Consider the following 48,631-nt stretch of genomic DNA (forward strand, 5'->3'; position numbering starts at 1 on the left):
AAGGGTACGGGGAAATCATTGGGGGATCTGAGAGGATTCATGATTATGATTTGCTCGAACAGCGCATTGAAGAGCATAAACTAAGCAAGGATGCCTATAAATGGTATACAGAGCTTAGGAAGTTTGGCTCTGTGCCTCACTCCGGCTTTGGTTTAGGCCTTGAACGCACAGTTGCCTGGCTCAGCGGCGTTGAACATGTCCGTGAAACCATTCCATTCCCAAGGCTTTTAAACAGACTTTATCCATAAACATTAAGCGGTATTTGCCTCTTGGCAGATGCCGCTTTTTCCTTTCCTTGAATGTTTTTGGAGGGCTTAAAATTCCGGCAATGTAAAAAGTTTCCCTTCCATGATGGATACTCCAAACAGAGTTATTCATGTTATACTTATGAAGAGGTGTCTTAAATGATAATGGAAAAGTTATACGCTTGGTTTAAAGAAGGAACGGTTACATTTCCTTCATTTCTTTTTTCTCATTATAAAACCATGGGGCTAAATGAACAGGATGTTATGCTGCTGATGCAGCTTCAAAACTTTATAGAGAGCGGAAACGGCTTTCCTACTCCATCACAGCTATCAGAAAGGATGACATTTCAGGAATCGGAATGTCTTTTCTTAATTCAGCGGCTGATGCAGAGGGGATTCATAAAGATTGAAGAAGAAAATACTCAATCAGTCGGACATGAAAGCTATTCGTTAGAGCCATTTTACGAAAAAATGCTGGAGTGCTTCCTGATGACAATTAAACAGCAGGAGACGGGGCAGGAGCAGGAAAAAAGCGACAACCTATATACGGTGTTCGAGCAGGAATTCGGCCGCCCTCTGTCTCCATTTGAATGTGAAACGCTTGCTATGTGGATGGAGGATGAACATCATCCTGATATTATTAAGGCGGCTCTCAGGGAGTCAGTCATTTCCGGTAAACTCAACTTTCGGTACATAGACCGGATATTGTTTGAATGGAAGAAAAATGGTGTGAAGACACTGGATCAGGCCAAGTCGCAGGGGCAGAAATTCAGGTCCTACCAAAAGAAGGACAAAAAAACAGAGCCATATGCTGCTGACAAAGATGTCCCATTTTATAATTGGCTTGAACAGTGAAGGTATATTGATATTTTGATTCAAAGGAGTCTTTTATGCTGAACAAAGCTCAAATCCGTATTTGCCTTGACGCGATGGGGGAGATGTTTCCTGATGCACATTGCGAGCTTAATCATTCCAATCCGTTTGAATTGGTGATAGCTGTTGCCCTGTCGGCGCAATGTACAGATGTTCTTGTCAATAAGGTGACTAAAGATCTTTTTATGAAATATAAAACCCCAGAGGACTACTTGAATGTCCCTGTGGAGGAGCTTGAAAATGATATACGCTCCATCGGACTTTACAGAAACAAAGCCAAAAATATTCAAAATCTTTCTAGAATGCTTATTGAGCAGTACGACCGGGTGGTTCCAAGAGACAGGGATGAGCTGACTAATTTGCCGGGTGTGGGAAGGAAAACGGCAAATGTAGTTGTGTCGGTAGCATATAACGTCCCTGCCATTGCCGTTGATACACATGTTGAGAGAGTCAGTAAAAGACTTGGAATCTGCAGGTGGAAAGACAGTGTCCTGGAGGTTGAAAAAACCTTAATGAACAAAGTGCCAAAAGAAGAGTGGTCACTGACACATCACCGGATGATATTTTTTGGAAGGTACCATTGCAAGGCACAGTCTCCAAAATGTGAGACATGCCCTTTGCTTGATCTGTGCCGTGAGGGGAAGAAAAGGATGAAAGGAAAGGCCATTATATGAACGGCAAACTGCTTCTTTCTGTTCCGGAAGCTCTCTTTCATCCGCTGTATGATCATGATTCAAAAAGTATTGAGGTACAGGATTTTCAGATTTGGAGGTTTCCTGATGCAGCAATCCCGTTTCCCTATGAAATGCTTTACGGAAACGGGGTAGAGGGATATCAGCCTTGGAGCTCGCCGGAGATTCCGATAAAAGATATTCTGAAAGAGTGGAAGAAATCAGAACAAAGCATCAGGTTACTATTTGCAGGCCGTTATGCCAAAGAAGCCCATGAACCAATGAAACAGGCAATGTCCTGGCTGCTGAGCTCTCTATTTTGGCTGAATGGAATCCCTGTTAATCTTAAGGACTTGCAGAGGGAGGCCGGGGGATTTGCGGTGAAACCCGTCAATGCTATAGAAAGGCTCCAATTCATACTCAGCAGTCCTTCACACTTTTCTTCTTTTATTCAGCTCAGCGAATTGATGCAGGAGCTGGAAAAGCAATTTTATAAAACTCTTGCCCTTAGAAATAAACGAAGCTGAACGGAGAAAAAAAGCACGGCAGACATGTAATTGTCTGCCGTGCTTTTGTGCTTTTTTAGAAAGACCTGCTTGAGCACGTTTTAAAAAAATAAAGAAAAAGCATCGGTATGTTTCAAATGCCGATGCTTTTTCTTTTAGTTCATAAAGTCTCTTAGTTTCCTGCAGCAGCGTCTGGCTGGCTGTCAGGTCCTTTTCCAGGTTTAGGTTTAGGATTAGTATCACCTGGTTTAGGTTTAGTGTCTCCAGGCTTAGGTTTAGAATCACCGGGTGGTGTAGTCCCGCCAGAACCATCGCCAGAGCCAGAGCCAGAGCCATTGTCATTTCCAGTACCGCCGGTTCCATTATCAGATCCAGTGCCGTTTCCGGAACCATCTCCGGTACCGTTATCAGAACCTGTGCCGGTTCCAGAACCATCACCAGTACCATTGTCAGAACCATTGTCAGAACCAGTACCGCCGCCGGTATCATTATCAGAACCATTACCGTTTCCTGTACCGTCACCAGTACCGCCGGTTCCATTGTCAGTGCCAGATCCGTCTCCGGTTCCGGTTCCGTCTCCTGTGCCATTATTGTCTCCGCCCTGGTTATTATCTTCTCCAGGAGGAGTGGTGCCATTATCTGTCCCAGGTTCCGTTTGGGCGGCATCCGGGATTTTAACAGAGGTTGAAGCAGGATCGCTTCTTTGACCGTCCGCAATGGCTGTTACAGTAAACGTATATTTGCTTCCTGGTGTCGGGTTAGGTATTTTCAATCCTTTGTCGCCGGATTGTGATAATACCTGATCTGATCCGCCGTCTATAGATACCTTCACTTCAAAATCGGCGTTTTTGTCAGAATTATAGCCCCAATTCAGGCTAATTTCATTCGCTGTCTGGTCAAATGATGCACTTAAACCAGAAGGAGCAGAAATTTTGTCATATTGCTTGGTAACTTGAGTAGGCTGATGGCCTTTTACAAAATACTCATAGCTGATTTTATCGCTAGGTGTATAATCGCTAGCCAGCATTGGCGGATTTGTTCCTTTAACAACAGGAACCTTTACCACGCTGTTTGGCTGTTTGAAATCTTTTGTTTCCTTATTCTGTGAAACATGTTCCATCAGATTCTTAAAGATTTTCTTTGGAATTGTCTGTGATTGCTTTCCTACATATTCCTTTGTTTTGCTGGATGCGTCAGTATCGTAGCCTTCCCATACGGCAATCGTATAGTTAGTCGAATATCCAGCCATCCAGCTGTCAGGGACACCGTCGGAAGGGATATTATACTTTTGGCGGTCACTGGCTTCAAAGTTGGTTGAACCTGTTTTGCCTGCGACATCCATTCCAGGCACATTGGCGAGAACCCCGGTACCGTAGCTTTCTTTTAAGACGCTTTTCAGCATATCTGAGATGATGAACGCAGTAGAATCCTTCATCACAGGTTTTGATGTGATTTTATTTTTAATTGTCGTATGATCCCTCAGTACGATTTTTGTTACAGTATGCGGTTTGTTATAAATGCCGCCGTTTCCGAATGCGCTGTATGCACCTGCAAGCTGCATGGAAGAAATACCTTTATTCATGCCGCCGATGGCATAGGATTCATATATTTCAGGAAGCGGGATCCCAAGGCCTGTTGCAAAGCTTTGCGCTTTTTTCAAGCCAACCTGCTGGATTGTTTTAACCGCAGGGATGTTTAATGAACGTGCCAGCGCTTCGCGGATGGTCATTGTGCCATGATACGTGCCTGAAGCATTTTTCAATGGAGTGCCATTAGAAAAATGGTAAGGCTCATCCGTTATTTGCTGGTAAGTGGACCAGTTCAGATATTCCACAGCAGGCCCGTAATCCAGGATCGGCTTAATGGTGGATCCTGGCTGGCGCTGGGCATCTGTCGCGTAATTAAACCCGCGTGCCACTTTGGTGTTTCTGCCTCCGCCGATTGCCTGGATTTCTCCGGTTTTCGTGTCAAGAAGGGTGACGCCTGCCTGCAGTTTTTCATTTGGAAATTGGATGATTTCATTAGTATTCAGCATTTTATATAAATATTTTTGGGCGTCGCGGTCCAGGGTGGTATGGATTTCCAAACCGTCTGTAGCGACATTATAATCTCCCATTTTTTCTACTTCTTTAATAACCTGATCGATGTAAGCATCATATGGTTTTGTGTTTTTTGATGTTTCACTCTTTTTCTTAAGTCCTTTTGCAACAGGAATAGCTTGTGCTTTCACCATTTGATCTTTGGTGATATAGCCATGCTTATTCATCAGGTACAGGACGACATTCCGCCGCTTCTCTGCACGGTCCGGATGTTCATAAGGATTGAATCTGTTCGGGCTTTGCGGAAGTCCTACAAGAAGGGCAATTTCATTAAGCTTTAAATGCTTCAGATCTTTGCCGTAATAGGTTTTGGATGCTGTTTCAATTCCATTTGCATTTTCGGAATAAAAGATTTTATTCACATACATTTCAAAAATTTCATGCTTGGTATATTTTTGCTCGAGCTGGAAGGACAGCCACATTTCCTGGACTTTCCTTTTGATGGTCTTATCTGCTGTCAGATAAGAGCGTTTCACTACCTGTTGTGTCAGGGTACTCGCACCCTGTGAACCGAAGCCGTTGGTGAAGTTGGCGATGACCGCTTTGCCAAGGCGCAGGAAGTCAATGCCGTGATGCTTGTAAAAGCGTGCATCCTCTGTAGCCAAAACCGCATCCTCAACTTGCTTCGGTATCTGGTCGTAGGTAACGTAGTCGCGTTTCTCAACCCCGACTTCTTTAATTAACTTATTGTCATTGTCATAAATCTTGGAAGAAATTGGATCTCTTAAAAGCTTTTCATCAAGCTTTGGAGCACCGCTGACGAAATAGGCGAATGTTGCACCGCCAGCTATCATGCCAATTATCCCCAGTGTAATAAGGATCAGAAAAATCCGTTTGAAAAGGCCCCCGGATTTTTTTTTGCCTTTTTTCTGCGACTGGGCCTGTTTACGGCGCTCTTGTCTCGAATTATATTGTTCAGCCATTACAGCTACCTGCCTTTCTTAGTACAACAAATCTAAATTTTTCCGTTAAGGAAAGAATCTATTACTTTAATATAGTCAATTCTCGGCTGAAAGCCAAGAGGAATCTTAATTGAGCTATTTTGAATCTCTTCTTTGGATATAGACTTTCTGCCTCCTGATTCCATGCGTTCCCAGAAAGTAACGAGCTGCGGTGCATCCATCATATAGATTTCATCGCTGGAGGAAAACCTGATAATGACAAAGGCAATGCCTCCTTGGTCTGTGACGCTTTTCATATGCCTGATCTGATGTTCGTGAAAATTTTTAAGCGGAAAGGAAGTGCGGCTTTGTGTTTCCTTAGCTTCAAAATCAATATATCTCCCTTTATACACACCGTTATAGTCTGTAGTTGATGCCTGTTTGAAATAGGCCTCTTTGATGACGGCTGCGCTTCTTTTGGGATAATGAACATCTACAATCTGTACAGGTGTGGGTTTTTTATGGACAACAGCTATTCCATTAGTGAGATAGAATTCATTTGTGTCATTTAGATCATCCTCCAATGTCATTCCCCTGTTGCTGTAATTCGCCTTCTTCATTGGGTTGACCGCTGTTTTATCTGGCCCGGGAGTGAACCTTCGCCCATTTGGATAATGAAATGCCATGAATGCCCCTCCTTTTTCACTGTTCTATGATAGCAAAAAAATAGGGAGGATAGTGAATAATTCTACCCGCAACTTAAAAAGATAAGTATGAGAAATATCTGGAAAGCGGGTTTACTGCCTGCAATGTGCGATTGTGAGGTGTTATACAATGAATGGCCGCAGCCTTCCCCCCGATCTTTTGGATGATGAAATGAAGATCCTTTATAGAATAAAAGAGAGAACAGAAAAAGGGAATAGTGATAATATCTCAAGGACCAAAGCCTATAGTGCATTTTTTTCCGTTCATCCTGAAATAAAATGGGCCTTTTTGGCTTCTATGGTTTCTAGAAATGCTGGATGGAATATGTGTGATCTTCAGGGATACTGGATGCCTAGAATACTGTCGCCAGAGTACAGGCATTCTTTATTTATGACCTACGAAGAAGCGAACTGGCTCATTTTCCGGGACGCATTTCCGCAATTGCTTCTTTATCATTATTCGACGAAACTCAGGGTGCCTTTGTTTCATTTAAGCAGATATTTTTGCATTTCAGGATTCATGGAAGAAGAATGGTTCCGATACTGGAGGGACAGAGACGGCACGCGTCTCATGTATTCCCAAATTATAAACGAACAAAACTTGATAGAAGAGCCTGTTATAAAAAATAAGAATTTTAAGATTCCGGTTTTTCGTTCGCTGTTATTCAATATCCAGGATCATTTCCATTACAGCACCGTTCTTTTTCCTACTGTAAACGGAGAATTGTACGGAGCTTCAGTTTCTAAATTCCGGAGGACTGACGCAAGAATTGAACTGGGAAAAAGGCTTGCATCTATTTTATTTTCAAAAGATTTATTCCAGGAATTTTATCTATTTTCCCTGAAAACGGAACCGACCGGATCAAGATATGATTATGAACGTTTTTTCCCTTATTACAAGCTGAGGGAGACCCCTTTTTTAAGATTAGCCTATCCGCCTATCAGCCACAAAAATAGAAGCTTCGGCCAATGGGACCAAAAAAGGAAAATAAAAAAAAGCTGGTTTTCTCCTCCTTCTATAACAGAGGAGGTTCTATTAACCAGCTGGTACAAAGAAAAGCAAAAACAGCTTCAGGCCGCAATGGCTTTTGGCAATTATCTGCTGTAGAAAAGCGGCCCGAAACTATAAGGATTGACGCTGCTTAGGTTGAAGGACGGTCTGGGCCGTTCAGCTTTTTATCACCATAGCCTTTTTGGCTATTTTTTTCTTGCTGGTTCTTTTTCATTTCTTCTTGCTTGCTGTTTGTATTATTCATTTTTACACACCTCCTATAAGGTAGTTTAAGTAAATCTGTCGACGTCCATTCTTCAGGTTTGTCGAAACACCGAAAAATTTATGCGGATGTTACTTTCTTTGCCGATTAGATACTAGTTTTGTCACCTTGGAAGGGCTGAGGAGACCCGGCAAGAATAATACATGTAAAGACTAAGGGAGGCATGGGCATGAACAATAAAGCATCCGCTGAAGAAATTTTGTGTCTGATCGCTGCCATTTCAGATAGCCTGGATGAGCTTGAGCAAAGCATTGACGAAACAATTAATACAGAACGCTGCAGGCTCTGGAGCAATCAGTATAAGATGGTTCATTCAGCTCAGCAGCAATTAGAAAGAATAGAGGAAAAATGGAATACCAAAGAAGATATCATCAGCCAGTCTTATTTGATGAAGACGGAAAAATCAGGCAATCACCCATTGCTTGCTAATCCCAAATTAGGATTTTAACACATGCTGCCGCTGATGGAAATCAAGACCAGCACAAGGATTCGAAGTTTTTCCTTCATCCTTAAAAAATCATTGCACCTTTAAAAGGGATCCAGCTATTGATATCCTTCCAGGGTGTTTTTTTTTGCGCGAAAAGATTATACTTTAAAAAAAAGGGCTCTTTCCTAAACGTTTTTTTAATATGTTCTGTAAAACGATCCTGTTGTTAAACGGGGTTGATTGGAGTGTAAGGTGCGAGACTCCTGTAGGGTCACCGCCCTCCCTACGGAAAGCGGGCATCCTGGAGCGGAAATCAACCCCTTGTTCCATAGCAGCAAAGTTTACGAAAACAGCCTAAAAAAAGAGGAGCAAGTATGCAGAATAAAAGAGAAATCCAGGAGCTGACACAGCAGTTAATAGGCTTTTGCCAGGCCGCCGACAAAATTTATGACTCGGTCCGGGAAGAAGGGGCAGAGAAAGACTTTTACGGGGAGGTTAAGCCCTTTGCTGATAAAGTACATCAAGCGTCAAAAGAATGGGTTATACAAATGAAGGAATGGATGAAATCCGAGGCCTTTACACATCTTTATCCCCAGCAGATTGAACAAACCGCAGACAATTTATCAGATATCGCTGTACAGGCATTTTTTCCGAAAACCAGCTATAAAAGATTTAAAAGCCATGTTCAATCAGTCTCGTTCATCCTTAATAACACATTATCCGAAATAAACGCAAAGCTTTCCGGTTCTTGACCGGATTTTTTTGTTGCTCACCATTCCTTCTATAATGTCATATAGTATATCAGCTAATGCCATAAGAAGGAGGATGGATCCATGAATATGATGGATCAAAGAAACAGCAGTGCATATATGCCCAATCCCGGCTACTTGAATGAACCGCAGCAGCAAGGTATGCCTTATTACCAGCCAGGTAATCATCCATATTATAGCCCTTATCAGCATATGCCGGGGCCGTATGGCATAGGAGAGCAATACGGAAGCTATCACCCCTTTATGCAGCAGGCCCAGCCGGCGATGCCTGTAAATGGCCATGCAGCCCCATATCAGCAGAACAATTTCCCGATGCATCATGCAGGACAGTCCTTCAGCCCATTTTCAAACCCGCTGCAGCAGGGAGCAAAAAAAGCTCCATCTAGCCTTCAGCAGGCTTTCAATCCCAATCCTTATCCAAAACAGCAGCTTATGCAAAAACCGCAATCCTCCGGGATAGGTTCGGTGCTGAATCAGTTTAAAACACAGGATGGCTCCATCGATATTAATAAAATGATGAATACTGCCGGTCAGATGATGAGCACTATGAACCAGGTATCATCCATGGTTAAAGGAGTCGGCAGCATTTTTAAAGTTTAAATAACCAGCCAGCAGCATCCTGTGATTAAGGCGCCGTCATCAGCAGGAAATACAGATCGATAATTGATAAAGTGAAAGGGAAAGCAGAGTGAAATCCTGCTTTCCCTTTTTCTTTACTCTTAATCGTTAATACTGATGCGATTACCCTTTATTTTTGGAACATTTATGATGAGAATTCCATCTCTATGGTTTGCACTTATTTTGGTTTCATCGAGGGGAAGAGGCAAATTTATGGTTTTAGACATTCTGTTAAAGCTTTGTCTTTTACGGAATAATCCCTGTGTTTCATTATGCTCAGTCAGGCTCTGCTGGTTTTTTACGGAAATCACGACTGCCTGTGAAAGTATTTCTATATCAATATCCTGTCTCTTAACCCCGGGAAGTGTGGCAGAAATTTTATATTCGGTATCTGTTTCCGCTACTTCTACTGGAAAAGAACGATCCGAGGCGAAAAATTCATCCATGGACTGTAAAAATCCTTTAATTGGCCTTTCTGTAAAAAGCCGATCCATTGAATTCACAAAGCCTGTAACCATTTCTCTGTGCAGAGGCTCCTTAGGTTCTTTTTTTTCAGAAGATGACAAAACAAACGCCCCTTTCTAAAAATTTCTCTACAATAGCCTATGCACTGGTGCCGAAAAAGTGAATCAGTTCTTTGATTTTATACATTTATCATGCTGATTTCGTTAGATGCCAGCTGCTTCGGTGCTCCCGGTACAGCAGCCGCAAAAAAGGGCGCTTCCATTTCATTGAGTTAGGCACTTTGCTTAAAGCTTGTTGTGTTTTAATGAATTCCGTGAGGCGAAGACATTGTTAAAACAGGCTGACTCGAGCGGAAGGTGCAATATCCTAGATTAGCGGGAAGATGAGATTTTGCAGGCGCAGCTGGGGATGCTCACCGCCCGCCTTGCAGAAAGCGAGCATGCTGCGGCGGAAATCAGCATAGCAGCAAAGTTTACGAAAACAGGGTTAAGTTAAAACAAACAGCTAGGCAGCCAAACAAATATTCGGTACACTATTTATAGAGGTGGCTCCAATATGATAAAAAAGAAATCACTTTCAGAGTTAATTGAAGAACTAAGACATAATGAAAATATTATAAATTGGCATGAAATCGAGCCGCAGGAAGCGAAAAGCCGGCCGATGCCAGAAAGTATAGACAGCAGAATCAAGAAGGCCCTGCAAAAGAGGGGAATCAGCGAATTATACAGCCACCAGCATACTGCATATGAAACATTGCAAAAGGGCGAAAATATTGTAGCTGTAACTCCAACGGCATCAGGAAAAACACTTTGCTATAATCTGCCTGTCCTGCAGTCCATTGCGGACAATGATGCAAATAGGGCATTATATATATTCCCGACTAAAGCACTGGCACAGGATCAGAAAAGCGAGCTGAATGAGATTATTGATGAAATGGGAATAGACATAAAAAGCTACACCTATGACGGCGACACTTCTCCTGCTATCAGGCAGGCTGTCAGGAAGGCAGGGCATATTGTCATTACTAATCCTGATATGCTTCATTCTGCTATCCTCCCGCATCACACAAAATGGGTAAGTCTTTTTGAAAACCTGAAGTACATTGTGATAGACGAGCTTCATACGTACCGGGGAGTTTTTGGCAGCCATGTAGCAAATGTGATACGCAGGCTGAAAAGAATATGCAGCTTTTATGGCAGCAGCCCCATTTTCATTTGCACATCCGCTACAATAGCAAACCCGAAGGAACTTGCCGAACAGCTGACAGGAAATCCTATGAGGCTGATAGACGATAATGGTGCTCCAAGAGGAAGAAAGCATTTCGTGTTTTATAATCCTCCTGTGGTCAATAAGCCATTAAATATTCGGAGAAGTGCTACGGCAGAAGTTAACAATCTGGCAAAAACCTTTTTGAAAAATAAAATACAGACGATTGTTTTCGCCAGAAGCAGGGTGCGCGTCGAAATTATTTTAAGCCATATACAGGAGCTGGTTAAGGACCAGCTCGGCTCAAAATCCATTAGAGGATACCGCGGAGGCTATCTTCCGAAGCAGCGGCGAGAAATTGAACGCGGTTTAAGGGATGGGGAAATCCTTGGCGTCGTCAGCACAAATGCACTGGAATTAGGAGTCGACATCGGTCAGCTTCAGGTTTGTGTTATGACAGGTTATCCGGGAAGCGTCGCCAGCACATGGCAGCAGGCTGGCCGTGCAGGAAGGCGCCACGGTGAAGCTCTTATTTTGATGGTCGCGGGCTCATCGCCCATTGACCAGTATATTGTACAAAATCCGGAATACTTTTTTGACCGGTCGCCAGAATCAGCAAGAATCAATCCGGAAAACCTGATTATTTTAGTAGATCATCTAAAATGCGCCGCATATGAACTTCCTTTTAAAGAAGGCGAGGAATTTGGGCCATTGGATGTAGCTGACATTCTGGAATACCTTGTTGAAGAGAGAGTTCTTCACCATAATGGCGAAGCCTTTTACTGGGCTAACCAGTCTTTCCCTGCATCAAATATCAGTCTGCGTTCAGCATCACAGGAAAATGTTGTGATCATAGACCGGTCGGTAACGAATGATGTGAAAATTATTGGTGAAATGGACCGTTTCAGTGCCATGACATTATTGCATGATGAAGCCATATATTTGCACGAGGGCATCCAATACCAGGTGGAAAAGCTGGACTGGGATCATAAAAAAGCCTATGTAACAGAAGTGGACGTAGAATACTATACAGATGCTAATCTGGCGGTTCAGCTAAAGGTCCTGGAAATTGACAAAACGGTTCAAAGGGAAAAAACGGCAGTCCATTATGGTGATGTAACGGTAAATGCCATGCCGACCATTTTTAAAAAAATCAAGCTTACCACCTTCGAGAATATTGGGTCTGGTCCAATTTCCCTGCCGGAGGAGGAGCTGCATACGAGCGCAGCATGGCTTGAGCTTGAGGAAATTGATCCTGGATTAGGCGAAAAAACCATGGAACAGCTCCTGCTAGGAATTTCAAATGTTCTTAGGCACGTTGTACCCATCCATGTCATGTGCGACCGGAATGACATTCATGTTGTCTCACAGATTAAAGCTTCCCACAGCCAATTGCCGACCATTTTTTTGTATGATCATTATCCCGGAGGCATTGGACTTGCAGAAGACGTGTACAAGCGTTTTGACGAAATAAAAGCCGCTGCTAAGAATTTAATTGTAAATTGCCCATGTAATGACGGGTGTCCGTCATGCATCGGAACGGAAATTGAAGGGATCGCTGCAAAGAAAAAGAGCATTCAGCTTCTGGATGCTTTTTAGTGAGAGTGCAGCCTTCCCGCTTAAGAGGTGATAAGCATGAACCTTAAAAATAAATTGAATATGATGAAGAGCCATTTGAACCTGGAACAAAATCAAAATCAGGAAGTGCATAGCGAAAAAAGGATTCAGACGCAATTGCTCCCGGAAAATGCAGATATTCCATTTTTGGAAAAATGGAAGAATAACAGCACAGAGCTTTATACATTGGACGGAAATTACTGCTTTATCCGTGAAGTCAGGTATCCGCTAACCCATAAACATGGCAACTGGACCTTCATCGAACTGGAAAGCGTAATAAAAGAATGGAATTCCAGTGTTTTGGAACATCCGCTTTCAACAAAGGGTTTAAGTATGGAGGATTTGTTTTTCTTTGATACAGAAACAACAGGCCTTGGGGGAGGTGCCGGCAATACCATTTTCCTTCTGGGATATGCCTATATCAGGGACAACGAAGTAATCGTGCGCCAGCATATACTGCCTGAGCCCGGAAGCGAAATACCGCTGTATAACAGCTTCCTTGAAAATATCAATTATGAAACCCTTGTTACGTATAATGGCAAAGCTTTTGACTGGCCGCAGTTGAAAACCAGGCACACGCTGATCAGGGAGCACGTTCCAAAGCTTCCCGAATTTGGACATTTCGATTTGTACCATGCTTCCAGAAGGCTTTGGAAAAATAAACTGGAAAGAGTCAAGCTATCTGCAGTAGAAACAGAAATCCTTGGATTTGAGCGGGAAAACGACATACCAGGATACCTGGCTCCCATGATTTATTTTGATTTTGTTGAAAGAAAAGACCCTGATATCTTATTCGGGATTATGAAGCATAATGAACTGGACGTGCTTTCTCTTATTACGCTTTATATTCAATTGTCCCGCCAGATCCTGCAATTGGACGGGTATGGCGAGGAATCACTTGAAATTGCACGCTGGCTCGATCATCTTGGTGAAAAGAAAGACGCTCTCCAAACGTATCAGCAGGTGATTGAAAAAGGAAGCAATGAGGAACGGATTACAGCCCAGCATGCGATTGCCTATCAGGAAAAAAGAAAGAAAAGCTATGACTCGGCTTTTAAAAAGTGGTCTGAGGTTGCCCTAAAGGGAAAAACGCGGCAAAAAATAGAAGCTGCCATTGAATGCTCGAAGCTTCTGGAACATCAGTTCAAAAATCCTGCCGAAGCAATAGGCTTTGCTGAATTGGCGCTGAAAGCTTTGAAGGAAGCAGCTGATATCAAAATGGAAGCTGTCCACCGTGCCAAAATTGAAAAAAGGCTGGACAGGCTGAATAAAAAACGTCAGCTATCTTCCTGAACTGCATGTCATAATCTCCATCTTTTTTATTTAAAAAGCGGATGCTGCCCAAAAGCTGATCCGCTCTTTTTTATGTTCCCCGCTTATGAAAAATTTTCCTGATATTTCGCCTGATATTTTTGTTGAAGGCGCTTAATAATATGTGTAAAATGGAAAATTGTATGGTATATAAAATACTAAAATATAAGGACGGAAAAACATGTACAAAGCTATTTTGGTTTTATTTTTTGTTGTAATCTGTCTGACAGCAATCGTCTTTTCATCGATGAAAGACAGCTTTTATTCCTTTTTATAAATTATTAGGTTTTTGACCAGTTCAGATGTACCCCTTTTCTCATAGTCTGTTATTGTAAACGAATTAAGACGAAAGGGGAAAAGATATATGAGTTTTTTCAATCGAAATAGCGGCGCTAACAAACCGTTCAAGGGTGCACCGTACGGTCCAGGCCCAATGGGACCTCAAGCAGTAAGCCCGGCCGAATATGGCCCAGGCCCAATGATGCCCGGCCCGATGAGCCCAGGAGGTATGGGAGCTGGCCCAATGGGACCGCAGGCAGTAAGCCCGGCTGGATATGGCCCAGGCCCAATGGGACCTCAAGCGGTGAGCCCGGCTAATATTGGACCATCTAATGTACAGCCGCCAATTGTCTCACCAACACAGAACTTTGTTAACACAAATGTTTATAAAACAATTGTGCCGCACATTCATCCAAGCCACACTACAACGGTTAACAAGCATGTTTTCCAGCATCAGCACTATTTCCCGCATACGGCTTCAGTAGTAAACGAATGCTATAACCAGCAAATGATCTGCGGCAATCCGTGCCCGCCGCCACGTCCATTTGGCTGCTAATGCTGCAAGGGCTTAAATGCCCTTGTTTCTTTTGATAGGGGGGATTCCGGTGAATGTATTATACATAACAGGCTATAAGCCGTTTGAATATGGAATTTTTAAAAATGATCATGAAGGTGTAAAATATATAAAGAAAGCAATTATGAATCGATTGCTACCCCTCGCAGATGAAGGCCTGGAATGGGTGATTATTTCCGGAACACTCGGAACCGAGCTGTGGGCAGCAGAAGTTGTCTTTGAACTGCAGAAGGAGTATGAAAATCTAAAACTGGGTGTTATTACACCTTTTTTAAAGCAAGAAGATAAGTGGAATGAAAAGAACCAGGAATATTACGGACAAATATTATCGAAAGCTGATTTTGTTGACAGCATATACAGGACAGAATATGAAGGTCCGCAGCAGCTCAAGGCGAAAAATCTGTTTATGGTAAGAAAAAGTGAGGGCATGCTGATTATTTATGATGAAGAAAGAGACGGTTCCCCTAAGTACGCCTTTCAGGAAGCGAGAAAGCATCAGGATGCCAGCGGCTATGAAATTATCCAGCTCACGTTTGACGATCTGCAGCAGGCGGCAGAGGAATTAAACTGGAATGAGTGATTTTCTGCGAACATTTTGGGAAGAATTAGAGAAGTATCGTTGACAAATCATAAGAGATTTGAAAAAATAATAAAAAGTCGATGTATGGCGAAAGTATTGAGGTGATTCTAATGCTGTCTGATAAGATAAAGCTGACTGCAAAGGATATATTGGAGAAAGATTTTAAAACAGCAATGAGAGGTTATAAGCCTGAAGATGTGGATCAATTCCTGGACATGATCATAAAAGATTATGAAATGTTCTATCAGGAAATTGAAGATTTAAAACAGGAAAATGCCAAACTGAAAAAACAGGCCGATGATGTTACAAGGCGGCAGCCGGCACAGGCATCTGCAGGTGCTGCTCCAGGGACAACCAATTTCGATATCCTAAAACGGTTATCCAATCTGGAAAAACATGTATTTGGAAGCAAGCTTTACGAATAATTCTTTTTTTTGAGGAATTATTTTTTATTTACCATTGATGTTCGCATTTTTAATTGCTATAATGATTTCTGTTATGTTAAACGTTCGGGTAATTGCTGCAGCATGTAATGCTGTAGAGGAAAGTCCATGCTCGCACAGGCTGAGATGCCTGTAGTGTTCGTGCCTGGTGAAAAAATAAGCCAGGGCAGCAGGCAACTGCTGACGGCCGGGAAAATGCCTAAGTTCCTTGGAATATGGCATGAATACCTATAAAAGTGCCACAGTGACGTAGCCTTTCCAGAAATGGAAAGGGTGGAACGAGGTAAACCCCACGAGCGAGAAACCCAAATTATGGTAGGGGCGCTTTCTTTCTTGGAAATGAACGAGGAGAAGGACAGAAGCGCATGCTTCTGTAGATAGATGATTACCGCCGAAGTACGAGACGAAGGTCGCTTGCAGTACTGAGGAACAAAACATGGCTTACAGAACGTTTTCATATCAAAACAATGAATATTAACTCTCCTTGGTGCAAGGAGGGTTTTTGTTTTGCTGTCTGCTGCATGAGGATATATAAAAGATGTTCGATACATAATTGCTGGCTTGAAACAGCATGGTTAAGACTCCAAAAAGGATATACTATGATATATGACAATATAGGCTGGAAAATGGATAGGAATATTTATTAAAGAGAGAAGGTGCTGAAATGAAACAATACGATATTATCGCGACTTCAGCAATGGGCCTGGAATCAGTTGTGGCAAAAGAAGTCCGGGATCTTGGCTATGATTGCCAGGTGGAAAACGGGAAAATCATGTACAAGGGTGATGCTAAGACGATTGCACGCTCAAACATGTGGCTGCGAAGTGCAGACCGCGTTAAAATTAAGGTTGGAGAGTTTAAAGCCACATCTTTTGATGAATTATTTGAGAAAACAAAGGCTTTAAGATGGGAAGACTTTCTGACTGCTGATGCCGAATTCCCAGTCAGCGGAAAATCCGTAAAATCGGCGCTGTACAGTGTCCCGGATTGCCAGGCAATCGTGAAAAAGGCCATTGTCGAAAGAATGAAGAAGCAATATAATCATGTTTCATGGTTTGAAGAAAATGGCCCATTATATAAGATTGAAGTTAGCATACATAAAGATATTGCGGTCATCACACTCGACACAAGCGGTGCTGGATTGCATAAACGCGGCTACAGATCAGGACAGGGGGAAGCCCCTCTTAAAGAAACCCTTGCTGCTGCATTAATCATGCTGACCAACTGGAACCCAGATAAGCCTTTCATAGATCCATTCTGCGGTTCGGGAACGATCCCTATAGAAGCGGCCATGATCGGGCAAAATATCGCACCTGGCTTCAACAGGGAGTTTGTATCTGAAGAGTGGCCGATTTTTGGGGCTGAGGTATGGGAAGAAGCAAGGCAGGAAGCGGAAGATCTTGCAAAGTATGATCAGCACCTTGATATTTCGGGATACGACATTGACCATAAAATGGTGGAAATAGCCAAGGTAAACAGCTTTGAAGCAGGATTTGCCGATTTGATTTCTTTCAAACAAATGCAGGTAAGAGACCTTACAACTAAAAAGGAATTTGGTGTAATTGTCGGAAATCCTCCTTACGGCGAAAGGATCGGGGAACAAAGGGCTGTTGAACAAATGTACAAAGAAATGGGACAGGCTCTTTCTAAGCTTGATACTTGGTCCATTTATATGATTACTTCGCATCCTGATTTTGAAAAGTTTTATGGTAAGCAGGCAACAAAAAAACGCAAGCTTTTCAATGGATTCATCCGGACAGACTATTATCAGTATTGGGGAAAGCGCCCTTCTAGAAAATCCGGTATTGATAAGGCTTAAGGAAACAAAAAGCATTCTGCAGCCGGCTATTGGCAATATTTTGTTGACCACACTCTTTAATAGGGATGTGGTTTTTTGTTGCTTAAATTGCTATAAAGCACTATGTGAAAGAAAAAAAATTCAGGAATCTATCAGAATACACTTAAGATATTTATTCAAGTAACTTAAGGATGTTTTTAAATAACTGTCTGCACTGGGCCGTCCGGGATGTGCATATAAATGGAGGGGAAATCCCAGTGATAAAAAGAAAAGGGGTTTGGGTAGTTACATCGATGGGTAGGTCTTAGGTATGCTAAAGGTGAATATACCATGGAAAGATATAGTAAAAATGAATGAGGTGATGGTTCGATATAGTTGTTTGAATAAAAGGCCCGGGCTGTGTTAGCTGTTCCAGTACATACATAAGCTAACGGGAAATTGCTGACTGGCTGCTTCCAGTGCAGGCGGCGGCTCCGTCCCAGGGGGTGTAGCCAAGGCGGCGCTGGCAGAGGATGTAGTATCCGGTATTTTCGGCTTACCATGGATCAATCTGAACATGAAGGAAACTGTCTGAGAATCTGCAGGAAGTGCAGGCGGACTTAAGGGCCTTGCTTGTGGTGTCAAGGGCGGTATCGGTTTTGAACGGCAGAAAATAAGGAATTAATTTAAGCATGAGAGGAGCACTTGGATCATGGCAAAGGATTTTAATTCATTAGAAATTGAAATTGGGGAAGAACTTCTTCCGATAGGAAGTGTCGTCGAGACAGAGATTGTCCCCCAGGCATTGATGATTTACGGAAGGAAGCAGCAGAAGGCAGACAAGAAGACAGTCTGGGATTATGTGGCATGCCCGTACCCTCAGGGACATATAGGCGAAGAAACCAATGTATTCTTGAATCATAGCCAGATTGGCAGAGCTGTCTTCAAGGGTCTTGAGACGGAAGGCGAAAAGGCACTGAGACAGCAGCTTAATGCCCTTTTTAACAAATCAAGATGAATGCATTTGTTCAATGGTTTATAGAACCATATACTACAGCTGCATCAGAAATGAGGCTTCTGGCCGGCCGGAAGAGACAGGGCGGGACCGATGAAGAAAAGCAGCGAATTGGACAGCTGATCACATTTAACTTGGCATTTATAATCTTATTTTCTATTTTCCTGGCAGCTGCCATCATTTATCCGGTCATATCCCTCGTTATGGGGAATTGGTACGGATTTGGCATCTGGATAATTTCCATCCCCATGATGCTTCTCGCAAAGACGGTCTACAAGAACAGATATTTACCGAGAAGGGACGCTTTCATCAAAGGTGCCCCCGATTTGATGAACCGTTAGCAGGAGCCGGAAAAAACTACTCAGCGAAAAATTTATCGTCGGCCTGCTGCTTGCAGGATGCAGCAGTGCAGGGCCGGCTTCTGAAAATAAAAAAGAACTGACTAAAAGAAAAAACAGGAAATCTTCCTTGAATTCGTCAATAAAGATACAAAGAAGGCGTCCGATTATGAAGTAGAGGCGTTTCAATCCCTCGGATCAGTATCCGGTAAAAACTGCACAGATGATAAAACCCTCTATAATAAGTTTGTAAACAAAACCATGCCTGCTTATAAAAAGGCCGTCGATTCAGCGTTTCTGAAACCTTCTATAAAGCTCTTGAGCTCGAGAAAAAAGCACTGGAAAAAAGTGAAAAGAAATCATCGAAGAGTATTATAAGGATATGGAAATATCATCTGTAATTACAAGTTTGATTATAAGCCTAGGAAATCACAGCCATAAACTATAAAGCGCAGTCCTCTGGGGGATTGCGCTTTATACTTCATTAAGTTTCGGAAGGCTGTCGGAACCCTTTCGGAACCTTTTCGGAAGTTATGAAGGTTTCGGAAGGCGATTGCGAATTCAAGATGCAGGAGTGAGCAAATGAGTAAACTTAAACAGCACTTCTAAAACTTAATCATGAACACTAATTAAGAAGACAAGAATATTCCATGAATACATAATTATCCTGCACTTAAACTGATACCGGATATTATCAGTATGTAGGGGAGGGCGGACCGGCAGTGTAGAGGCAAAAAAATGCAAGCTTTTCCGGACAGATTATTATCAGTCTTGGGGAAAGCGTTCTTCTTGAGTATAATTTTTGCGAATTAAAGGGAAAACAGGAGAAAAGAACCAGAATATCCTTTATGAAGAATCAAAAAAAAGATATTCTCTCTTATCGGGAGGACAATGGTCCTTCCTTAAAAAAAGCTGAAAGTTACTATCACCTGAAAATCATGTTCGCGTTCCTTTTTTCTCTGTGATTTTCCGCCTTGGTGAAAGGCCGCGCACTTGCTTATCTTTTCCTTTTCTGTTATTCTTAAAAAGAATTATTTTTGTTCGGTATTAGGAAAACAAGTTGTTATAACTTTCTTACCTTAATATCATTAAGAGCAAGGATAGTAATACAATGTGTGGCTATCACACTAGGAGGCAACAACAATGGAACAAGGTAAAGTAAAATGGTTTAACGCAGAAAAAGGTTTTGGTTTCATCGAACGCGAAGGCGGAGACGATGTATTCGTACATTTCTCAGCTATTCAAGGCGAAGGCTTCAAATCTCTTGACGAAGGTCAAGACGTTACATTTGATGTTGAGCAAGGCCAACGCGGACCTCAAGCATCTAACGTACGTAAAGCTTAATTAATAGTATCCCAAAACAGGCCCTTTCCAGGGTCTGTTTTTTTGGCTGCCCTTAAAACCAGGGTGAGGTCAATGTATGCATTTATTCTCCCTCAGATTACTGCCGTATAAAATGGCGCATTTATGCATATCATATATGTATGACTGGTTTTTAAGGGAGAGTGGGCGGACCATGACCATGTATAATATGGATAATATCAATAGTTTTGAAATGATTTCTAAGGCTTTGTCATCTTCGTATGAAAACATCAAGGTAGATCAAAAAAACTCTTTGGGTTTGACAAAGCTAATGGAAGCTGAAAAAAATATGTTTCAGGCTTTAACTTTTCATCTTCAAAATGATGGGAAAATAGAAGATTAGCTTAAAAGTTTTGTTTAAGCTCGGTCCTGCTGCGGAAATCAAACAAGCTGAAGGATAGAGCCTCAAAATATGGGCTATTGGCTGCGCGGGCATATTGCTTCTGCATGCTGGTAGGCTTTTTTCTTTTGGGCAGAAATAGCGGTGCCAAAAATCAATGATGGTGCCCGCATTCCTGCAGGGGATGTTTCTAAATAGTTGACGGAGACACAAAAATAAAGGATAATTTACTTTTGTTTATATTTATCCGTACATTATTGGACAATTTTCCGATTGAAATAGAAGGGGAGAACGCAATGCTGCAAACACTGCCTTTTCAGGTAACAAAAGAAGATTCATTTTATGACAAGCTTTCAGAGTGGATCGGAGACGTATTTTACGATATTCTCCCTGAAAAAGGGTTTGAACTACGTGATGAACAGGTTTTTATGGCATTTCAGCTTGAAAAGGCTTTTAAAGAAAAAGGTGTCATATTCTCAGAAGCAGGAGTAGGCACAGGAAAAACACTTGCCTATTTGCTTTATGCGATTTGTTATGCGCGCTATACCAATAAGCCTGCCATTATTTCCTGTGCAGATGAAACGCTGATTGAGCAATTGGTCAAAGAAGAAGGAGACATCCAAAAGCTGAAGGAAGCATTGAATCTTGAGGTGGATGTACGGCTTGCCAAATACCATGATCAATATCTATGTCTTAAAAAGCTTGATCACGCTGTCACACATGAAGACTCCGAAGCAATTGACCAATTATATGATGAACTGCCCAAATTCGTTCTGAATGGTTCTTCAATGGCTTCTTATACTCCTTATGGCGACCGTAAGCAGTATCCTTACATGAGTGATGAAGATTGGGCAAAAGTCGGCTGGGACCAGCTTCAGAATTGCTTTACCTGCGATAAACGCCATCGGTGCGGACAGACATTGTCGAGAGATCATTACCGCAAATCCGCTGATTTGATCATTTGTTCCCATGACTTCTTTATGGAGCATGTCTGGACTAAGGAAAAACGCAAGCGTGAAGGACAGCTGCCGCTTCTTCCGGAACACAGCTGTGTGGTTTTTGATGAAGGCCATTTGCTGGAATTCTCAGCACAAAAAGCCTTGACCTATAAAATAGGGGAATCTACACTATCCACAGTTCTTCAATCGCTGATAGCTAATGAAGTACGTGAAGAGACGTTGTATGTAATAGAAGACCTGATTGACCTTAATGAAGAATTCTTTATCCTGCTTGAGTCGGCAGCCATTCATGTACCTGGCTCCAACCGTTATGAGCTTCCTGAATCACAAGCGATCATGGAATTTGCAGGAAGGCTGCACAAAAAGGTGGAAGAACTGGAAGAAAGCCTGGTCTTTGAAGCTGAATTATATACAATTAATGAATATGATTTAAAAGTGACAGAAGAGTACCTGGAGCAGCTTGGCTATTCACTTTCTCTTTTCTTGAATAACAGACAGGCCGTAACATGGTTTGAAGATCATGACAGCACAAAAACGCTTGTTATTATGCCTAGGCTTGTACAGGAAATCCTTGCAGAGGAAGTTTTCTCAAAAAGCATGCCGTATATCTTTTCATCAGCAACACTTTCGGATAATAAATCATTTGATTATATTGCCGACAGTCTTGGTATAAAACAATATTCAAGTTTTTCTGTTGAATCTCCTTTTGATTACGATGACGTCATGAAAATTTCCATTTCTTCTGCGGATGCCGGGGACAATATTGCTAAAATGGAATATACCCTTGACAGTATTGAGGCAGCAGGGGGAAGGACGCTTGTGCTATTCAAATCAAAGGAAGATCTCCAATGGTTTAAAGATCACAGTGAAGAAGGCGCCTATCCTTTTTATTTCGAGGGTGACTCGGAAATCAGCGAGCTTGTGAAAAGGTTCCAGGAAAACGAAGCATCAGTACTGTTTTCTTACCACCTTTGGGAAGGTCTTGATATTCCTGGAGATTCACTGAAGAATGTTGTGATATTTTCCCTTCCGTTCCCTCCGCATGATCCTGTTTTCCAGGCAAAACGAAAAGCTGCCGGAAATCCTTTTGAAGAAGTGGACATGCCTTACATGCTGCTGCGCCTAAGACAGGGGATAGGAAGATTAATCAGGACTTCGGAAGATTCAGGAACCGTCCATATTTTAACTGAAAACAGCATGCCGGAAAGTGTACTTAACCAAGTCAAAGCTGTTTTGCCGATTTCAATTTAACACCGGGATTTTCCGGTGTTTTTTTAGATTTTTTACAGTGGCATTAATAGATTATTTCCAATTTTTCAAAAAAATCTATGTTAAACAATAATGTTGTTTTTTTAAAAAAAGAGGGGACTCCAGTATTAAGGAGTTCCCTTGCTAGTTCAATAACTTCTTTGCATCGTTTGAAATGTAGTTTTTTAACATTACCAGTTCATCTTTCTCAAAACCATAAGTATCTTTATAATTTGAATAACATTCAAGCACTTTTGCAACAGTATTTTGCATTTCTTTGGGAAATGTAGATACCCCCCAGTTACCAGCTTCTAGCTTTGAAGAAATAACTCCTTCTTTTAGGTACCAATAAACTCTAATCAAATTTAGCGTACAGTAAATTGGGTCTTCTTCGATATTTTTTAAACAATTCGTGAAATCCCCCGTTATTGATGATAGATAATCAGAGGATGGAACTAACGGAAAAGCTTCCTCAATAGATTTACCATATACACACACCCCTCTTTTATTAGTAATGGTAATATGAGCAGCTAAATCTGCATCGGTATTAACATCACCATTCAAAAATTTTTCTGTTCCACTTAATAAATCATTTGCATATCGTTCTCTCCAAAATTCACTATAATGAAAATCAAATGGGCAAGGATGCTGCCAGACTTTTAATTGTTCAGTATTCAGGAAACTAATTTCAACAGGAAATGGGGAACTAGAATGCGTTAATAAGAGCTTTGCTAACTTCCTTTTAGTTTCAACTTTCATCGACTTGTTTGTAATGGCCAATACATCAATATCGCTACTGTTCGGATTAAATCCTCCCATTGCTAAAGAACCGTGGATATAGATACCAATCAAATCATCATTTATTATCTCTGAAATCTTTTTTTGCAGGTTAAAAATAAATTCTTTTGTATCGGATGAATTCGTTTTCAAATTATAAATCACCTATATTACCCCTTTTTATTCCTAAGGAACTTCGGTACCCATTTGAAGCTGATGGAGAATTGTGAACATGAACAAAAGCCGCAGTTATTCTAAATATGGAATAACTGCGGCTTTTATGTATTTCGTCCTTCCAGAGACCAAATGGGATGCCTGGTTTTTTTAACACACTTTAATGGCTAGTTAGCTTTTTCTGCAGAGTTTCGGAAAAACTGCTCACAATGCCATCATGCCGAAAACTATAAAAGCAAAAGCTTTTAAAAAAAGTCATAGAAAAAAGGCGTATAGTCTGGAAGTAGATCCTGAAAATCCTGTACGGTCTGCTGAGATCCTGAAACAAGGCCAGCATCAAAAAGCTCAACAGGAGTTTTATAGCCCAGCAAAATGGCCGTAAGCTCATTGATAGAGAGGGATATTCCCTCCATATCCCCGCTTTGGGTTTCTATATTGTCTTTTTTTATTACAAAAGATTTTTGATTGCCATCAAGAATCGTATCCTTTAAATGAAGGGCGATTTCTTTGGGTCCGCTGCTCCAATTAAAAGGATATTGCTTCAAAAATGCTTCTGCATGAATGATTCTTGCCATGAAATAAGGAGTCAGTTTTGCAGGAACCCTCGGTTCGGGAAGTATATGAAAAAGAGGTTCCCTTTCATGAGCTGTAATGGAGACTGAATCAACCATTGAATCATGCTGGCAGATATAATTCCATAATCCAATCCGTGCTTCTGGGGTTAAGGGGACAAATTCAGATACAGTCATTTTATGTTCACCAATTCGGTACAATAGATACCCCAGAGGATTATTGCGGGTATCATAAAAGACGGCGGCATGCTTTGTATCATATACAGACTGAAGCCACCAGGAGGTAGAGCGTACCAGCATGCCTGGGTGCTGCTTTGCATACTGATTGTAAATGTGCTCTATTTCTTGAGGGTGGCTGTCTTTTGTATATCGTTTAATTTTCCCTGCCGCTTGCTTCTTCCGCACAAGGTCACCTTTGGATAAAGTGATAGTAAGCCGGTTCGAGAAAAGCTCCCAGCCATATTTTCTGTAAAAAGGAACAGAAAAGGGATGCAGCATGGAAAGGGCATATCCCTCGCTGTACATTTTTACTAAAATAAAGCGGAGAAGCTCATTGACATATCCCTGCCTTCTATATTCAGGGTAGGTGGCCACACCTGCCAGGCCGCCCATTTTCAATTTCCTGTCACCTGAATATACTTCAAGAGGCAAAAAATGAAATTTTGCCGCAAGCCGGTCATTTTCATTTATTCCGTATACCAAATGATGTTTTTTCATTGTTTCAATTTGCCCGGCAATCTGCTCTTTATTTACAGTATATTGAAAGGCATATTCTGAAAGCTGTATGGCCTCCATAAATTGATTTTCCTCTAAGCGATGGATTTTCATTTTTTCCCCCTTGATTATTAAAATTGCTCAACCTGTTCAGGATAAGCTTGTTTCGTCTTCGTTCTCTTCCTCCAATTCGGCACAGGAGAAGCAAATCAGATTCTTATTAAACAATATGCCATCCAAAAAACCGTTTCTGCAAAATATTTTTTCTCCGCACCGGGTGCACAAACCAATAAACTCAATCATTGAAAGGCCCCTCCCTTATCTGATTTTTCTGAACAAAAACATAAATGGCAATTATTGTTCTATTATATGTTAAAATACTGGTTGAAAGCAAAAGGGGGAATAACAATGTCACTGGCAATAGAACATACGAAAAAAGAGTTTTTGGCATACATAAAGAAAATTTCCGCTTATAATGAAGCACTTGCCCTTATTTATTGGGACCTTCGTACAGGAGCACCGAAAAAAGGGGTGGAACAGCGGTCTGAGGTTATCGGCATGCTATCTTCTGAAGTATTCGGCATGACTACAAGCAAGGAGATGGCTCATTTCATCGCAAACCTTTCTTCTGAAGAGGCGATGGGGCAGCTATCGGATGTTGTCAATAAAATGGTTGAAGAATGCAAAAAAGATTATGAAAAAAACAAAAAAATTCCATCAGATGAATATAGGGAATTTGTCATCCTTCAATCAAAATCAGCCAGTGTCTGGGAAGAAGCAAGGGAAACCTCGGACTTTGCGATGTTCCAGCCATATCTTGAAAAAATTGTTCAATATACACGCAGATTTGTTCAATACTGGGGTTACGAAGGAAATCCTTATAATACTTTATTAGATATATATGAACCAGGAATGACTGTAGAAGTACTCGATAAAGTATTTGGAGAGCTTCGGGAACGGATTGTTCCGCTGGTCAGGAAAATCTCAGAAAGCGAAAATCAGCCGGAAACTGAATTCCTGTATAAGCATTTTCCTAAAGAAAAACAGCAAAAATTCAGCCTTGATATCCTAAAACAGCTTGGGTATGACTTTGAAGCCGGCCGTCTTGATGAAACCGTACATCCTTTTGCAACCGGCATAAATACAGGTGATGTCCGTGTTACAACACGCTATGATGAAAATGACTTCAGGGGTGCCATATTTGGAACAATCCACGAGTGCGGGCATGCGATTTACGAACAGAATATTTCTGAGGAATTAACCGGGACACTGCTTGATTCCGGGACATCCATGGGAATTCATGAATCACAGTCCCTTTTCTTTGAAAACTTTATTGGACGGAACCTGCACTTTTGGAAAAAACAGTACCCCTTGCTTAAACAGTATGCCGGGGAACAATTCGATGCAATAGATCTTGATGTTTTCTATCGCGGGATAAATGAATCAAAGCCTTCTTTCATCCGTATCGAGGCAGATGAACTGACATATCCTCTGCACATCATGATCCGATATGAAATTGAAAAGTCCTTATTCAATGGAGACCTGGAAGTAAAGGACCTGCCTGGTGTCTGGAATGAAAAATATAAAGAATACCTTGGAATTACACCAGAAAATGATGCTATGGGTGTCCTTCAGGATGTTCATTGGTCTGACGGAAGCTTTGGATATTTTCCGTCTTATGCACTGGGGTATATGTATGCAGCACAATTCAAACATGCAATGATTAAGGACATTCCAAATTTTGATGAGCTATTGGAACAAGGCAGCATTGCCCCAATAAAAGAATGGCTGAATGAAAAAGTGCATCAATTTGGAAAAACAAAAAAACCTCTGGAAATTTTGGATTCTGTGACAGGAGAAGGACTGAATGTCCAATATCTGATTGATTATTTAGAAGAAAAGTACGGACAAGTTTACAAGCTGAATTAAGAGAGAGAAAAAAGTGCAGAATTGAGTTCTGCACTTTTTTTGCATCCCTAGAACGCTAGATGACAGGGTAATATTGCTCATATCTTGGATTAGTGAAGAAAGGCGGCCTTTTGCCGATTTTAGGCATTGTCCATGAATGGGCATTATCATTATATAAGACTATATCTTTTTCTGCTGATTGATTGATTAATAATAATTTCACCTCTCGGCTGAAATAATGCTGCATATAATTTCCTCCCCGGAAAGTAATTTTTCCATTCATATTATTCTGCTGCTTGAGATAGGATCCTGTTTTGTTGTGTATACCGGAACCATTAATAAGTCAGGTTGATTGGAGCGTAAGATGCAGGATTCCTGCTTATATGAGCGGCTCACTGCCACCCCTCGGAAAGCAGGCATGCTGGGCAGGAAATCAGCCACCTTGTTCAATAACAGCAGCGTTTATGAAAAATGCCTTGCAAAAGGATAAAAAACGCCTGAATTCTCATGTTCTCTCTAGTTAAAAATGAAAATATAATATATGCCTCAGTCACGCAAAACTCTCAGTCTGCATAGGGTATCCCAAATGGGCGTTAACCTGGAGGGATAGGATGTCTAGAGAAAATGATAAGGGAAATCATGGTTATCCCCTGTACCCTAACTACGGGAAAATAACCCGGTATGAAGATGTTGCGCTTACAGTACCGGAGCAGAGGCAGATGAGGCAGCCCGGAACTGAAGGTCTTATGGTGCCGAGGCCGATTATTGAAAACCCTAATTACGTTTCAGCCGGCAAACTGAAGGGAAGGGCTGCCCTGATCACGGGCGGCGACAGCGGAATTGGAGCCGCTGCAGCCATTGCTTTTGCAAAGGAGGGCTGTGATGTAGCCATTTCATATTTGGATGAACAGGAAGATGCGGACCGGACGAAAAACAGGATCGAAGAGCTGGGACAGAGGTGCTTGCTGCTGCCAGGGGACTTAAGGGAAAAAGAGCAATGCATCGGTATCGCGGAGAAAACCATGGAAGCATTCGGCAGGCTTGATGTCTTATGCAACCATGCGGGAATCCAGTTTCAGCAATCAAGCTTAACTGATATAACTGACGAGCAATTTGACGAAACATTCAAAGTGAATATTTATTCTCATTTTTATACAACAAGGGCAGCCCTGCCTTATATGAAGGCAGGTAGTTCCATCATAAATACTGCTTCAGTTGTCGCTTATTATGGCCATGAACAATTGATAGATTATACAGCGACTAAAGCAGCCATTGTCGGTTTTACCCGGTCATTGGCCAATAATTTAGTCAAAAAGGGCATCAGGGTAAATGCGGTAGCACCAGGCCGTATTTGGACGCCGCTGATACCTTCCAGTTTTTCTGCAGACCAAGTCCCGCTTGCGGGAAATCCGATGGACCGCCAAGGCCAGCCGTTTGAACTTGCGCCTACCTATGTGTATCTGGCCAGTGATGATTCGAGATTCGTTACAGGCCAGACTCTCCATGTGAATGGAGGGCAAGTGACATCCTCTTAACGGGCAGTTTGAATCAGCTTGCCGCCGGCCACGTGATGAGCCAGAGTTTTTTGTGAATGAATAGAGGGGTGTCAGCTATCCATGTTCATTCCTTTGCCAGCTGACAGACAATAGTAATCCTCTGCGCAATGACTGTTATCAGGCAAGGGGTAACTTATAGGGAATTCCGTGCCGGAAAAGCCAGATGGAAAGAATTTTCGCCAAAAGTTCTTTTCAAAGCGAATATTTGCTGATATAATCAACTACATTGTTAATCTATTCGAATAGTTTCACTCATATAATAGCAGGGATATGGCCTGCGAGTTTCTACCGGATTGCCGTAAATAATCCGACTATGGGTGGGTAATATCTCTGCAGCTAAAGCAGCCCTGATGGGGCATGCTGTTTTTAGAGCTCAAGAAGTATTGCGCCACTCACGCAGTGGTGCAAGTGCTTCTTGAGCTTTTTTTGCTATATGAGAAATTGAATTCATCACGGGAGGTCTTTTGCATGGAAGCACTAAGACAGAAAATCGAAAAAGAAGGACAGGCACTATCAGAAAATATACTTAAAGTCGATTCTTTTTTAAATCATCAAATGGATCCTGTGCTGATGAAGGAAATTGGACAGGAATTTGCCAGCAGGTTTCACGGACATGAGATCACAAAGGTGCTGACAATCGAATCTTCTGGAATTGGCCCTGGACTTATGGCCGCTTTGGAGCTTGGCGTCCCTATGATCTTTGCCAGGAAAAGAAAGTCCCTTACACTGACAGATGATCTTATTACAGCCAGTGTGCATTCTTATACAAAAAATGAAACCAATGATATTACCGTATCTTCAAAGTATATAAAGAGAAATGACAAGGTGCTCATCATCGATGACTTCCTGGCAAACGGACAGGCTGCGCTTGGTTTAATCGAAGTTTGTGAGAAAGCTGGCGCGATCGTTGCCGGTATTGGAATCGTAATTGAAAAATCCTTTCAAGATGGCGGGAAGCGTCTTAGAGAAGGGGGCTATCAGGTGGAATCACTGGCAAGGGTTGCACAATTAAATGTTGGGGAAATCTTATTTGAATCAGAAAAGGAGATGCATAAAGCATGATGAATCAAAAAATGAAAATCGCATCCCTTGGGCTTCAGCACGTTTTAGCGATGTATGCAGGTGCCGTCATCGTTCCCTTGATAGTCGGTGCAGCGCTAAAGCTTACGCCTGAGCAGCTCACATATCTTGTGTCAATTGATATTATGATGTGCGGGGCAGCTACACTTCTTCAAGTTATAAAAAACCGGTTCTTTGGAATTGGCCTGCCAGTTGTTCTCGGCTGTACATTTACTGCGGTGGGGCCGATCATTGCTATAGGAGGACAATATGGAATTAGTTCCGTTTATGGAGCCATCCTTGTTTCAGGAGCGTTTGTCTTTATAATAAGCAAGTTTTTTGGAAAGCTTGCCAGATTCTTTCCGCCGGTCGTCACAGGTTCAGTCGTGACAATCATCGGCATCACCTTGATTCCTGTTGCGATGAATAATGCGGCAGGCGGACAGGGTGCTCCTGATTTTGGTGCACTTGATAATATTGCCCTGGCTTTTTGCACATTGCTTTTTATCATTATTCTCTACAAATTCTTCACAGGATTCATTCGGTCGATTTCCATTTTGCTTGGTCTTGCAGCAGGTACTATTGCAGCCTTCTTTATGGGGAAAGTGGACTTCTCAGCTATAGGACAAGCATCTATCCTGCACTATCCTAAGCCATTTTACTTTGGAATGCCCACTTTTGATGCAACTGCTATCCTGACAATGATTTTAGTTGCGCTTGTTAGCCTAGTGGAATCCACAGGCGTATATTATGCAGTAGGCGATATATGCGGAAGTCAGGTCAAACAAGAAGATCTGGCAAAAGGATACCGGGCTGAAGGCCTTGCGATCATGCTTGGGGGATTGTTCAACGCATTTCCATATACGGCATATTCCCAAAATGTCGGATTGCTTCAGCTATCCGGTGTCCGAAGCAAAAATGTGATTTATACAATGGGAACAATGCTGATACTTATTGGCTTTGTACCGAAAATCGGAGCTCTGACAACCATCATCCCATCAGCAGTCCTGGGCGGTGCAATGATTGCCATGTTCGGAATGGTTGTGGCTTCAGGTATTAAAATGCTAAGTAAAATTGAATTTGCTTCACAGGAAAATCTATTGATTGTTGCATGTGCCATTGCTATGGGAATGGGTGTGACAGCTGTACCTGATTTATTCGCAAAGCTTCCAGAGAGCCTTAAAATCCTCACTGGCAACGGAATTGTTGCAGGAAGCCTGACTGCAATCCTGCTGAATATCATATTCAATATCGTTCCATCAAGGGTAAAATTGAAACAAATACAATTTGCAGAGCGCAAGGCTTCTTAATATCAAGCTCTATTTTAAAAAGATTCCCGCCTAACTAGATTAGGCAGGGATTTTTTTATGCACAGTTTTCGGAAATTTAGTGAAAAATTTACACAAAGTGGCAACGTCTATTAAAGTGCTGAATATAATAAAAGAATATCTAAGAAATGAGAGTGAAGAGTATGGAGAAAAAATACTGCAGGCACTGCAAAACGCTTTTGAACGATGAACAGTATTGCCATGTATGCGGCAAAGCAGATTTTCAGAAAATCATCATAGAAGTTCAAAATGGCTCCTCTTCTGCTAAGGAGATAGAATAGATAGGATAAAATAGGTGATTTCGTGTTAAATATGTCTTCTGGGTAATGTTTTGTGTACGTTATGGGGCAGTAAATGGTTAAATAGAGTATACACATTATTCCATAGGGAGGTTATTTAACATGCATGTTCCTTCATTTCGTTTAGATGGCAAAACGGCAGTTATTACAGGGGCCGGGAGAGGAATAGGAAAAGCCCTTGCAGCAGGATTTGCCCAGGCAGGTGCAGATGTAGCAATATTATCAAGAACGGAAGAAGACTTGTTAGATACAGCCGAATTAATCAGACAAGCTGGAAGGAAGGCGATACCTGTTGTAACAGATGTCACAGACCGCGGACAGGTACAGCATGCTTTTGAAAAAATATTGGAGTCAGTACCGAAGATAGATATACTTGTCAACAATGCAGGAATGAATATTCGTTCTAAAGCATTTGATGTAACAGATGATGAATGGCAGACGATCATGGACACAAACTTAAAATCTGCGTTCATGATGTCACAGGAAGCCGGCAAAATCATGAAACAGCAGGAAACCGGAGGAAGCATTCTCTCTATTGCTTCAGTAGGTGGCCATGTGGCATTGCGTACAGGCGTGGTTTATGCCGCAACTAAAGCAGCACTCATTCAAATGACAAAGGTGCTTGCCATGGAATGGGGAAGCGACCATATCCGTGTCAACAGCATAGGACCATGGTATTTTAAAACACCGCTTACTGAAAAGCTGTTAAGCGATAAGCAGTATGTAGAGGAAATTCTTGCTGTAACACCATTAAAAAGGATTGGAGAGCTTCCGGAATTAATCGGGCCTGCCGTGTTTTTCTCCAGTGATGCAGCAAGCTATATTACAGGACAGACATTATTTGTAGACGGCGGAATGACCATTCATGGTTTTTAACATATTATCTTTTAATAGAGACATATAAAAAAGAAGCTGTTCTGCTGCAGCTTCTTTTTTATAGGCTCTTAACTTTTGTATGATTAATGAGTTCTATAAGGCGATCTCAATATTAAAACGGGTTGATTGGTGCATGAGGTGCAAGACTCCTGGAGCGGATATCAACCACTTTGTGAACGGATTATGGAGTGTCAGGCCAGCTTGCCGAGGATGCTTCAGGCTGTTTCTTCTGTTTCTATAATCAGCACAATGTCAAGGCTGCCTGTTTGTTCAATACTGACAGGGAGAACAATTGCCTTTTCAAATCCATACATTTTTGTGGTCCCGATAAGGACTGTCGGAGGAGTAATATCCATTTCCATGCTGCTGGCTGCTGTATGTGTTGCTAAATTGCCAGCAATCATGTTGCCCAGCTCTGCGGAAAAGGATTCAAGCATTTCACCCTGAAGGGGCATGCCGAACATCAGCTCAGCAATTTTACTCATGATTTCCTCATTGGCTTCAATAATAAGTCTGCCTCGTACATCACCCGTCATTCCTATTAAAACACTTAAGGAAGCTTGTTCGAGCGGCTGTCTCAATAAAAAGGGATCTCCAAAAGAAATCCCTGCAGGAATCACCGATTTTACTGCTGAAATTGTCCCATTTAATACACTTGCTGCATGTGCTGTAACTGCCATCGAAATTCCCCCATTTATATATATAAATAATAATAGCAAAAAATAGAGGGTTTGGTCCTGTAAAACCAAAATATTTTGGAAGAAAAACATAAATATGGATAACGGCCCACGGGTTTTGGGCTGAAAGTATTGTTTTTTCATAACTTCAGAATTTTTGGGAATGGCTCTTTTCTTAAGGCTATTTTCGTAAGGAATGTTGCTTAGTATATAAAAGGTAAAAAATATCAATATTATTGAAAGCCAAGTGTAATTTCCCCTAAAAAACAGACGGGGAAGGTTTTTTAACAAAATAAATAGAGTTGAAAGGAAATAACTCCTCAGAAATCGTATATACAATATTAAAAAGGAGGAGTTAATTTGTACCAATATTACAATGACTTAGTTATAAGAGAAGGTACCGAGGGAGTTCCTGCTGAATATGTTGAAGCTCTGTTTGAAGATGCAGGTTGGGTAAGGAATACACCACCTTGGCAAAAAGAAAAATTTTCACTTATTTTTAAAAACTCAACGTGGGCATTTACTGTTTGGGATAATAACAAGATGATTGGCATGGTTAGAGTCCTATCAGATCAAATAATGGCCGCTAATATTATGGATTTAGTTGTACAATCAGAATATCGCAGAAAAGGCATTGGTAAAAAATTAGTGAAACTCTGTGTTCAAAAACTTCCCCACGGTGATTGGTTTGCACATACATCAGCTAACAATTTCAGTTTCTATGACAAATGCGGTTTTGAAGTTAAGGACCTAACTCAAAATGGTACTTGTGTTTATTATGGATATATACAAGCAAGGAAAGAAGGACATAGGTAAATGTTTTCAGCATTAAATTTATTCATTTTTTACACTAAAAATGAATGATAAATTCTTTTTTATTCTAGTAACTTAGTGGAGATCTCTTCAGTGAGGTCTATGTCCATTACAATCAAGAGCAACTAAGACACGATTTGCTCGTTTGTTATTCCCTTGTAGGTAGCAACACCTCCACTTTTTCGGGATTTTCTGTGAATAATCCCTTTCTTTCCCTTATCGCTTTCCAGGATGGAGGTTTCGTCACTTTCAATAATTTCTTTCAGGGCTTGATTACCTATCGAATGAATGGCATATAGAATTTTATGGCACCAATAGAAACCTTTGGAGATGTGAATTTTAAGCTTAACAGCAATTTTAGGCAGAGTATAACCTTTCACCATCATTTCAAAGTATTCGAACCATTTATGAGGGTATCGAGATCCTTAAAATGGCGTATTAGTCATATCATTGAATGACTTTCCACAATCTTTACAAGATAACGTTGGCTGGAACGGTAGTTAGCATTCTTCTTAACAGCGACTCTCCCTCAAAGAAGACAAGCTAAACCTTCAGAAAAACGAGTTTCGCGAATTTCTTTAAGCATTTTTGCGATATCGGCACGTTCTTCTATAATAAGAGTCTCCTCTATAGCTTTAAATAGGGGTATTTGTTCTTTATCTGATAAATCACCTGAAATCTTGATAAACGTGTCTCCACACCTTCTAAACGCCTCCCAAATAGCATTATATCTTCCATTTTATTTTGACCACTTTAGAGCAACAAACTTTACGAAAAGAGCCTTTCATAAAGATTATTATTGTTAATAAACTCTATAAGGCGCTCCATATGTTTAATTGGGTTGAATGGAGCTAGCATCCTGCAGCGGAAATCAGCTGCCTTGTTCTATAGCAGCGAACTCTACGAAAACAGCCTTGGAAGGAAATGTTTGAAGATGCACGAAAACGGCCATTATAAGGGAAGCTTTAAAATAATGCATAAAGGTGTGGAAATATGCCATATATTCTCTCTAGCGCACACAGTAATCTTCCAAACAGCATTGCACAGGATACCGTCATGGACTTTTCGCGCAGCATCTTTGGATCAGCATTTAAAGATATTGAGCGATTGCTGAAGGCATTCAAAAATGGAGAAATAGAAAACCGTTATTTTGCATGTGATTTGGATTGGTTCAACCGTGATCATACTTTTCAGGAAAAGAACGAGAAATATATTGAACTTGCTGCAGAATACGGAGCACAGGCTATTCAAAAGTGCCTGATCAATCCATTGTTTTTACGTGATGGGATTAATATAGAAGAAATTGATGCTTTTTTCTTTATATCCAGCACTGGCATTTCAACACCATCAGTAGATGCTATCATCATGAATATGCTTCCTTTTTCTCCTCACACAAAAAGAATACCCATCTGGGGACTAGGCTGTGCTGGAGGAGCATCCGGCCTATCCAGGGCATATGAATACTGCAAAGCTTTCCCTGAAGCAAAGGCATTGGTGCTGACAGTAGAGCTCTGCTCCCTGACTTTTCAAAAAAATGACGTTTCCAAAAGCAATTTGATCGGCACCTCTCTATTTGCCGATGGAACCGCATGTGCGCTGGTTTGCGGAGACGAATCAGGCGGGAGAGAGGTTTCCCTGCTTCCAGCTGTCCCAGAGATCCTTGGCACACAATCGACTTTAATGCCGCAATCATTGGATGTGATGGGCTGGGAAATGAAAAATGAGGGTCTTCATGTTGTTTTTTCAAGGGATATTCCTGCGATTATCAAAAATTGGCTAAAGCCTAATGTCGAAGAATTTTTATCCGGATCAAAAACAGAATTGCAGGATATCAGCCATTTTATTGCCCATCCTGGCGGTAAAAAAGTCATTTCAGCCTATAAAGAGTCATTGGATTTTACAGAAGAAATGACTGAAACCTCAATGGATATTTTAAAGAAGTTTGGCAATATGTCTTCTGCCACGATTCTTTACGTATTAGAAAAGTTTATGGAAAAGCAGATTCCAAAAGGAGAGAAAGGATTGGCAGCAGCACTTGGCCCTGGTTTTTCATCTGAACTTCTGCTTATGAGGTGGCAATGATGGTTTTTCTTATTTTTATCATTGTTGTCGGAGTGCAGAGGCTGGCGGAATTATTTATTGCCAAACGCAATGAGCAATGGATGAAAAGCCGCGGAGGAGTTGAATTTGGTGCTTCCCACTATCCCTGGATGGTTGCCATGCACATAGGTTTTTTTGCAGCTCTTATATTGGAAACCGTTTTTTTACGTAGAGGGGTATCGGAAGTGTGGCCATTATGGCTCGGCCTATTTTTCGCAGCCCAGGCAGGAAGGATTTGGGCACTGTCTTCCCTCGGGAAATTCTGGAACACTAAAATCATTGTGCTTCCGAATGCAAGGGTAGTTGCCAGAGGGCCGTACAAATGGATGAAACACCCTAATTATGTGATTGTAGCGACGGAAATTATCGTGATTTCTCTCTTGTTCAATGCCTATTTTACAGCCATTTTATTTACTGTGCTGAATTATTCTATGATGAGGGTGCGGATTCCGCTGGAGGAAAACGCATTAAAGTCTTTAACAGAATATGAAGCTGTATTCAAAAGCCCCAATAGATAAAACCGATGCAGGGCGCTGCCTCCTGCGGGTAAAGAAGGATAAAATCGGAGAGAAAACAATTACCCTGAAACTTCTTGAAATTGATATACTCCCGTGTTACACTTTAATTGAAGATGAAAATTATTCTCAATTAAACGTACAGTGTATCTTAAAAGGGATGGTGATTATGAATGATCTGGTTTTTCCTTCTATTGACTGTCATTACATATAGCATGGTTATGAAATATGTGCTCAAAAATATTCGGCACCAGAATAATATAATTGAACAAAACAGCAATGAAAATGAACAGTTTGCTGCTGCAGCAGCCAGGTGATAGCGCCTGGCTGTTTTTTTTGGTTATCCAGGCAGGCGCTAGATGAATTTTGCGTGACTGCATTTGTAAGCGTTAAACAAACGTTTTAAGCAACATGCAATTATAATATAGGAAAGACGTGTAAAATCGTTTACAATGTTAGTAAAAATAAAGATATTCAATTAAGGGGAATAGGTCATGACCGAAATATCGACGAAGATTAATGCTCCATTGCCGGTTTTGTCTGCACTATATGAAATGTTTGAAGAGGCAGGCGACTTTTCACAGGCTGAAAAAATGAAGCAGCTTTTGATTAAGATGTATAGAGGGGAATTTACGATTGCCTTTTGCGGCCACTTTTCGGCGGGCAAATCAACGATGATTAATTATCTCCTGAAGGATCAGATACTGCCTTCCAGTCCTATACCTACAAGTGCCAATACAGTTAAAGTCCAAAAAGGGGAGGATTTTGCGCTTGTCCGCTTTAAAAATGAAGAGCCGGTCCTTTTTCCCGCTCCATATGACATTAAAACAATAAAAAATTATGCGAAAAATGGAGACATCATCGAATCCATTACAATCAGTTCCCCAAGGTTCCCTCTTCCGGAAACCTGTGCCTTTATGGATACTCCGGGAATTGATTCTACTGATGATGCACATAGGGTTTCGACAGAATCTGCCCTGCATCTTGCTGATATGGTTTTTTATGTGATGGATTATAATCATGTCCAATCAGAGGTGAATTTCCTGTTCACCAAAGAATTAATTGATGGCGGAAAGCCTGTTTACCTGATCGTTAACCAAATCGATAAGCATGATGAAAAGGAGTTAAGCTTCAGCAGCTTTAAAAGCTCTGTTATCGAGGCATTTGCAAATTGGAACGTATATCCTGATGGTATTTTCTTTACTTCAGTCAGAGATATGGAGAACCCGGAAAATGAAATCGGGAAGATGCAGACATTCTTATTTGAACAGGCCAAGAAAAACTCTAAAGGAGCACCTGCTAATATGCAGGCTGCAAAAAGGCTGATTGCACATCACCAAACATGGCTTAAAGAAAAGCTCGAGGCTGAACAGTCAGAAAGCCTTACAAAGCTCGATGAACTGGATGAAGGAGCAAAGGAAAATCTCCTAAACCGCCTTACGGGTCTTTACAGAGAAATGGAAGAATTACGCACTGAAAAGGAACAACTGGAGAAATCCTTTTCAGACAGCCTGGATACCCTGCTGAATAATGCATATATCATGCCGTCCTGGACGAGGGAGCTTGCGGAGAAATATCTGGAATCCTCCATGCCTGACTTCAAAATGGGCCTTTTGTTTTCCAGGAAAAAAACGGAGGCAGAAAGAGAACTTAGGCTTCAGCGTTTTCTGTCCGATTTAAAAGAGAAAACAAAAACCCAGCTGGAATGGCACTTGAAAGAGCTTGCCTCCAAAACACTAAGGGAAAATCATATTCATAATGGGGAACTTGAAGAGGCCGCTCAAAAAATCCATATTGATGTTACGGAGGATATGCTTGCTTCCTTGACCAAATCACAGGTACACATTACCGGGGAATATGTGCTGAATTATACAAGCGGGGTGGCAGCTGCCATAAAAAAAGAAGCTAAACACGGTGCAGATCAATTTATGGAGAAGCTGCTGGAGGTTACTGAAGAAAGGATTGCCGGAAGGACCAGGGAAATTGAAGCTGAACTGGAAAATCACAAAGATTTTGAGAAAGCCATCCAAAGTGCTTCGGGTATCAGCACAAAGTTAGCAGAGCAGGAAGACGTGCTGATGAGCATACTTGATGGAAGAACGGAACCGGGTAATTCCGGCAGCCCGGAGCTGCTCGTTGAGGAATGGCTGAGAAAAGAGAAAGAGTCTATTAAAGTGAATAATGAGGGGAGCAGTGAAATAAAGCAGAGCGTGATAACAGCGCCGCCGGCTGAAAACAAGAGGAGAGAACTCCAGCATCCGGTGCATCCAGCAGAGAGCATGAGCGGCAAGGAAAAACTGGACAGCATGTCAAAGAAACTGAAAGCTGCAGCACAGTCCATCCAATCCTTAAAGGGCTTTCAATCGCTATATAGGGAGTTAACTGAAAAAGCATCACGTATGGAGGCACAAACGTTTACAGTGGCGCTTTTCGGGGCTTTCAGTGCAGGCAAGTCATCATTTGCCAATGCCTTGATGGGTGAAAGCGTTTTGCCTGTGTCTCCTAATCCGACAACCGCAGCCATCAGCAAAATCATGGCTTCTGATCATGAGCATAAGCATGGCACGGCCTCTGTCCGGCTTAAAACTCCTGTTATGCTTTTGGAGGATGTGAAGCTGGCATTATCTGTTTTTAACCATTATCCGAAAACACTGGAGGAAGCCTATCATTCTTCTAAAGAAATTGTGAGAGGTTCCGATCAGGCGGAAAAGGGGAAAACGCAGCTGTCTTTCCTAAAGGCTTTTTGCGAAGGCTATCAGGAAAATCGGGAAGTGCTGGGACAGATTCTTTTTGTAGATCTTGCAGGATTCAGGGAATTTGCTGCAAGGGAGGAAAAGTCCTGCCTTGTTGACATGATAGAGCTTTACTATGACTGCGGGCTGACGAAGCAGGGGATTGTCCTTGTTGATACTCCCGGAGCTGATTCTATCAATGCCAGGCACACAGGAGCCGCTTTCGAATATATTAAAAATTCTGATGCGATATTATTTATCACCTATTATAATCATCCATTTTCCAAGGCTGACAGGGAATTTCTTATACAGCTGGGCCGCGTGAAAGAATCGTTTGCCATGGATAAGATGTTTTTTCTTGTCAATGCCGCAGATCTTGCTGCAGAAAAGGAAGAACTGGAGGATGTTCTGGAATATGTACGCGGTGAGCTGAACGGATTTGGCATACGGTTTCCAAAGCTTATGCCTGTTTCGAGCAAAGGAGCCTTGAAAGAAAAACTGGGAAAAGAACCATTTTCTCATACATTTCTTCCAGACAGCGGGATCAAACATTTTCAGGCGCTATTTAATGATTTTATCGAAAATGAGCTGTCAGGCCTAGCCATCGAATCAGCAAAAAATGCCTTAAACAGGGCTGTTCTTCTTCTTCGGGAAGTAGTAAAAGCCTCGAAGCAGGACCACAACGCTAAAAAAGCTGCCGCTGATGCACTTGCTGGCCAATGGAAAGCAATAGACCGCTTATTCTTGGCGAATCAGGGAGTGACAGAGATTGAAAAGCTGAGAAAGGAAATTGAAGAGCTTGTATATTACAGCAGGCAGCGCGTTTTCTTAAGATTCAGCAGTTTCTTCAAGGAGTCCTTTAATCCTGCTGTTATTAAAGATGATGGCCAGGATCATAAGCTGGTTTTAAAAAATGCTTTAAAGGGGCTGCTTAAGGATCTTGGATTTGATCTGGCCCAGGAAATGCGTGCAACGGCATTGCGGACAGAAAATTACATGGTGAAGCTGGTGAAAGAAAGGCAAATGTCACTGGAGCAGCAGCTTGAGAAAATACGTCCCGGTTTGCAGCTTCAGACATATGAGCCAGCTAAACAGGCAACAGCTGAATTCTTGCCTGCCTTTTTAGATCTGGATGTGCAGCATTTTAAAAAAGAGCTTGCCCTCTTTAAAAATACAAAGTCCTTTTTTGAAAAAAATGAAAAAGTGAAGATGAATGACGCGCTTATGAAGGCTTTGGATGCACCTTCTGAGGCATATGCAAAAGAACAATCTGAGAGGATTTTCACTGAGTTTTCAAGGACTTTGAATACTGAACTTGAAGCACTATATATGGAGTGCCAAAAAGAACTAAAGGAAATATTTACGGGCTTGCTTGCTGCTTTAGAAGAAAAAGTAGATATCATTCAATACGAATTTAAGATTGAAAATATTCAGAGTATGCTTTCTTAATTCCTGTACAAAAAATCAAGCAACACTGAAAAGACAGTTATTAGATTTTTAGCATGAAATAAACGATGAATCTTTACTTTTTGATGGCTGCCGAAACTGCAGCCGTTTTTTTGCAGCCGTAATGAAAGATAAGGCTAAAAGAAGCTATTAAGTAAGACCAATCCATAACATAGAAACAGCTTACAAAGTCACTTCCGTTTTTAATGAAGGCTGTGTTCGCAAACTTTGTTGCTATGGAACTAGGGGTTGATTTCCGCTCCAGGATGCTTCGCTTTCCGCGGGGCGTGCGCTGAGCCTCCTCGACTTGCGTCTGCGGGGTCTCACCTGTCACGCTGATCCCGCAGGAGTCTCCGCACCTTCCGCTCCAATCAACATGCTATAACAATGGAATTGCCTCGAGAACGATTTTAGAAACAACAATCTTTAAGAATGAAAAAAGGGGCAAACACTTCATACATTTTGAATAATTAAAACAAAACACAAAAAAACCATTTTGGCCGATAACATTAGTGTAAAAAAGCGCTTTTCCGTTCTAGTAAAAGGGAAAGGCGCTGAAGACCGTTTTAATATTCTTCTCTGGCCATGGTCTGTAAGGCCAATTAATTTAGTTTAGCTGTTTTCGTATACTTGCTTGAATAATGGGGCTGATTTTCCTGGGTGCTCGCTTCCCGCGGGGCAGGCGGTGAGCCTCCCCATCTGCGCTTGCGGGGTCTCACCTTCCCGTTAATCCCGCTGGAGTCCCTCACCTTACAATCTAATCAACCAGGTTCAATAACGGGGACGCTTCAGAGAACATATTAAAAAACCACTTTCTATAAGAAAAGTGCCCTTATTTTTTAATCCGTTTTTCTTATATTGTGATCAACATTGATCATTTCTCGGCATTCAGGGCATCTTACTCTATTTCCTTCCATAACATCCATCGGCTCAGGTGAAGGAAACCAAGTTTTGCATTCTGAACACTGAATCTCTAAAGTAGTTGAATTGGTCATATTTTCACCCCTTTCTGTAAAGTATTTAGCCATAAATAACCAGGGATAAACCAGCTTTTATAAGTAAATAGAACCTCTGCTTCGGTCTGCCTGGAGTCTTTCAAAAGTTAATAAACCACAATCTTTAAGAAAAGAGCTTAAAATAGAGGCAATCTCCTATGAAGCAAAATACTGATAAAAAAGAACCATTTTGAAGAAGGGGAAATTGCTGATGATAGCGTTATTTCATCAGGTGAATTTGCAGTATGTACAATAACAGCAGGAAATGATCATGCTGATGTGGAAAATTGCTAGGTACAAGAATATTTTAGGAGGAGATTGAGCTGGGATATGTAATAAAAATAGCAGATGCGATTAAATTAATGGAGCAAAAACAAGCAAGATTTGCCGACTGCCGGTTTAAGCTTGGCGACCCTGCTTTTGGAATAGGGGAGTATAACAAAGATCATATACCGGGAGCTGTATACTTTGACCTTGAGCGGGATTTGTCTGGAAGAGTGAAAAAACATGGAGGAAGGCATCCTCTTCCAGATCCAATGGCAGTCAAGGATAAGCTTGAAGAGTACGGAATAAGCAATAGCACTCCTATCATTGCCTATGATTCTGGAGATGGCCAGTATGCAGCCCGTTTCGTTTATATCCTTTTATATTTAGGGCATAAGGAAGTATATCTGTTAAACGGAGGCTACCGGGAATGGAGAGCAAAAGGACAGCCTGCAGAAACAAACATCCCCGTTTACGGAAAATCTGTCTATAGTATTCATTTGAACCATGAAATTGCTGCAAGCTATGAAGAGGTGAAAGAAATAGCAGGGAAGGCAAGAGAGGATGTTATATTGCTTGATTCCCGTGAAGAAAGGCGTTTTCTAGGAATAGAAGAGCCGATTGATAAAAAAGCTGGAAGAATACCAGGAGCATTGAACGAAGTCTGGACACACTCCCTTGAAGACGGAAAATATCTTGAGCCCGATCAACAGAGAGACAGGTTCCGGAGCTATGATTCCAAAAAGCAAATTATTGTGTACTGCGGATCTGGTGTTACAGCTGCAGCCAATTTTATTGCTTTAAAGGAAGTGGGATTTGAAAATGTGAAGATATACACCGGCAGCTACAGCGATTGGATATCTTATGAAGATAATCCAGTTGAATGCGGCAGCGAATAAGCAGATTGGCACTGAGTACCGCTTAAATACATACATGAAATATGGTATAATCATGATATAGTATTTAATTTTAGAGGTGATTTTTTTGGATACAAACAGTATGAAACAGATGCCATCCTTTTTGCTGGTAGACGGGATGGCTCTTTTATTTAGAGCATTTTATGCCACTGCAGCTACAGGACAGTTTATGATTAATTCAAAGGGCATGCCGACAAATGCGGTTCAGGGTTTTTTAAAGCATATGCTTACAGCAGTTAACTACTTCTCTCCCACTCATATGGCTGTATGCTGGGACATGGGCAGTGCCACGTTCCGCAATGAGCTCTTTGAAGGATATAAAGCCAATCGCTCAAGCGCCCCTATTGAAATGGTTCCGCAGTTTGACCTCGTTAAGGAAGCTGTGGAAGCTTTTGATATTCCTAATATCGGGCTCCCGGGTTTTGAAGCGGATGATTGCATTGGAACCATTGCCAAAGCATCCAGCACAGCTTCTTCCGTGTCCATTCTCACAGGAGATCAGGACATGCTTCAGCTGATTGAAAATAATATCTCTGTCATTCTATTAAAGAAGGGGTTTGGCAATTATGAAGTGCACAATCCTGATACCTTTTATGAATGGAAGGGAATTACTCCAAGCCAGATGATTGACTTAAAAGCGCTAATGGGAGATACAGCCGATAATTATCCGGGTGTAAAGGGCATTGGCGAAAAAACCGCATTAAAACTGCTTATCCAATTTGGAAGCATTGAAGGAATACTAGAAAACCTGGATTCCCTGACTAAAACACAGAAAGCCAAGATTGAAAGTGCGGTTGATATGCTCCATCTTTCAAGACAGCTTGCAGAAATCAAATGTGATGTCCCCGTTTCATGTTCATTGGAAGAAGCTGCCTTTCAATATGACAGGGAAAAAGTAAAATATATGGCCCAGCATCATGAATTTAAAGGACTGCATCGCCTGCTTTAATAAAACCGTTCCCTAAGGTACCGACCCCCGAAAGTCAGATATTTCATTCTGACTTTTTGGGGCAGTCACCATCAGGAACGGTTTTATTTTAATCCTGCCAATAATTGTTTCTTTCGCATATTTTCTGCGGAAGGCCGGGATTTCCTCTTTGTTGAGCCAGGCTGGTCATTCCAAAAATGATTCGCTATTTTTTATTTATTTTCTTTTGTGCCTGTTCTAGCTTTGACTTAGGGCTGTTATCCCTGCCATCTTCAATATTATTTCCTTGCGGGCTGACACCGCTGAATGCTTTGGCACCGCGATTACTGTGTTTGCTCATCATTACACCTCCCAGCAATATGATTTCCATAACCTTTGCAGCTTATGTCGAATTACGGATAGTCAAATCAAAGGAAATAGGGTAAGATGTAGGATGAAAATGGAAAGTCGCAGAGAGGATGAGCCTGTGGAAAAGTCAGTTGAAGAATATGTGAAATTTCTCGAAGCTAAAGGTTTTGCATTTGGCGAGGATGCAATCGGCTTTATTTACTTCGGCAAGCGGTATACCAATGCAGAAGATTTTCTGGTGAATGCAGCGATTGAAGTAACCCTGAAAGCCCAAAAAACATTTGATGGAAGTTTTTATATATCACTCCTGGAAAATCTGAAGCAGCAGAAAATACATAGTCGTGCAGCTGCCGAAAGTTATGCGAGAAAGTGCGGCCTGCTGGCCTAAAAAATCCATATGCCCCAATAGACCATAAAAAAATGCTGATTTTTGAATCTGTTGGCAGATCTGCCTGCAAAAAAGCGGACTTATTCCATTTTTTGGGATAAGTCCGCTTTTCATATCATCATTCCTTTTTTACCCTGTTTTTAGACCGCCAGCTTCATTATTTTTTGCTACCTCAGTTTACGGAAATTGATCAGGGAGCTCGGAACTAGGACTTTCTCTTCTGAAGCCATCTTGAGGTATATTTAAAGAACATATCGAATTAGGAACGTTCTACGATTTAAATCGTTTTGAATAATAGTTATTTGAACATGCAATTGAGATTAATTGCTTTTATGTTAATACTTATCCTTATCCTTAAGCTCTTCAAAACAAAAGTTAAGTCTACGAGGTCAATTACCCGCACTACCCATTAACTTTTGCACGTTGAGGTAATATTCGCATCATTAGAACCAATTATTTGAATAAATGACTCTCTATTATAAAACTAAAGCCATAGTGAGGGTCTTGAATTTCCAAACATTAGGTAAATATTTTACGCAATATCACTAGGTTGATTGGAACAGAAGGTGCGGAGACTCCTGCGGGATCAGCGAGTCAGGTGAGACCCCGCAGACGCCAGCGTCGAGGAGGCTCACCGCACGCCCCGCGGAAAGCGGAGCATCCTGGAGTGGAAATCAACCGGTTAGCAAAGTCTATCCTTTAAAGAATTTTTCAGTGGCTTGGTTATAATCCAGCGTCAGCGCCTAGTTTGCTGAGTCCTGCAGGATGGAGAGTATTTAGCCTCGATCCTTAAAAGATGCTTAGGCTTCAGAATACAAAGGCCGCCTTACCAAATTCCTATGTTCTATTTGCTTCAAAAAGCTGAGCTCATAAGGTGCTTCTGTTTTTCATACCGCTTTTGAGGCTGGGGTTTTGGCAGGGAGTTCTGCAGCGACCATTCCCAGCAGGATAAGGATGCAGCCAAGAAGGGAAATGACGGTTAACTTTTCTCCTGTCACAATGAAGGATGTGGCTGCTGCAAAGACTGGTTCCATGGCAAAGATAAGTGCCACACGAGTTGGAGATGTATAGGCCTGGAAATATGTCTGTGCAAAAAAAGCAAATGCAGTGGCAAGTATCGCGCAAACCATCAATGCCGTCCATACCTCTGTTTTTAAGAAAATAGCCGGATTTAAGGCATGTGATGATCCTTTAAACATCAGGCTGGATAGCGCTGACAGAAACGCCGTTGTTAATACTTGTATCATTGTTAGCGGAAGCGCCGGATGAAGTCTGGCATATTTGGCTGTCGCAATGATTTGCATGGCGAAGCTTACTGCACAGAGAAAAACCAGGAAATCTCCAGCATTAAAGGATGATTGTCCTGAAGCGGTCATTAAATATAGCCCTGCTGCGGCTGAAACAGCACCGATAACTGTATTTCTGGAGAGCCTTTGCTTTAGCAGCAAAAGAGAAAATACCGGCACCATGATAACGCTAAGCCCTGTAAGAAACCCTGCTTTTGATGGTGTTGTATAAAGCAGGCCATATGTTTGCAATGCGTAACCTAAAAAAAGCCAGATGCCTATTTTGCTGCCTGAGAAGAATAATGATTTTGTCCAGACTGCAGGCCGTTTTCTATACAGCGCAAGATAGCTTATTAGGAGGATGATAAAAGCCGCAAAAAAACGGATGCTGTTAAAAGTGAAAGGATCCAAAAAAGAAATGGCGTTTTGGACCATAACAAAAGTGGCGCCCCAAACAAGCACAACAAATAATAAGACCATATCTGCAAGCGTGTTTTTATTCATTTAACTATCCCTCGGATTAAGGCGGATGGCTCTTCTTGCAAGTTCATCAGCAGATTTATTTTCTATGCTTGGTATCCATTTTATAAAAAATAAATCCAGCTCCCTGGTAAATTTCAAAGCTTCCTCCAGCAGTGGCGCATATCGTTTGTTTTTTGCAAATTCCTTTTCCATCGCGCTGTTAATTAGTTGCGAATCAGTCCGGAACGAAACAGTGCGGTATCCATTTGAACAGCAGATTTTTAAGCCCTCTATAAGTGCATGGTACTCTGCCTCGTGATTTTCCATTTCGCCAAGCGGAATGGCATGCCTTTCAATTGTTCCGTTATTATTTATAAAGATTCCGGCGCCGCTTGGGCCCGGGTTGCCAGCGCTTGCTCCGTCTATGTATACTTCTATCATGCTTTTCTCCTTCCTTAATCCACTAGTAAGCCTTCTTTTTTGATTATATTGTTGGAAAGAATCCATATAACTATGAGAAAATAAAGTGAATCATCCGTAGCTGCGTTTTGCCAGTTATGGTAAACTTACATGCCATTAAAAACAGCTCCATAAGAGGATTGCAGTTCCACATGTAAATTATAGACTTTAATCTGCAAAATGTGGATAAAATATAAAAAGTTTATAAATCCGGCTTTAGAGGAATCACATTCCAAAACGGGCATTTCATCCATAAAGGGAAATGGAGATGAAAAATCATGAAGGTCATTATGCAATGGACTTACGGTGCGGCAAAAAAGCCATCCGCCACATTTACTTCAGACTGGGTGGATGCAAAGCAGGCTTTAATAATCGCGATGGATCTTGAAAAATCCGGCAGGCTGAAGCATATCGAGTTCCAGGATGAAATCGGGACGGTATGGACCAGGAAAGAACTTACAAAGCTTCTTGAAGAAACAGCCGCAGAGCCGCAGGATGCGACGGTTTATTTTGATGGAGGATTTCAAAAAGAGAATGGGTTATCCGGAATCGGTGTGGTGATATATTATACACAAGGAAAAAAAGAAATGAGGCTCCGTTCAAACCGTCTTTTTCATGAACTGCAATCCAACAATGAAGCCGAATCGGCAGCGCTGATGGAAGCCGTTAACATGCTTGAGGAGCTTGGTGTGCACCATCAGAAGTGCACCATTAAAGGGGACTCCCAGGTAGTAATCAATCAGCTAAAAGGAGAATGGCCTTGCTTTGATGATGTTATAGGCAAGTGGTTTGACAGAATTGAAGATAAATTAAACAAGCTCGGCATTAAGCCAGAGTATGAACATATTCCAAGAAAAGAAAATCATGAGGCTGATAAACTTGCAACTCTTGCACTTAAAGGAGAGAGCATTAGTTCCAGGCTAGCTTTATAATATGGCTCTGTTAAAGCAAAGTAAAAGCTGATTGTATCATGGAGCAGAAGGAAAGGTGTGAAGCGCGAATATGAGCGCTTTAAAATCAGCATGCAAAACAGAGCCTAAAATAAAAAGGAGAAGCGGTATGGATAGAAAAAAAGTGTTTGACGATGTGGATGAAATCCTTGTTTCATACTGCAAGGATTGTTTTGTATATAAACAGTTCAGAAAAGATAAAGGCAGGGGCTATGCCCATAAATTCTGCATTTCACAATGCACGGTAGGAGAACAACTTCAAAAGGCAGGAAGCAGGCTGAAAAATAATCTTTAATCTGTACAGCTTCCTTTAATTTTCCTTACAATAAATAATAAAATTTGTTATTATTGTAAAAAAAGAGAATTATATGGAAAAGGGTTGGGAATGAAGATGGCATCCGAATTTAACCGAATGAATCCGCCTCTTACTATACCGGATATTGATACAATGATTCTGCAGCTTAAGAAAAATAAAGAGTACAGGTATGATCCATTATTGGATACTAAAATGGATAAAAGAAATGTGAAAGAGAAAATTGCAGAAATATCAATGGAAATTGAAACAGCTTCAAAGCAGATCAGTGAAATTTTTCATTATGTACAGCGTACAGAAACTGTTCCTCTGCAGGAAATAAACCATGCCATCATTCCTACCATTACTAAAGCAGCAGAAATTCCGCATATTTATTACCTTTTCAAGGAGATGCTGGAGAAGGATGAATACACTTACAGGCATAATATTTGTGTAGGCATCATTTCAACCTATATTGGAAAATGGCTGGGACTAACAGGAGAAGCACTGACAGAACTTACGCTTGCTTCTACCCTGCATGATATCGGTAAAACCAAGATTAAAAGCCATATCCTTCATAAACCAGGCAAACTTTCCGAAAAAGAATACGAAGAAGTAAAGCTTCATACCGTCTACGGGTATGAGCTGCTTAAAAAGGTCCCAGAACTCCCGCCATCGATACCTCTTACGGCTTTATCGCACCATGAAAGGGAAAACGGGGAAGGGTATCCATTCCGGCTAAAAGGAAAAAATACAAACTATTTTGCCAAGATCGTTGCAGTGGCTGATGTGTTTCATGCGATGTCTTCTGACCGTGTATATCATGAAGCCATTCCTTTTTATCATGTTATCAGGCAAATGAATGAGGATGCGTTCGGTAAGTTCGATCCGTCCATCCTCCTTGTATTTTTGAATAAAATCATGGAATCTCTTGTAGGAAAGCAAGTCATGCTAAGCAATAAGATCCAGGGGCAGATTATTATGATCAATCCTTATGATCCCATTCATTCCCTGGTAAAATCCGGCGAAGAAATCATTGACCTGAATAAGGAGAGGGAAATTAAGATTGAAAGGGTACTGAGTGAATAATGCCTAAAGAAAAGCCAGAATCCGGCAAACTGAACTGTAACCCGAATAATGGACACTTATAAAAAAGTCCCTTATTCGGGTTTTTTGTGTTCTTTTGCAATAAACCCGTTATAATCAAATCAAAT

Annotated in this window: 48 protein-coding genes, 1 other RNA gene, 1 pseudogene and 1 riboswitch (1 of these 51 only partly in view); of the genes and pseudogenes, 37 read left to right on the top strand and 13 right to left on the bottom strand. The window is 41.4% G+C overall.

What is annotated here, in order from left to right; translation table 11 throughout:
- From asnS to BM126_RS10080, 4 genes are all read left to right on the top strand, one after another.
- Positions 1–248 carry the 3' portion of an asparagine--tRNA ligase gene (gene asnS, locus BM126_RS10065; RefSeq protein ID WP_090989361.1) on the top strand. 1,045 nt of this gene lie to the left of the window's left edge, so the window shows 248 of its 1,293 coding nt (coding positions 1,046–1,293); its start codon lies beyond the left edge, outside the window; its stop codon occupies positions 246–248.
- A 156-nt stretch (positions 249–404) separates the two neighbouring features.
- Positions 405–1,100 (top strand): DnaD domain-containing protein, encoded by a 696-nt coding sequence (locus BM126_RS10070; RefSeq protein WP_090989362.1) that lies wholly within the window; start codon positions 405–407, stop codon positions 1,098–1,100.
- Positions 1,101–1,135: 35 nt separating this feature from the next.
- Entirely contained in the window at positions 1,136–1,792 is a 657-nt protein-coding gene (nth, locus tag BM126_RS10075; RefSeq protein WP_090989363.1) for an endonuclease III, read from the top strand.
- Positions 1,789–2,316, top strand: a complete 528-nt coding sequence (locus tag BM126_RS10080) for a YpoC family protein (RefSeq protein ID WP_090989364.1) — start codon at positions 1,789–1,791, stop codon at positions 2,314–2,316. Before nth ends, BM126_RS10080 begins: the two co-directional genes overlap by 4 nt.
- Positions 2,317–2,467: 151 nt before the next feature.
- On the opposite strand, the gene BM126_RS10085 is transcribed toward BM126_RS10080, so the two are convergent.
- Positions 2,468–5,317: a PBP1A family penicillin-binding protein gene (locus BM126_RS10085; RefSeq protein WP_090989365.1), complete on the bottom strand. Its 2,850-nt coding sequence runs from the start codon at positions 5,315–5,317 to the stop codon at positions 2,468–2,470.
- A gap of 32 nt (positions 5,318–5,349) precedes the next feature.
- The gene (gene recU / locus BM126_RS10090) at positions 5,350–5,961 is read right to left on the bottom strand and encodes a Holliday junction resolvase RecU (RefSeq protein WP_090989366.1); all 612 of its coding nucleotides are present in this window, start codon (positions 5,959–5,961) and stop codon (positions 5,350–5,352) included.
- Positions 5,962–6,109: 148 nt separating this feature from the next.
- Between recU and BM126_RS10095 the strand changes: the two genes are divergently transcribed.
- From BM126_RS10095 to BM126_RS10110, 4 genes are all read left to right on the top strand, one after another.
- Positions 6,110–7,087: a DUF2515 family protein gene (locus tag BM126_RS10095; protein ID WP_090989367.1), complete on the top strand. Its 978-nt coding sequence runs from the start codon at positions 6,110–6,112 to the stop codon at positions 7,085–7,087.
- Positions 7,088–7,422: 335 nt separating this feature from the next.
- On the top strand, positions 7,423–7,701 hold the full coding sequence (locus BM126_RS10100) for a hypothetical protein (protein WP_090989368.1): 279 nt from the start codon (positions 7,423–7,425) through the stop codon (positions 7,699–7,701).
- 353 nt (positions 7,702–8,054) lie between these two features.
- Positions 8,055–8,432, top strand: coding sequence for a YppE family protein (locus BM126_RS10105; RefSeq protein ID WP_090989369.1), 378 nt, complete (start codon positions 8,055–8,057; stop codon positions 8,430–8,432).
- A gap of 81 nt (positions 8,433–8,513) precedes the next feature.
- On the top strand, positions 8,514–9,050 hold the full coding sequence (locus BM126_RS10110) for a YppG family protein (RefSeq protein ID WP_256213044.1): 537 nt from the start codon (positions 8,514–8,516) through the stop codon (positions 9,048–9,050).
- Positions 9,051–9,169: 119 nt separating this feature from the next.
- Here BM126_RS10110 and BM126_RS10115 read toward each other — a convergent pair whose 3' ends face one another.
- Positions 9,170–9,634, bottom strand: a complete 465-nt coding sequence (locus BM126_RS10115) for an Hsp20/alpha crystallin family protein (protein WP_256213045.1) — start codon at positions 9,632–9,634, stop codon at positions 9,170–9,172.
- A gap of 457 nt (positions 9,635–10,091) precedes the next feature.
- Between BM126_RS10115 and BM126_RS10120 the strand changes: the two genes are divergently transcribed.
- From BM126_RS10120 to BM126_RS10175, 12 genes are all read left to right on the top strand, one after another.
- On the top strand, positions 10,092–12,338 hold the full coding sequence (locus BM126_RS10120) for a DEAD/DEAH box helicase (RefSeq protein WP_090989427.1): 2,247 nt from the start codon (positions 10,092–10,094) through the stop codon (positions 12,336–12,338).
- 36 nt (positions 12,339–12,374) lie between these two features.
- On the top strand, positions 12,375–13,649 hold the full coding sequence (locus BM126_RS10125; RefSeq protein WP_090989370.1) for a ribonuclease H-like domain-containing protein: 1,275 nt from the start codon (positions 12,375–12,377) through the stop codon (positions 13,647–13,649).
- Positions 13,650–14,031: 382 nt separating this feature from the next.
- Positions 14,032–14,502, top strand: a complete 471-nt coding sequence (locus BM126_RS23290; RefSeq protein ID WP_371261435.1) for a CotD family spore coat protein — start codon at positions 14,032–14,034, stop codon at positions 14,500–14,502.
- A 49-nt stretch (positions 14,503–14,551) separates the two neighbouring features.
- Positions 14,552–15,100: an SLOG family protein gene (locus BM126_RS10135; protein WP_090989371.1), complete on the top strand. Its 549-nt coding sequence runs from the start codon at positions 14,552–14,554 to the stop codon at positions 15,098–15,100.
- Between the two features lie 110 nt (positions 15,101–15,210).
- Positions 15,211–15,525: a cell division regulator GpsB gene (gene gpsB, locus BM126_RS10140; protein ID WP_090989429.1), complete on the top strand. Its 315-nt coding sequence runs from the start codon at positions 15,211–15,213 to the stop codon at positions 15,523–15,525.
- Between the two features lie 80 nt (positions 15,526–15,605).
- Positions 15,606–15,992, top strand: an RNA gene (gene rnpB, locus BM126_RS10145) — RNase P RNA component class B.
- A gap of 215 nt (positions 15,993–16,207) precedes the next feature.
- Positions 16,208–17,362 carry a THUMP domain-containing class I SAM-dependent RNA methyltransferase gene (locus tag BM126_RS10150; RefSeq protein ID WP_090989372.1) on the top strand — a complete coding sequence of 385 codons (1,155 nt, stop codon included), beginning with the start codon at positions 16,208–16,210 and terminating at the stop codon, positions 17,360–17,362.
- A gap of 670 nt (positions 17,363–18,032) precedes the next feature.
- The gene (locus BM126_RS10155; RefSeq protein WP_090989373.1) at positions 18,033–18,338 is read left to right on the top strand and encodes a DUF4176 domain-containing protein; all 306 of its coding nucleotides are present in this window, start codon (positions 18,033–18,035) and stop codon (positions 18,336–18,338) included.
- Positions 18,335–18,676: a hypothetical protein gene (locus BM126_RS10160; RefSeq protein WP_090989374.1), complete on the top strand. Its 342-nt coding sequence runs from the start codon at positions 18,335–18,337 to the stop codon at positions 18,674–18,676. The genes BM126_RS10155 and BM126_RS10160 overlap by 4 nt, the downstream gene beginning before the upstream one ends.
- Positions 18,677–19,816: 1,140 nt before the next feature.
- Positions 19,817–20,017 (top strand): cold-shock protein, encoded by a 201-nt coding sequence (locus BM126_RS10165; protein WP_071351225.1) that lies wholly within the window; start codon positions 19,817–19,819, stop codon positions 20,015–20,017.
- A gap of 187 nt (positions 20,018–20,204) precedes the next feature.
- Positions 20,205–20,378 carry a hypothetical protein gene (locus tag BM126_RS22315; protein WP_177201383.1) on the top strand — a complete coding sequence of 58 codons (174 nt, stop codon included), beginning with the start codon at positions 20,205–20,207 and terminating at the stop codon, positions 20,376–20,378.
- A 293-nt stretch (positions 20,379–20,671) separates the two neighbouring features.
- The gene (locus BM126_RS10175; RefSeq protein ID WP_090989430.1) at positions 20,672–22,585 is read left to right on the top strand and encodes an ATP-dependent DNA helicase; all 1,914 of its coding nucleotides are present in this window, start codon (positions 20,672–20,674) and stop codon (positions 22,583–22,585) included.
- A 141-nt stretch (positions 22,586–22,726) separates the two neighbouring features.
- Here the strand turns inward: BM126_RS10175 and BM126_RS10180 are convergent, their stop codons facing one another.
- The 3 genes from BM126_RS10180 to BM126_RS22320 all read right to left on the bottom strand — a co-directional run bounded on the left by BM126_RS10180 (position 22,727) and on the right by BM126_RS22320 (position 25,122).
- Positions 22,727–23,512 (bottom strand): nucleotidyltransferase domain-containing protein, encoded by a 786-nt coding sequence (locus BM126_RS10180; protein ID WP_256213047.1) that lies wholly within the window; start codon positions 23,510–23,512, stop codon positions 22,727–22,729.
- A 266-nt stretch (positions 23,513–23,778) separates the two neighbouring features.
- Entirely contained in the window at positions 23,779–24,933 is a 1,155-nt protein-coding gene (gene eis, locus BM126_RS10185) for a GNAT family N-acetyltransferase (RefSeq protein WP_090989377.1), read from the bottom strand.
- Between the two features lie 36 nt (positions 24,934–24,969).
- Complete coding sequence (locus BM126_RS22320) at positions 24,970–25,122, bottom strand: hypothetical protein (RefSeq protein WP_177201384.1); 153 nt, start codon at positions 25,120–25,122, stop codon at positions 24,970–24,972.
- Between the two features lie 105 nt (positions 25,123–25,227).
- Between BM126_RS22320 and BM126_RS10190 the strand changes: the two genes are divergently transcribed.
- A complete protein-coding gene (locus tag BM126_RS10190; RefSeq protein WP_090989378.1) occupies positions 25,228–26,748 on the top strand; it encodes a carboxypeptidase M32 in 1,521 nt (506 codons plus the stop codon).
- A gap of 55 nt (positions 26,749–26,803) precedes the next feature.
- Here the strand turns inward: BM126_RS10190 and BM126_RS22325 are convergent, their stop codons facing one another.
- Positions 26,804–26,950 (bottom strand): hypothetical protein, encoded by a 147-nt coding sequence (locus BM126_RS22325; RefSeq protein WP_177201355.1) that lies wholly within the window; start codon positions 26,948–26,950, stop codon positions 26,804–26,806.
- 388 nt (positions 26,951–27,338) lie between these two features.
- On the opposite strand from BM126_RS22325, the gene BM126_RS10195 reads away from it, so the two are divergent.
- From BM126_RS10195 to BM126_RS10210, 5 genes are all read left to right on the top strand, one after another.
- The gene (locus BM126_RS10195) at positions 27,339–28,262 is read left to right on the top strand and encodes an SDR family oxidoreductase (RefSeq protein ID WP_090989379.1); all 924 of its coding nucleotides are present in this window, start codon (positions 27,339–27,341) and stop codon (positions 28,260–28,262) included.
- A gap of 253 nt (positions 28,263–28,515) precedes the next feature.
- Positions 28,516–28,617: riboswitch (purine riboswitch) on the top strand.
- Between the two features lie 134 nt (positions 28,618–28,751).
- Entirely contained in the window at positions 28,752–29,345 is a 594-nt protein-coding gene (locus BM126_RS10200; protein WP_090989380.1) for a xanthine phosphoribosyltransferase, read from the top strand.
- Positions 29,342–30,652: a nucleobase:cation symporter-2 family protein gene (locus BM126_RS10205; protein WP_256213048.1), complete on the top strand. Its 1,311-nt coding sequence runs from the start codon at positions 29,342–29,344 to the stop codon at positions 30,650–30,652. The genes BM126_RS10200 and BM126_RS10205 overlap by 4 nt, the downstream gene beginning before the upstream one ends.
- A 146-nt stretch (positions 30,653–30,798) precedes the next feature.
- Complete coding sequence (locus BM126_RS22330; protein WP_177201356.1) at positions 30,799–30,951, top strand: hypothetical protein; 153 nt, start codon at positions 30,799–30,801, stop codon at positions 30,949–30,951.
- Between the two features lie 120 nt (positions 30,952–31,071).
- Complete coding sequence (locus BM126_RS10210; RefSeq protein ID WP_090989381.1) at positions 31,072–31,845, top strand: SDR family NAD(P)-dependent oxidoreductase; 774 nt, start codon at positions 31,072–31,074, stop codon at positions 31,843–31,845.
- A gap of 215 nt (positions 31,846–32,060) precedes the next feature.
- Here BM126_RS10210 and BM126_RS10215 read toward each other — a convergent pair whose 3' ends face one another.
- Positions 32,061–32,525 carry a chemotaxis protein CheX gene (locus BM126_RS10215; RefSeq protein WP_090989432.1) on the bottom strand — a complete coding sequence of 155 codons (465 nt, stop codon included), beginning with the start codon at positions 32,523–32,525 and terminating at the stop codon, positions 32,061–32,063.
- Between the two features lie 357 nt (positions 32,526–32,882).
- Between BM126_RS10215 and BM126_RS10220 the strand changes: the two genes are divergently transcribed.
- Complete coding sequence (locus BM126_RS10220) at positions 32,883–33,338, top strand: GNAT family N-acetyltransferase (RefSeq protein WP_090989382.1); 456 nt, start codon at positions 32,883–32,885, stop codon at positions 33,336–33,338.
- Positions 33,339–33,440: 102 nt separating this feature from the next.
- Here BM126_RS10220 and BM126_RS22825 read toward each other — a convergent pair.
- Positions 33,441–34,036: pseudogene (locus BM126_RS22825) on the bottom strand (IS1595 family transposase); the annotation flags it as partial.
- 292 nt (positions 34,037–34,328) lie between these two features.
- Between BM126_RS22825 and BM126_RS10230 the strand changes: the two are divergent.
- From BM126_RS10230 to BM126_RS10240, 4 genes are all read left to right on the top strand, one after another.
- Positions 34,329–35,417, top strand: coding sequence for a type III polyketide synthase (locus BM126_RS10230; protein WP_090989384.1), 1,089 nt, complete (start codon positions 34,329–34,331; stop codon positions 35,415–35,417).
- Positions 35,417–35,953: an isoprenylcysteine carboxyl methyltransferase family protein gene (locus BM126_RS10235; protein ID WP_090989385.1), complete on the top strand. Its 537-nt coding sequence runs from the start codon at positions 35,417–35,419 to the stop codon at positions 35,951–35,953. Before BM126_RS10230 ends, BM126_RS10235 begins: the two co-directional genes overlap by 1 nt.
- A 170-nt stretch (positions 35,954–36,123) precedes the next feature.
- Positions 36,124–36,267 (top strand): hypothetical protein, encoded by a 144-nt coding sequence (locus BM126_RS22335; RefSeq protein ID WP_177201386.1) that lies wholly within the window; start codon positions 36,124–36,126, stop codon positions 36,265–36,267.
- Between the two features lie 177 nt (positions 36,268–36,444).
- Positions 36,445–40,131 (top strand): dynamin family protein, encoded by a 3,687-nt coding sequence (locus tag BM126_RS10240; RefSeq protein ID WP_090989386.1) that lies wholly within the window; start codon positions 36,445–36,447, stop codon positions 40,129–40,131.
- An 836-nt stretch (positions 40,132–40,967) separates the two neighbouring features.
- On the opposite strand, the gene BM126_RS22340 is transcribed toward BM126_RS10240, so the two are convergent.
- Positions 40,968–41,156, bottom strand: coding sequence for a hypothetical protein (locus BM126_RS22340; RefSeq protein WP_177201387.1), 189 nt, complete (start codon positions 41,154–41,156; stop codon positions 40,968–40,970).
- A 308-nt stretch (positions 41,157–41,464) separates the two neighbouring features.
- Between BM126_RS22340 and BM126_RS10250 the strand changes: the two genes are divergently transcribed.
- Together BM126_RS10250 and BM126_RS10255 are read left to right on the top strand one after the other, a co-directional pair.
- Complete coding sequence (locus BM126_RS10250) at positions 41,465–42,286, top strand: sulfurtransferase (protein ID WP_371261436.1); 822 nt, start codon at positions 41,465–41,467, stop codon at positions 42,284–42,286.
- Between the two features lie 100 nt (positions 42,287–42,386).
- Positions 42,387–43,253 carry a 5'-3' exonuclease gene (locus BM126_RS10255; protein ID WP_090989433.1) on the top strand — a complete coding sequence of 289 codons (867 nt, stop codon included), beginning with the start codon at positions 42,387–42,389 and terminating at the stop codon, positions 43,251–43,253.
- A gap of 184 nt (positions 43,254–43,437) precedes the next feature.
- Here BM126_RS10255 and BM126_RS21905 read toward each other — a convergent pair whose 3' ends face one another.
- Positions 43,438–43,572, bottom strand: a complete 135-nt coding sequence (locus BM126_RS21905; protein WP_139194342.1) for a small, acid-soluble spore protein L — start codon at positions 43,570–43,572, stop codon at positions 43,438–43,440.
- A gap of 99 nt (positions 43,573–43,671) precedes the next feature.
- On the opposite strand from BM126_RS21905, the gene BM126_RS10260 reads away from it, so the two are divergent.
- A complete protein-coding gene (locus BM126_RS10260) occupies positions 43,672–43,968 on the top strand; it encodes a DUF6123 family protein (protein ID WP_071351255.1) in 297 nt (98 codons plus the stop codon).
- An 887-nt stretch (positions 43,969–44,855) separates the two neighbouring features.
- Here BM126_RS10260 and BM126_RS10265 read toward each other — a convergent pair.
- Together BM126_RS10265 and BM126_RS10270 are read right to left on the bottom strand one after the other, a co-directional pair.
- Positions 44,856–45,758, bottom strand: a complete 903-nt coding sequence (locus tag BM126_RS10265; RefSeq protein WP_090989389.1) for a DMT family transporter — start codon at positions 45,756–45,758, stop codon at positions 44,856–44,858.
- Entirely contained in the window at positions 45,759–46,157 is a 399-nt protein-coding gene (locus BM126_RS10270; RefSeq protein ID WP_090989390.1) for a reverse transcriptase-like protein, read from the bottom strand.
- 296 nt (positions 46,158–46,453) lie between these two features.
- On the opposite strand from BM126_RS10270, the gene BM126_RS10275 reads away from it, so the two are divergent.
- The 3 genes from BM126_RS10275 to BM126_RS10285 all read left to right on the top strand — a co-directional run bounded on the left by BM126_RS10275 (position 46,454) and on the right by BM126_RS10285 (position 48,506).
- The gene (locus BM126_RS10275; protein WP_071353400.1) at positions 46,454–47,107 is read left to right on the top strand and encodes a reverse transcriptase-like protein; all 654 of its coding nucleotides are present in this window, start codon (positions 46,454–46,456) and stop codon (positions 47,105–47,107) included.
- A gap of 127 nt (positions 47,108–47,234) precedes the next feature.
- Positions 47,235–47,420 carry a zinc-finger domain-containing protein gene (locus tag BM126_RS10280; protein WP_090989434.1) on the top strand — a complete coding sequence of 62 codons (186 nt, stop codon included), beginning with the start codon at positions 47,235–47,237 and terminating at the stop codon, positions 47,418–47,420.
- Positions 47,421–47,510: 90 nt separating this feature from the next.
- A complete protein-coding gene (locus tag BM126_RS10285; protein ID WP_090989391.1) occupies positions 47,511–48,506 on the top strand; it encodes an HD-GYP domain-containing protein in 996 nt (331 codons plus the stop codon).
- Positions 48,507–48,631 lie beyond the last annotated feature (125 nt).

The organism is Bacillus sp. OV322 (assembly GCF_900112495.1).
Lineage (GTDB): Bacteria > Bacillota > Bacilli > Bacillales > DSM-1321 > Peribacillus.

Coding starts and splice junctions, on each gene's coding strand:
- BM126_RS10070 (WP_090989362.1), top strand. CDS start 405: ATGATAATGGAAAAGTTATACGCTTGGTTTAAAGAAGGAACGGTTACA.
- nth (WP_090989363.1), top strand. CDS start 1,136: ATGCTGAACAAAGCTCAAATCCGTATTTGCCTTGACGCGATGGGGGAG.
- BM126_RS10080 (WP_090989364.1), top strand. CDS start 1,789: ATGAACGGCAAACTGCTTCTTTCTGTTCCGGAAGCTCTCTTTCATCCG.
- BM126_RS10085 (WP_090989365.1), bottom strand. CDS start 5,317: ATGGCTGAACAATATAATTCGAGACAAGAGCGCCGTAAACAGGCCCAG.
- recU (WP_090989366.1), bottom strand. CDS start 5,961: ATGGCATTTCATTATCCAAATGGGCGAAGGTTCACTCCCGGGCCAGAT.
- BM126_RS10095 (WP_090989367.1), top strand. CDS start 6,110: ATGAATGGCCGCAGCCTTCCCCCCGATCTTTTGGATGATGAAATGAAG.
- BM126_RS10100 (WP_090989368.1), top strand. CDS start 7,423: ATGAACAATAAAGCATCCGCTGAAGAAATTTTGTGTCTGATCGCTGCC.
- BM126_RS10105 (WP_090989369.1), top strand. CDS start 8,055: ATGCAGAATAAAAGAGAAATCCAGGAGCTGACACAGCAGTTAATAGGC.
- BM126_RS10110 (WP_256213044.1), top strand. CDS start 8,514: ATGAATATGATGGATCAAAGAAACAGCAGTGCATATATGCCCAATCCC.
- BM126_RS10125 (WP_090989370.1), top strand. CDS start 12,375: ATGAACCTTAAAAATAAATTGAATATGATGAAGAGCCATTTGAACCTG.
- BM126_RS23290 (WP_371261435.1), top strand. CDS start 14,032: ATGAGTTTTTTCAATCGAAATAGCGGCGCTAACAAACCGTTCAAGGGT.
- gpsB (WP_090989429.1), top strand. CDS start 15,211: ATGCTGTCTGATAAGATAAAGCTGACTGCAAAGGATATATTGGAGAAA.
- BM126_RS10150 (WP_090989372.1), top strand. CDS start 16,208: ATGAAACAATACGATATTATCGCGACTTCAGCAATGGGCCTGGAATCA.
- BM126_RS10155 (WP_090989373.1), top strand. CDS start 18,033: ATGGCAAAGGATTTTAATTCATTAGAAATTGAAATTGGGGAAGAACTT.
- BM126_RS10160 (WP_090989374.1), top strand. CDS start 18,335: ATGAATGCATTTGTTCAATGGTTTATAGAACCATATACTACAGCTGCA.
- BM126_RS10165 (WP_071351225.1), top strand. CDS start 19,817: ATGGAACAAGGTAAAGTAAAATGGTTTAACGCAGAAAAAGGTTTTGGT.
- BM126_RS22315 (WP_177201383.1), top strand. CDS start 20,205: ATGGATAATATCAATAGTTTTGAAATGATTTCTAAGGCTTTGTCATCT.
- BM126_RS10175 (WP_090989430.1), top strand. CDS start 20,672: ATGCTGCAAACACTGCCTTTTCAGGTAACAAAAGAAGATTCATTTTAT.
- eis (WP_090989377.1), bottom strand. CDS start 24,933: ATGAAAATCCATCGCTTAGAGGAAAATCAATTTATGGAGGCCATACAG.
- BM126_RS22320 (WP_177201384.1), bottom strand. CDS start 25,122: ATGATTGAGTTTATTGGTTTGTGCACCCGGTGCGGAGAAAAAATATTT.
- BM126_RS10190 (WP_090989378.1), top strand. CDS start 25,228: ATGTCACTGGCAATAGAACATACGAAAAAAGAGTTTTTGGCATACATA.
- BM126_RS10195 (WP_090989379.1), top strand. CDS start 27,339: ATGTCTAGAGAAAATGATAAGGGAAATCATGGTTATCCCCTGTACCCT.
- BM126_RS10200 (WP_090989380.1), top strand. CDS start 28,752: ATGGAAGCACTAAGACAGAAAATCGAAAAAGAAGGACAGGCACTATCA.
- BM126_RS10205 (WP_256213048.1), top strand. CDS start 29,342: ATGATGAATCAAAAAATGAAAATCGCATCCCTTGGGCTTCAGCACGTT.
- BM126_RS22330 (WP_177201356.1), top strand. CDS start 30,799: ATGAGAGTGAAGAGTATGGAGAAAAAATACTGCAGGCACTGCAAAACG.
- BM126_RS10210 (WP_090989381.1), top strand. CDS start 31,072: ATGCATGTTCCTTCATTTCGTTTAGATGGCAAAACGGCAGTTATTACA.
- BM126_RS10215 (WP_090989432.1), bottom strand. CDS start 32,525: ATGGCAGTTACAGCACATGCAGCAAGTGTATTAAATGGGACAATTTCA.
- BM126_RS10230 (WP_090989384.1), top strand. CDS start 34,329: ATGCCATATATTCTCTCTAGCGCACACAGTAATCTTCCAAACAGCATT.
- BM126_RS10235 (WP_090989385.1), top strand. CDS start 35,417: ATGGTTTTTCTTATTTTTATCATTGTTGTCGGAGTGCAGAGGCTGGCG.
- BM126_RS22335 (WP_177201386.1), top strand. CDS start 36,124: ATGATCTGGTTTTTCCTTCTATTGACTGTCATTACATATAGCATGGTT.
- BM126_RS10240 (WP_090989386.1), top strand. CDS start 36,445: ATGACCGAAATATCGACGAAGATTAATGCTCCATTGCCGGTTTTGTCT.
- BM126_RS22340 (WP_177201387.1), bottom strand. CDS start 41,156: ATGGCTAAATACTTTACAGAAAGGGGTGAAAATATGACCAATTCAACT.
- BM126_RS10255 (WP_090989433.1), top strand. CDS start 42,387: ATGAAACAGATGCCATCCTTTTTGCTGGTAGACGGGATGGCTCTTTTA.
- BM126_RS21905 (WP_139194342.1), bottom strand. CDS start 43,572: ATGAGCAAACACAGTAATCGCGGTGCCAAAGCATTCAGCGGTGTCAGC.
- BM126_RS10260 (WP_071351255.1), top strand. CDS start 43,672: ATGGAAAGTCGCAGAGAGGATGAGCCTGTGGAAAAGTCAGTTGAAGAA.
- BM126_RS10265 (WP_090989389.1), bottom strand. CDS start 45,758: ATGAATAAAAACACGCTTGCAGATATGGTCTTATTATTTGTTGTGCTT.
- BM126_RS10270 (WP_090989390.1), bottom strand. CDS start 46,157: ATGATAGAAGTATACATAGACGGAGCAAGCGCTGGCAACCCGGGCCCA.
- BM126_RS10275 (WP_071353400.1), top strand. CDS start 46,454: ATGAAGGTCATTATGCAATGGACTTACGGTGCGGCAAAAAAGCCATCC.
- BM126_RS10280 (WP_090989434.1), top strand. CDS start 47,235: ATGGATAGAAAAAAAGTGTTTGACGATGTGGATGAAATCCTTGTTTCA.
- BM126_RS10285 (WP_090989391.1), top strand. CDS start 47,511: ATGAAGATGGCATCCGAATTTAACCGAATGAATCCGCCTCTTACTATA.